This window comes from Marinobacter sp. NFXS9 (assembly GCF_040148665.1).
Taxonomy (GTDB): Bacteria; Pseudomonadota; Gammaproteobacteria; order Pseudomonadales; family Oleiphilaceae; genus Marinobacter_A; species Marinobacter_A mangrovi.
In genome coordinates this window covers 1-41,193 of the sequence record NZ_JAGDDW010000022.1, presented here as the reverse complement: position 1 = coordinate 41,193, position 41,193 = coordinate 1, and the positions used below count along the sequence as shown (strand labels likewise).

Annotated in this window: 37 protein-coding genes; 25 read left to right on the top strand and 12 right to left on the bottom strand. The window is 59.7% G+C overall.

The features are described 5' to 3' along the window. Nucleotides 1-175: 175 nt before the first annotated feature. Nucleotides 176-1,108, top strand: coding sequence for a hypothetical protein (locus J3364_RS21770; RefSeq protein WP_349560254.1), 933 nt, complete (start codon nt 176-178; stop codon nt 1,106-1,108). A gap of 244 nt (nt 1,109-1,352) precedes the next feature. Here the strand turns inward: J3364_RS21770 and J3364_RS21765 are convergent, their stop codons facing one another. Further along, nucleotides 1,353-2,501 (bottom strand): hypothetical protein, encoded by a 1,149-nt coding sequence (locus J3364_RS21765; protein ID WP_349560253.1) that lies wholly within the window; start codon nt 2,499-2,501, stop codon nt 1,353-1,355. A gap of 958 nt (nt 2,502-3,459) precedes the next feature. Between J3364_RS21765 and J3364_RS21760 the strand changes: the two genes are divergently transcribed. Further along, a complete protein-coding gene (locus tag J3364_RS21760) occupies nt 3,460-4,386 on the top strand; it encodes a retron St85 family effector protein (protein WP_349560252.1) in 927 nt (308 codons plus the stop codon). Beyond that, complete coding sequence (locus J3364_RS21755) at nt 4,386-5,336, top strand: reverse transcriptase domain-containing protein (RefSeq protein WP_349560251.1); 951 nt, start codon at nt 4,386-4,388, stop codon at nt 5,334-5,336. Before J3364_RS21760 ends, J3364_RS21755 begins: the two co-directional genes overlap by 1 nt. Nucleotides 5,337-5,370: 34 nt before the next feature. On the opposite strand, the gene J3364_RS21750 is transcribed toward J3364_RS21755, so the two are convergent. From J3364_RS21750 to J3364_RS21725, 6 genes are all read right to left on the bottom strand, one after another. Beyond that, nucleotides 5,371-6,210, bottom strand: coding sequence for a hypothetical protein (locus J3364_RS21750; RefSeq protein WP_349560250.1), 840 nt, complete (start codon nt 6,208-6,210; stop codon nt 5,371-5,373). Nucleotides 6,211-6,227: 17 nt separating this feature from the next. Continuing rightward, nucleotides 6,228-7,082, bottom strand: coding sequence for a hypothetical protein (locus J3364_RS21745; protein WP_349560249.1), 855 nt, complete (start codon nt 7,080-7,082; stop codon nt 6,228-6,230). 342 nt (nt 7,083-7,424) lie between these two features. Next, complete coding sequence (locus J3364_RS21740) at nt 7,425-8,222, bottom strand: lanthanide ABC transporter permease protein PedC (RefSeq protein ID WP_349560248.1); 798 nt, start codon at nt 8,220-8,222, stop codon at nt 7,425-7,427. A gap of 1 nt (nt 8,223) precedes the next feature. After that, nucleotides 8,224-8,946 carry a lanthanide ABC transporter ATP-binding protein PedB/LutE gene (locus J3364_RS21735; protein WP_349560247.1) on the bottom strand — a complete coding sequence of 241 codons (723 nt, stop codon included), beginning with the start codon at nt 8,944-8,946 and terminating at the stop codon, nt 8,224-8,226. Then, nucleotides 8,943-9,860 (bottom strand): YVTN family beta-propeller repeat protein, encoded by a 918-nt coding sequence (locus J3364_RS21730; RefSeq protein WP_502882540.1) that lies wholly within the window; start codon nt 9,858-9,860, stop codon nt 8,943-8,945. Before J3364_RS21730 ends, J3364_RS21735 begins: the two co-directional genes overlap by 4 nt. Before the next feature lie 95 nt (nt 9,861-9,955). After that, nucleotides 9,956-11,125 carry a lanthanide ABC transporter ABC transporter substrate-binding protein PedA1 gene (locus tag J3364_RS21725; protein WP_349560245.1) on the bottom strand — a complete coding sequence of 390 codons (1,170 nt, stop codon included), beginning with the start codon at nt 11,123-11,125 and terminating at the stop codon, nt 9,956-9,958. Nucleotides 11,126-11,411: 286 nt separating this feature from the next. On the opposite strand from J3364_RS21725, the gene pedF reads away from it, so the two are divergent. The 17 genes from pedF (at nt 11,412) to J3364_RS21640 (ending at nt 29,994) form a co-directional block, all read left to right on the top strand. Continuing rightward, nucleotides 11,412-11,840 (top strand): cytochrome c-550 PedF, encoded by a 429-nt coding sequence (gene pedF / locus J3364_RS21720; protein WP_131482902.1) that lies wholly within the window; start codon nt 11,412-11,414, stop codon nt 11,838-11,840. 50 nt (nt 11,841-11,890) lie between these two features. Beyond that, entirely contained in the window at nt 11,891-12,814 is a 924-nt protein-coding gene (locus J3364_RS21715; RefSeq protein WP_349560244.1) for a substrate-binding periplasmic protein, read from the top strand. Between the two features lie 2 nt (nt 12,815-12,816). After that, nucleotides 12,817-13,587: a quinoprotein dehydrogenase-associated SoxYZ-like carrier gene (locus tag J3364_RS21710; RefSeq protein ID WP_349560243.1), complete on the top strand. Its 771-nt coding sequence runs from the start codon at nt 12,817-12,819 to the stop codon at nt 13,585-13,587. Next, nucleotides 13,584-14,516: a quinoprotein relay system zinc metallohydrolase 1 gene (locus J3364_RS21705; RefSeq protein ID WP_349560242.1), complete on the top strand. Its 933-nt coding sequence runs from the start codon at nt 13,584-13,586 to the stop codon at nt 14,514-14,516. Before J3364_RS21710 ends, J3364_RS21705 begins: the two co-directional genes overlap by 4 nt. A gap of 867 nt (nt 14,517-15,383) precedes the next feature. Next, nucleotides 15,384-17,162: a PQQ-dependent methanol/ethanol family dehydrogenase gene (locus tag J3364_RS21700; RefSeq protein WP_349560241.1), complete on the top strand. Its 1,779-nt coding sequence runs from the start codon at nt 15,384-15,386 to the stop codon at nt 17,160-17,162. Between the two features lie 304 nt (nt 17,163-17,466). Beyond that, nucleotides 17,467-18,987 carry an acetaldehyde dehydrogenase ExaC gene (exaC, locus tag J3364_RS21695; protein WP_349560240.1) on the top strand — a complete coding sequence of 507 codons (1,521 nt, stop codon included), beginning with the start codon at nt 17,467-17,469 and terminating at the stop codon, nt 18,985-18,987. Nucleotides 18,988-19,450: 463 nt separating this feature from the next. After that, a complete protein-coding gene (gene pqqA / locus J3364_RS21690; RefSeq protein WP_007153157.1) occupies nt 19,451-19,522 on the top strand; it encodes a pyrroloquinoline quinone precursor peptide PqqA in 72 nt (23 codons plus the stop codon). Between the two features lie 67 nt (nt 19,523-19,589). Continuing rightward, nucleotides 19,590-20,522, top strand: a complete 933-nt coding sequence (pqqB, locus tag J3364_RS21685; RefSeq protein ID WP_349560239.1) for a pyrroloquinoline quinone biosynthesis protein PqqB — start codon at nt 19,590-19,592, stop codon at nt 20,520-20,522. Further along, entirely contained in the window at nt 20,519-21,277 is a 759-nt protein-coding gene (pqqC, locus tag J3364_RS21680; RefSeq protein WP_349560238.1) for a pyrroloquinoline-quinone synthase PqqC, read from the top strand. Before pqqB ends, pqqC begins: the two co-directional genes overlap by 4 nt. Beyond that, the gene (gene pqqD, locus J3364_RS21675; RefSeq protein ID WP_123636172.1) at nt 21,274-21,540 is read left to right on the top strand and encodes a pyrroloquinoline quinone biosynthesis peptide chaperone PqqD; all 267 of its coding nucleotides are present in this window, start codon (nt 21,274-21,276) and stop codon (nt 21,538-21,540) included. The genes pqqC and pqqD overlap by 4 nt, the downstream gene beginning before the upstream one ends. Further along, entirely contained in the window at nt 21,506-22,660 is a 1,155-nt protein-coding gene (gene pqqE, locus J3364_RS21670; RefSeq protein WP_349560236.1) for a pyrroloquinoline quinone biosynthesis protein PqqE, read from the top strand. The genes pqqD and pqqE overlap by 35 nt, the downstream gene beginning before the upstream one ends. A 1-nt stretch (nt 22,661) precedes the next feature. After that, nucleotides 22,662-24,512 (top strand): alpha/beta hydrolase family protein, encoded by a 1,851-nt coding sequence (locus J3364_RS21665; protein ID WP_349560235.1) that lies wholly within the window; start codon nt 22,662-22,664, stop codon nt 24,510-24,512. A gap of 88 nt (nt 24,513-24,600) precedes the next feature. After that, nucleotides 24,601-25,764: an alcohol dehydrogenase-like regulatory protein ErcA gene (gene ercA, locus J3364_RS21660; RefSeq protein WP_349560234.1), complete on the top strand. Its 1,164-nt coding sequence runs from the start codon at nt 24,601-24,603 to the stop codon at nt 25,762-25,764. Then, nucleotides 25,748-27,508 carry a PAS domain-containing hybrid sensor histidine kinase/response regulator gene (locus tag J3364_RS21655; protein WP_349560232.1) on the top strand — a complete coding sequence of 587 codons (1,761 nt, stop codon included), beginning with the start codon at nt 25,748-25,750 and terminating at the stop codon, nt 27,506-27,508. The genes ercA and J3364_RS21655 overlap by 17 nt, the downstream gene beginning before the upstream one ends. A 129-nt stretch (nt 27,509-27,637) precedes the next feature. Further along, complete coding sequence (locus J3364_RS21650; RefSeq protein WP_349560230.1) at nt 27,638-27,922, top strand: hypothetical protein; 285 nt, start codon at nt 27,638-27,640, stop codon at nt 27,920-27,922. Nucleotides 27,923-28,123: 201 nt separating this feature from the next. Beyond that, nucleotides 28,124-29,503 (top strand): class II fumarate hydratase, encoded by a 1,380-nt coding sequence (locus tag J3364_RS21645; protein ID WP_349560229.1) that lies wholly within the window; start codon nt 28,124-28,126, stop codon nt 29,501-29,503. 35 nt (nt 29,504-29,538) lie between these two features. Beyond that, nucleotides 29,539-29,994 (top strand): CDP-archaeol synthase, encoded by a 456-nt coding sequence (locus J3364_RS21640; RefSeq protein ID WP_123636165.1) that lies wholly within the window; start codon nt 29,539-29,541, stop codon nt 29,992-29,994. 190 nt (nt 29,995-30,184) lie between these two features. Here J3364_RS21640 and J3364_RS21635 read toward each other — a convergent pair whose 3' ends face one another. Then, nucleotides 30,185-31,159 (bottom strand): metallophosphoesterase, encoded by a 975-nt coding sequence (locus tag J3364_RS21635; RefSeq protein WP_349560227.1) that lies wholly within the window; start codon nt 31,157-31,159, stop codon nt 30,185-30,187. A 254-nt stretch (nt 31,160-31,413) separates the two neighbouring features. Between J3364_RS21635 and msrA the strand changes: the two genes are divergently transcribed. Beyond that, on the top strand, nt 31,414-32,061 hold the full coding sequence (gene msrA, locus J3364_RS21630; protein ID WP_349560226.1) for a peptide-methionine (S)-S-oxide reductase MsrA: 648 nt from the start codon (nt 31,414-31,416) through the stop codon (nt 32,059-32,061). Nucleotides 32,062-32,072: 11 nt separating this feature from the next. Further along, nucleotides 32,073-32,501 (top strand): peptide-methionine (R)-S-oxide reductase MsrB, encoded by a 429-nt coding sequence (gene msrB / locus J3364_RS21625; protein ID WP_349560224.1) that lies wholly within the window; start codon nt 32,073-32,075, stop codon nt 32,499-32,501. Between the two features lie 96 nt (nt 32,502-32,597). Here the strand turns inward: msrB and J3364_RS21620 are convergent, their stop codons facing one another. The 3 genes from J3364_RS21620 to sorT all read right to left on the bottom strand — a co-directional run bounded on the left by J3364_RS21620 (nt 32,598) and on the right by sorT (nt 34,952). Continuing rightward, nucleotides 32,598-33,224, bottom strand: coding sequence for a Rossmann-fold NAD(P)-binding domain-containing protein (locus tag J3364_RS21620; RefSeq protein WP_349560223.1), 627 nt, complete (start codon nt 33,222-33,224; stop codon nt 32,598-32,600). A gap of 172 nt (nt 33,225-33,396) precedes the next feature. Next, entirely contained in the window at nt 33,397-33,744 is a 348-nt protein-coding gene (gene sorU, locus J3364_RS21615) for a SorU family sulfite dehydrogenase c-type cytochrome subunit (RefSeq protein WP_349560222.1), read from the bottom strand. Next, on the bottom strand, nt 33,744-34,952 hold the full coding sequence (sorT, locus tag J3364_RS21610) for a SorT family sulfite dehydrogenase catalytic subunit (RefSeq protein ID WP_349560220.1): 1,209 nt from the start codon (nt 34,950-34,952) through the stop codon (nt 33,744-33,746). The genes sorU and sorT overlap by 1 nt, the downstream gene beginning before the upstream one ends. Before the next feature lie 217 nt (nt 34,953-35,169). Here sorT and J3364_RS21605 point away from each other — a divergent pair, with 217 nt between their 5' ends. Further along, entirely contained in the window at nt 35,170-35,925 is a 756-nt protein-coding gene (locus J3364_RS21605; protein ID WP_349560219.1) for a lysophospholipid acyltransferase family protein, read from the top strand. 14 nt (nt 35,926-35,939) lie between these two features. Here J3364_RS21605 and nhaD read toward each other — a convergent pair whose 3' ends face one another. Next, nucleotides 35,940-37,190 (bottom strand): sodium:proton antiporter NhaD, encoded by a 1,251-nt coding sequence (gene nhaD, locus J3364_RS21600; RefSeq protein WP_203142694.1) that lies wholly within the window; start codon nt 37,188-37,190, stop codon nt 35,940-35,942. A 270-nt stretch (nt 37,191-37,460) separates the two neighbouring features. Here nhaD and mqo point away from each other — a divergent pair, with 270 nt between their 5' ends. After that, nucleotides 37,461-38,972, top strand: a complete 1,512-nt coding sequence (gene mqo, locus J3364_RS21595; RefSeq protein WP_349560218.1) for a malate dehydrogenase (quinone) — start codon at nt 37,461-37,463, stop codon at nt 38,970-38,972. Nucleotides 38,973-39,249: 277 nt separating this feature from the next. Next, nucleotides 39,250-40,983 (top strand): carbohydrate-binding module family 20 domain-containing protein, encoded by a 1,734-nt coding sequence (locus J3364_RS21590; protein ID WP_349560217.1) that lies wholly within the window; start codon nt 39,250-39,252, stop codon nt 40,981-40,983. Nucleotides 40,984-41,193 lie beyond the last annotated feature (210 nt).

Here is a 41,193-nt window from a genome sequence, read left to right as displayed (position 1 = left end):
TATGAAAACGGACGGCATTTACGCCTGATATTGGCTATTTTATGGTCAACCCCGGCGTTGCCGGATGAATCGGCAGAGACCGGTAAATTGCTGGCTGTCTGAAAACGGCGTTTTGCAGGGGCGACTACGTATATTGTCTGAATTCCAGATTTAGTGTTGCAAGGGATTATCTAGAATGGATTCTTTTATTAACTTTGGCATTGTCATAATTTTTCTTGTTGCACTGTTCAAATCCACTCAAGCCGTCTATCGCAAGATAATATGGCACCGCCGCAAAACACCTGAGGTCCAGCTCGCACAATACTTCAAAGAAAATAACAGCCCGGTTGGAGAACTTAATGATGAGCAATTAGATTCGCTATTCTGGACTTTATGCAATGAGTCAATCAATGAAATTTCATGCACACTCACTCACAGCAAAGATAACTTTGACCCTCTGATATACCGAGTTTTCGATCTCAACCTTAAAAGAAAGAATTGGCTCTCAAGTAACACAGACGCGAGTGTTTCGCACACACTTAATGGTTTTGAGTTTTTCGTTCCAGGATTAGCACGGCACAGCCTAGGCAGCAAGAACCCCGAGAGTGTGGATGTCGTATTCTATGGAAGTATTGCCGTGTTCGTTGGTATTGAGCACGAATACAGTATATTTGATGAAAAGGAAGCCTCCACGCATAGCGCCACCAATTTAACTGTCAAGCAGACAGTTATAGAGACCAGTTACGAAGCACTCGCGGATTCCGGTGAATTTGACATCATTCCTGGAAATGGGGGGCGGATGATCCGTGCCATCTACGGCGATAGAATGGCAGTATTCAGGGATGATGCTATAGTAACTGCTTACTCATCCATTATCGCCGGGGCTGGTATCTTCTCAGCCATCTTTGCTTTGCTCGGCGCAGTTAGCCTTCTAAAGCTACCATACGATAGCTATCTACTTCGGTTAGAATTTCTGAACCACTTCTTCCTGAAGCTGAGCTTCCTGAATCATTTTTTAATTTTCTTTTCCTTATTCTGGGGCGGTGCGGTCACACTATTCTCTGTCCGAGAATTCCTTAAGCCACGCAAAGGAACTGTCTTGACCTGCCCCAATCACCCTCTCTGGTAGTTTGTCGCCTTTCGTTCAACCCCAAAGCCAACGCGAATTCGCCGCCTGGCTGCGGGGTGGCTACATGAGCTCCAGAATTATTGTTAGCGGATTGGCAGCTGTGGGCTAATCAAACAATATTCACTCTGACCCCTTTAATCGGGTTGGGAATGACCGGATGGCTGCATTGCGTTAACTGAGATGACGAACCGTTGCTAAACCATTGCCCCACGTAGGACAACGTATCCTATATCGAGAACGGCGGCTACCAGGCCCGTCTCCGTAAGGTGGCAGGATCAGGTCTTGCCTTTTGCTTTTGTATTGGCCAGAAGCGCACTGGGGCAAAACGCAAGACCTGACCCCGAGCAGCGACCCTGTACCCTGGGATGTCGCCGACCCCGGCCTGCTTCCAGTGATGCACGATGCTTTTTGAAGAGAGTCCCAACGCTCTTTTGAGGTTGCTGTCAGGATCAATGGACATTCCCTTTCTGGCAAAGTGTCCAAGATTGAAGTCGAGCTTTTTGAATATGGCCCGCCGTTCTTCAAAGAACGATGCCTGGTTCAGGTTCCCGAACCGACTATAGGTTTGCTGGTGCAGCGTTTCCAGTTCTCGGAGCGACGTTTCGATGGCATTTATTTGTTGTTTGATGACAAAAGAGCCAGCTCCTAGCCCTGCCGATCCAGAAGAAGCCATGAACTTGAGCAGGTCGTAGTGTTCGACAAGGACACCAGCCTCCTCTTCAGATAACTCATCTACCTCTCGGTTGACCTGATCCGCAACGTCCATCAACTGCGCTTCTTCCAGAGTGCATTCAGATCCATTGGGATCACCCAAGACGATCATCTGTCCCGGAAGAACGACGCCCTTAAGGTTGGGGTTCAGTTCATTGAATCGGTTGGGTACCGCACTGTTGCTGCCATAGAGCTCATGCTTGAGCTCATCCAATGACATCGGCTGGCGAACAACGTGAAAGCCTGGCTCGATTTTATCGGGCTCATTGATGGCCGCTGTTTGTGCAGCCGGTGCCGTTGCCAGCGGTGCGACTTTGGCGCTCTCTCCCAGAGGTAGCGACGGCTTCCGATCTGGTGTGGCGTTCGTGGTGTCTACTGCCACATCATCATTTACGGCCGTTGATGTTATTCCCGCGAAGGTGGCACCACCTTGTGCCGCTCCCATTTTGATGTCATCCGGCGTGAGCTCTTGCCTATTCAGGTACTCCAGAGCGCTCCGCAAGAAAAAATCTGTACGGAAATCCTCCGTAGAACGCCATTGGCCATCCCTGTACTCAAACATCGGGAATGCGGGAAAACCGCCGAGTTTATCGACAAGGACAATGCGGCCCTGCCGAACGTCTTTCAGTACATCGCTTTCCGTGTATTCAGGACGTCCAGAATGGCCATTGGAAAGGCGCACTGGCCCATGGTCGTGATTAACGAGAGAGTTGAAAGCCGGATTAGAGAGCTATTGCTCGACCTCCGATACAGCGAAGAACGGTTTGACGATATACGGTAGATCAGACGGCTCGGCGTCCTTGGCGGGGATCAATTTCATGCTGGCTTCCTTTCCCTGGTGAAACTTTTCCACTCATCCCGAGTGGTCAGAGACCGAGGTTACCGAATGAAAAAGCACGCTGCTATTGGATTGGGTGACGAATGGAGAAAATCGGACAGGGGAGAGGGCGGGTTTCTGACGAAAGGCTTAGCGGCCTGCCACCGAGCGCGCTGGGAATGGATCAGCTGATCAAAATTAATGCGCTCTGACCCCTTTAATTGCAAATGCCTCTACCAGTAAATGGTGTCAAGTTCAGTGAATGCACGCTGGCCCCATTGTTTGACCTGGCCCCGAGCTGCGGGAATAGCGGGCAATTAGCAACTGCGCACCTGACCCCTTTTGACCCCTTTTCTCCATTGGCCCCTTTTACTCGTTTTGCTCTCAATGTATCGCAAGGGCAAAACGCAAGACCTGACCCCGGACCCTTGCGGACCCTTGCGTTTTGACCCCTTTTCTCCATTGGCCCCTTTTACTCGTTTTGCTCTCAATGTATCGCAAGGGCAAAACGCAAGACCTGACCCCGGACCCTTGCGGACCCCTTGAGCCACACCTCCGCCACTAGTCTAGAACAGTGTAGTGGTTCAATGATCTGCTAAATTCGAAGGTAGACCCCGAGTTCGGGAATTTTTTTCTTGAGCGAGTTGCGCTCATTGTGCGATTCTGGCAAGGCCTAGCAAATTGAGCGAAAGCTCAACGGGGTACGACGGCGTACTCTGCTAAGAATTGTCTGTTGGCTTCAGGTTCCGTTGTTTTATTGTTCGGGAATGCCTGTAGTCACAGGCATTCCCGAACAATAAAACAACGGCGCTAAATGTAGGCAATGCAAGCAGTAAAGGAAAAGGATGTCCTTAGCTCTTTGGGGCAGGCAATTCGCAAGCTCAGGAGAGCTATACTAAGCGGGGCGGTTGAGCGCACTGGTGATTCCCCGCTTCTAGTTTTTATATGTGGTGCTAATAAACCTAGTGGACAAGGGATATCCGCGCGACGACAAGCGATAATTGAATTCTTAGAGAAAAATATAAAAAATGTGTCCGTTATTATCGCTGAGCATTTCTTTGATGCTTTGTTGGACGATATCAAACATCGCATAAATCTACTTGATGCAGAGCATTTTCTAACCGATATATCAGATGAAGTAATCATTGTTTTGGAAAGCCAAAGTGCTTTCTGTGAGCTGGGCGCTTTTTCGCATATGGATTTTCGGGAAAAGCTTCTCATAATTAACGATGAGCACTTCAAGGATTCTCCTTCTTTTATCAACATCGGCCCCATAGAAGCCGTTCGTAAAGCGCACTCGCGAGAAAATGTTTTTTACTATCCTATGAGGCCTGATGGCTTGACTCTGACGGATGGTATAGGAGCAATATTTCCGGACATATATAGGGCTGTAATAGGTGGGCAAGTCAAGAGGGCTAAGAGGTATTCAAAAGATAGACTCATACCTGATAAAGGTAATGATTCGTCTAAAGAAGCCCTTATGTTGGCCTCTGATATAATCTACCTCTGCTCTCCAATAACTTATAAAGATTTGTGCGGTTTGTATAGTTCAATTTTTGGCGACATGAGTTTTAATGGGCTGGGTAAAATTATAGCTCTCCTGAAGGGGATGAAAATAATAAAATACGAAAATAGACACGAAAAAATTGAAACTCTTACAGATAGGCTGTTCTTTAATTACGGTAGATATACTGATGATCTTATTATCTCTTTTAGGTTGAACAGCTTAAAGAAGAAAAGGCTTTCCTGATGGATATTTTAGAAAATATTTCGGAAGACCTAAATATACCAATAGATGTCTTGGAATCTCAGATAATTGAAGGTGCAAGACATGTAAAGATAATAAAGATACCTAAGAGAAGCGGTGGGGTTAGGTTGGTTTTTGTGCCCCCTAAGATATATAAAATTTTTCAGTATTATATAATTGGTAATTATCTCGATGTTATAAAGAGGAGTGCCGCGGCATCCGCTTTCTGGAAAGGGTGCTCTATACTAAAAAATGCTCAGAGACATCGAGAAAGAATCTATCTGGTTAGGATCGATATAAGCGATTTTTTTCATTCGATAACATTTAACGACTTTGTTCAATCCCTGAATGTTGAAGAGGAGAGAGGCCTGTTTGATATATTCATGAATGAAGATAGTGCTCGAATAATTAGAAAAACATGCTTCTCAAGAGATGGTCATTTATGTGTCGGGTATCCGATTAGTCCCTTTGCTGCTGACATAGCTATGAGGCATATTGACGAAGAGATTTTTAGCTATCTTAATACTAGATTTAAAGGTAAAAAATATTCTTATAGCCGGTATGCGGATGATTTAGTTATTGGTTTTGACGAAAAATGTGGCGCTGAAGTTGTGGCAGCTATAACCAAAATTGTTGAAGGAAGAGAATGGCCTAGGCTTTCTGTAAATCATTCGAAGACTAGGTTTTTTAATAGAAATGTTGGGAATGCAATTGTTACTGGGGTGCGTATATGTCAAGACGGCAGGCTGACATTGCCTAAACAGTTCAAGGACGACTTGCGCTTTAACTTATCGTTGTTGGAGAAAGGGCGTTTGGGAAAAGAGGCTTTCTCGTCCCTTGAAGGTGCTCTCAACCACTGCCGGGATATTGCCCCTGAGTTCTATACTAAACTTCAATCTCGCTATTTTAAATCTATTGAAGGTTTAATAAAAAGGGATAGAAACGATCCATAGGAGAATGGGGGCGCTTAAGGCCGTTTTAATCACTTTATCGGTCTTGTTCAAGTGTTATCGCGCAGTTGCAATTATTTTCTGGATGGGGCCCTGCATAGAGAACAACGACGTAATATCTGTCCCTATTTTTAAATGTTTGGTAATAAACTCGCGCTGCAGCTTGAGGCGTAGTTTTGTCCCCTTGTTTCAGGTGCGTTTGTGAGGTTTTTTCGTGTATAACCGTTCCGTCTTTTAGTGAAGCTCTAAGCGTTATCTCTATCCCTCCACTTTGAGCATGGTCGAGCCCTAAAGATTCAAAATACTTTTCGATGGGCCCTACGTTTCCGCTCCGGTTGCATATATCCAGTAATGCCTCGTTTGCGTCAATTATGAATTTAAATCTATGTTTGGCAACTTCATCGCAAGAGTCGATGGCACCTTTTGCGATAATAAAGCAGTCATTGCTCTGCTCAATTTCAAGCAGGCGTGTTGACGGTAAAAGTTCTTGACTAGGAAATAGAAAGTTTTCAAGTGAAGAGAATAGCGAGTCTAAAAACTTTTGATTGAAGCTGCGGGTTTCAAGATGTGGCCAACCTTCATTGCTCTCTTCGATAAAGTGTACTTCTCCATCCAAGTCCTCAATCGCGTGCAATTCCTCATAAACGTCATGCGGAATTTTAGTATATGGCAGTACAACTATAGATGGTTCTGCAGTCTTATCAAAATAGTCGCAAAGCCGATGTGCTGCCTGTGATGGGTGGGGAAGTAACATTGGCGTACCTTTCCTCCCTTTGTCGGAGAGGATTGATGATATCAGGTAGCCGTCTTTTTTGGCCCTGGCTTCGAGCCTGGCTTTAAGGGGTTTGGGTAGGCCAATAATGAGGAATGTTTTCATTGAAAGCATTCCTAATTTTATGTTCTTGTTTGTACGAAGATGGTTCCCAATAATGAGGGTATTGCGTAGCTGGCTATCTCTTCGTCAGATAGCATGTCAAGGAGTTTGTGAGCTTTTTCCCTTGCCGTTAGTTTAGAATTGGATGGCTTTAAGCCCTTGGGTGCTTCGATCGCTAGAGATTGTAATTTTTCAAGTGCTATGTTGTGTTCGAGAGCCCAGTCCTTGATTACCTTGTTGATCTTTTGTGTTCGATATTGGCGCCATTCAACTCCGTCGTTTGGCAGTGCTTTAGTAAACTCAACATTTGATTTGCTTGTGTAAGGCTTTTCTAATATTCCCGATATTTTAAGTTCGCGTTCTATCTCTGGCCGTTTGGTAGAAAGAAATTCCTTCATCCAAGCAATTTGAGTTTGGCCTCTAATGGGCTTTATCTCTACGTAAGCATTACTCTCGATCATCCGATCGAATTGTTCGGGATTGGTACTCACCTTGAAATGGGTGATTGTGTTTTCTGATGGGTTAAAAAAACGTTTCCGGTCGGGATCAGGGTTGGTAAAGGCCTGCCAAACATCATTTCGGAGTTTTAGGTTTTCGATGCCGAGAGCTTGAGGGTGAGCGGTTTGTCTGGGGGCGAATTCTACAAGAATGTCTCCGCTAGCCGTATCGGATTTATGGATGGCCAGTTCTGTGCCTAGAGTGCCTTCCAGAAGTTCGCTAAATTTTTTGAAGCCATAGTCTCTCTCTACCAGGGTAGGAAGACCTTCGCTCATTAGGGCTTGGTTTATTTTCTGCTTCAGGCGGGCGCCTAATTCGGGGGACTGTTCGGACAACTTCTGACGTATCAGGTCTTTAATCGTTTCAACATTATGCATACTTGGGGCTCCAGAAAATAGTAATGGAAATAACCCATTACTCATAGTAGTGGGTTATTTCCGTAAACTAGTATTTTCTGAGTCCCTAACTGAGTAACACGTCGTCGAACTAGGAGACTCATGACACCTAGCAAGCACATTGGCGTATTACCAGCCTTGAGAACCATTACAGATATCTGAGCTCTGCCTTTCGATCTCAAGTTCCACCTCTTTAAGAGGGTTTGGTAATTTTATGCTCTTCGATGAATATGGTCAAGCCGCGTTTCTGGGGGCTAATGGCTAACAGCGTCATTTTTGCAGAGAACTGGAGGTTCAAAAACAGAGGAGTAATCTCGTGTCCCATCATTTGTAGGCAACAATCCGAGTCCTCTGAGGCCGAAACCCCGCCGTCGCCACCAGCGCGAGTACCACCGTCACCCCCACCAACACCCCAAACGCCACTGAATTCCACTGCAGATACAGCGCAAACCGGATCGCTTCCACCGCGTGGGTAAACGGATTGATCTGACAGATCCAGTACAACACCGGGCTGGCGTCCTGCATCTTCCAGAGCGGATACAGCGCCGAGGACAGGAAGAACATCGGGAAGATGACGAAGTTCATCACCCCGGCGAAGTTTTCCAGTTGTTTCACCCAGGTGGCGATAATGAGGCCGAGGGCGCCGAGCATGAGGGCGGTGAGCAGTAGGGCGGGGAAGACGGCGAGGTAACCCATGGGCGGCGGCTCGACGTCGAAGAAGAAGGCGATGAACAGGAACACGTAAACCTGGCCGATGGACACCACGCCCATGGCCAGCAGTTTGGTGACCAGCAGGAAGGGCCGGGGCAGGGGGCTCATGAGCAGCACGCGCATGCTGCCCAGTTCCCGGTCGTAGACCATCGACAGGGCGCCCTGCATGGAGTTGAACAGGATGATCATGCCGCACAGGCCGGGGGCGATGTAGGTCTCGTAGGTGATGTAGGTGGCGTAGGGCGGGATGATGGACACCCCCAGCACGGCGCGGAAGCCGGCGGCGAACACGGCCAGCCAAAGCAGTGGGCGGACCAGGGCGCTGGCGAAGCGGGTGCGTTGCTGCCAGAAGCGCAGCCATTCGCGGATCTGAATGCCGAGGAAGCAATGCCAGTACTGGGCCAGTCGCATGTTAATGGGCTCCTGTGAGGGCCTGGAAGGTATCCGCGAGCGTGGGCTGACCCTGGGCTTCGCAGATGCTGTCGCCATGGCCGTCGGCGAGCAGTTGGCCTTCATGCAGGATCAGCACCCGGTCCTGGCGTTCCACTTCCTCGATCAGGTGGGTGGCCCAGAGCACGGTCAGGCCGTCTTCGGCGCACAGGCGACGCACGTGGGCGTTCAGGCCCTGGCGGCTGGGTACGTCGAGGCCGACGGTGGGTTCGTCCAGAAGCAACAGGCCGGGGCGGTGCAGCAGGGCGCGGGCGATTTCCACGCGGCGGCGGTGGCCGCCGTTGAGCTGGCGCACGGCGTCGTTGCCCCGTTCGGTGAGTTCGAAGCGGGCCAGTTCGGCGTCGCAGCGCTGGCGGGCGGCGGTACGTGAGAGGCCGTGGAGCGCGGCGTGGTACATCAGGTTCTGGCGCACGGTCAGGTCCATGTCCAGCGCGTTCTGCTGGAACACTACGCCGATGGCCTGCATGGCGGCGGCGGGCTGTTTGCGCAGGGAGCGGCCGCGCAGTTTGATGTCGCCGCTCTGCAATGCCAGCAGCCGGGTGATCAGGCCGAACAGGGTGGACTTGCCCGCCCCGTTGGGACCGAGCATGGCGTGGAAGGCGCCGGGCGTCAGGTCAAAGCTGACCTCCCGCAGCACGGGCCGGCGCCCGTACTGGAAGCTGACGCGATCGACCTCGATGCTCATGCTGGGTCCGGCACGACCACCACACCCCAGGGATAGCGGCCGACTTTGATGGATTTGATGACCTTGAGGTCGTCCACGTCGATCACGGAGACATCCCCGGTCACGCCGTTGGTGGTGAGCAGTTGGGACTCATCGGCGCTAAAGTCCATGTGCCACACGCGCCCGCCCACCAGGACGTAATCGAGCACTTCGAACGTTTTGGCGTCCACCACCGCCACGTGGTTGGCCGGGCCCAGGGCGATAAAGGCGTACTGGCCGTCCTTGGTGAGCTTCACGCCCACCGGCTGGATCTTGTCCGGATGCACGCCGCGGATCTTGAAACTCAAATCTTTGAGGATCTTGCGGCTGGCCACGTCCACCACGGTGACGGTGCCGCCGATCTCGGAGGAGGCCCAGGCCTGGCTTCCGTCGTGGGTGAATTCCACGTGCCGGGGGCGCTGGTCTACCATGGTGTTGTCGGCCAGCTGCATGGTTTCGGTGTCGATCCAGTGCAGCATGTTGGAGGTTTCGGTGGTGTTGATGGCCCACTTGCCGTCCGGGCTCACGGCCATGCCTTCGGGCTCCACGCCCACGTCGATCTGCGCCAGCACGTCCTTGGTCTTTACGTCCACGACGGTGACGATGGCGTCGTCCTCGTTGGAGATGTAGAGGTGGCGGTTATTGGGGTGCAGGGCGAACTGCTCCGGGTCTTCGCCGGAGGGCAGGGTGTCGATGATCTTGCGGGTTTTCAGGTCCATCACCTGCACGGTGTCGTCGTCACTGGCGCAGATGTAGAGCAGGCTCTTGTCTTTGGACATGAGGATGCCCCGCGGGCGCTTGCCCACCGGCAGGGTGTCGACCACCTCGAGTGAGTCCATGTCGATCACCGACAGGGTGTTGTCCTTTTCATTGGACACATAGGCCAGGTCGGCCATGGCGGCCGGGGCCAGCAGCGCGGCGGTCAGGCCCAGGGCCGGTCCCAGTTGGCGTAAGGTCGGTTTCATGCAGTCACCTTGTTGTTCATCCTGAGTTAGTCGGCGATCCGGCACTGGCTCTCGGGCTTATCAAAGCCGAGGGTGTCCAGTTCGGTTGTCGGGTGCAGGAAACCTTCCTGCGGCGATATCGATACCAGCCCCCGCGGGTGCACCAGCAGGATCGGCTGGCGCAGTTGTCCGTTCCAGGTGCGGAAGGTCAGCTTGCGGCCCTTGAAACCGCCCAGTTGGAAATCGTCGGAGAGCAGGTAGGTACGCAGGTCGGTGGCCTTCGCCTGTTTCGTGCGGATCACCCCTTCGCCGATGGCGCGCACGGCGGCCCAGGCGGCGTAGTCGTCGCTGATCATCGGGCGGCCGGTTTTCTCCTCGAAGCGGCTTTGCAGCTGGCCGGCGCCCCAGTTCTCGACGGAGCGGTGCCAGGCTTCCGGACTCATGCCCTGGGTGCCCACCACCGGGCGCGGCAGCCAGGTGTTGAAGGGCACGTACTCGCCAAAGTCCCCGCGCTCGTCGGCGACCACTACCACGTCGTAATCGTCCCCCTGGGTGAAGCGGGGCAACTCGGCGGAGGCGGAGCGGCGCAGGTCGGCGTCGAAGGTCCAGGGTTTTTCCTCGACGATTTTCACGCCAAAGCGTTTGGCGGCCCGGTGGAAGGCGGCGACCCAGGCTTTGTCGTTGTCCGTCGGGCCGGTGATCAGGAACGTCGCGTTCCACTGGCGCTTGGCCAGCCACTGGGCCAGGGCGTCGGTGAGCATGGCGCGGCTGGGCACGGTGTGCAGCAGGTTGCGCTGGCAGTCGGCGGTGCGCAGGCGGTCGTCCTCGGCGCCGGCGTTGAACACGAGCGCGTCTTTTCCGGCCGCGGCGGTCATCTGTTTGAGCAGGTCGGCGGGCACGTTCAGCACGAACAGGTCGATGCCGGCCTGTTGCATGCGGCGCAGTTCGTCCGTTGCCTGTTCCCGGGAATCCGCCACCACCGCGTCCAGCGTGTAGTGCTGCTGCATGAAACGGCCGGTGGAGTTATTGTCGTCAATGCCCAGCTCCGCGCCCTTGAGGCCGGCGTCTTTCGGTTTTGTGAGCGTGGTAGACAGCACCGGGCCCTGGTAAGGCTGCCACTGGATATAGCCGACGGTCACCTCCAGCGCCTGCACGGGCAGGGGGGTGAGTATCAGCAGGGTGGTGATCAGGGCAGCGCCCGGGCGCAGTAAACGCATGGCGACCTCGTTGGAATGGCTGTGTTGTTTTTCTTCCCAGACTAGAGAAGGCGCAAGCGGGCGGAAATATTCTGAAAGTAGGAATCAGCCAGTACGAAGGTTGTAGAAATCCGCCCGCAGGCCCGATTGGCCGCGGACCGGACCGCTTCGCCTACTACCAAGGAACTAGTCTGAAGGCCCCAAAGTGGCATTCGGTCGTTGCGCACGCCTCCATAGACTGATTCGAGTAGCCGGCGAACCAAGTACAAATCCAGGCCGGCACCGGAAGCAAGAGAGGCTATTGATCATGAATTTCCGTTCTTATCTGAAGACCGCCCTCGCAGCGGGCCTGCTGGCCGGCACCACTCTGGTCATGGCTCACGGCAACGTGACACCCCAGCCTGTCGACACCGGCGATCTGCCCCACCTGGGCGATGATCCCCTGTCCGAAAACCCGTTCCGGGAAGGCAACAAGTACGGCGACAAGCACGACGAGGCCGTGAAGATCGGCAAGGCGGGCTACGCCGGCAACTGCGCCGGTTGCCACGGCATCGAGGCCATGTCCGGTGGCCTGACACCGGACCTGCGCGAACTGAAGGAATGGGACGACGAGTACTTCATAGGCCGGGTCCGCAACGGCACCGATCGTGGTATGCCGTCGTTCAAGAGCAACCTGGACCAGGAAGCGATGTGGGCGATTAAAACGTACGTGGAATCTCTGCCAAAACCCGAGTAAGTCGGTAGGCATTGTGAGTGCTGACGTCGTTGGGTCGTGAAGGAGGGCGTATGGTCGCTGTTCGGTATCTTGCCGTTCTCGCGCTGCTGGTTCTGACCGGTCCGGCGTTTGCGGAGTCCGTGCTGGACCGTCCGCCGGATCGCACCTATGACAAGGTGATCGAGTCCGGTTACCTGCGGGTGGGGGTGTATGAAAACTTCCCGCCGTATTCCTTTATGCAGGATGGACAGCCCGCCGGGGTCGATGTGGACGTGGGTCGGGCCATTGCCAAGAAGCTGGGGGTGGATTTCCAGGTGCACTGGATCACCCCGGACGAGACCCTGCAGGACGACCTGCGCAACAACGTCTGGAAGGGGCATTACCTGGCCAAGCGCCGCATCGCCGATGTGATGATGCGCGTGCCCTACGACACGGACTACGCCTACATGACCGAATCCACCGGGGAGATGGTCAACGAGGAAGTGGTGATGTTCGGCCCCTACCAGAAAGAGCAGTGGCAGATCGCTTACGACCCCACGGACCTGGACGACGTGAAGACGGTGGCGGTGTTCCAGTACAACCCGATCGGCGTCGAGATCGACAGTCTGCCGGACTTCTACCTGAGCTCGGCCTTCCGTGGCCGCATGCGCAACCAGACCCACCACTACCACAGCATCGGCGACGCGTTCGATGCCATGGTGGCGAATGAGGTGTCAGCGATCATGGGCATGCGGGCCGAAGTCGACTACCTGCTGGCGACCGACCCGGACCATCGCTTCAAGCTGGCCGAGAACGGCTTTCCCGGCATCGCCAAGCAGCAGTGGGACGTGGGTATGGCGGTGAAAAGTTCCCATCGGCAGCTCAAGTACGCCATCGAGGCGGCAGCCGACAAGATGGTGCGCGATGGCGAGATGAAGGCCATCTACGAGCACTACGGGTTGCGCTACGGCCTCCCGGCCTATTACGAGGAAGTACTGGGGCAGGCGGAGGAATGACCATGCTGAGTCGCGCGATTCTCCTGACCGGGCTGCTTGCCAGCACCGGCCTGGCGGCATACCCGAAAGACCCGTACGGCTCGCCCATGTGGGATTACAACCTGGAGCGCTATCTGGGCGAGAAGGCTGAGGTGGTGCTGGACGATCGCGTGAACCTGGAAGTGCCGCCGTTTGCCGAGGACTCCTCCCAAGTGCCGCTGACGGTGGACCTGACCGGGTTCGACGCGCCCGTTCAAAAGGTCATCACGTGGGTGGATCTCAACCCGATTCCCCACCTGTTTACCTACGTGCCGCAAACCCGGGTGACGGTGGTGTCCCTGAACTTCCGCGTGCAGCAGGCCACGACCGTGCGCGCGGCGGTGCAGGATGAAGCGGGCGTGTGGCATGTGGGCAGCGCCCATGTGGATGCGGCCGGCGGCGGGTGTACCGCGCCGAGCCAGGCGTCGTCCGACCCCAATTGGGAAGAGCACTTCGGCCAGATCCGCGGTGGCGCGTTTTCACCGGCCAACCAGTCGCGGCTGAAGGTCTATGTGAGGCACCCGATGGACTCGGGCATGGTGGGCAACATCCCCGCCTTCCACATCGAGACGCTGGAGATCCGCGACACCGCCGGTGGGCAGACGGAGCCGCTGCTGAAGATGACGTTGTCGGAATCCGCCGCGGAGAACCCCATGTTCGTGTTCGAGCTGCCGGACGCGCCGCCCCAGTATGAGGTGTGGATGCGCGATAACAACGGCAACCAGTTCCAGCGGCAGGTCGGGGAGGCGTTATGACGCGGTGGTGTCTGATCCTGCTGGCGGTGCTCGTCCTGCCGGCGCAGGCCGAGTTGCGCTATCACCTCGAGCCCAAGCAAATCGCGTCCGACACCTGGATGTTGGAGGGCAAGACCGAGAACTTCTCGAAGGAGAACGGCGGCAACATCGTCAACACGGCGTTCATCGTCACCGACGCCGGCGTGGTGGTGATCGACACAGGCCCCTCCCTGCAATACGGCGATGCGCTGCACGACGCGATCCGCAAGATCACCGACCAGCCCGTCACCCACGTGCTGATCACCCACCATCATCCGGACCACGCCTTCGGTAACCAGGCCTTCCCGGAGCGTAGCCTGTCGGCGCTGCCCGAGACCACGGCACTGCTGGAACGGGACGGCGAAGCCTTCTCCGACAACATGTACCGGATGATCGGCGACTGGATGCGCGGCACCCAGGTGGTGTTGCCGACGCAGGAGCTGGCGCCCGGTCCGCTGATAGTAGGCAATCACACCTTCCAGCTCTGGGGCTTCACCGGACACACTGGCGCCGACCTGGTGATCCTCGACAAGACCACTGGCACGCTGTTCGCCGGCGACATGGTGTTCTACAACCGCGCCCTCACCACGCCGCAATCACCGGGGCTGGACGTCTGGCAGCAGGAGCTGGATCTGCTGGCGGAGATTCCCTTCGAGCGGCTGGTGCCGGGCCACGGCCCGATGGTCACCGACGACCGCGCCTTCCGGCAAATGCACGCTTACATGACCTGGCTGGACGCCCTGTTCAAGAGCAGCGCCAACCGGGGGCTGACGGCGAATGAAGTCATGCGCACACCGATTCCCGGGCGCTTCGATTCGATTGCGGAGGCGTCGTATGAGTTGATCCGGTCAACGACGCATCTGTATCCGCGGTATGAGCAGGCGGCGTTGAGTATGTTGCCGGAGGAGTAGACAGGCGGAAGAGAATTTGTGGAAGCGGTGCTGCTTTCGCAATGTGTCCGGCGGTTCGCCCTGATCCCGCCGGATACCTTTTAGACGGACTTTACGTCACGTTGTGCCCGGCTCGTGCCGGGCTTTTTTCGTTCTGGAGGCTGAGATTTCAATGTGGCCAATGTCTTTAGAATGTTGCAAAGGCTCCGTGGACGTAGGTTGGGCTGACGCAGGAAGCCCAACAAACCGGGTTTGCGACCAATCTCATTCAATACCGGCCAAGCCGGTTTTTGAGGCCCCATGCTCCAAGCGTGCCCGAGATAACGGGAACGTCCGGTGCCCGCTTATTGTTGGGCTTCCTGCGTCAGCCCAACCTACCCGACTGAAGTCGGATCGGTCGGGCATGTAGCCGATGCTTCAGCTTCGGAGGGCCCGGTAGGGCCCTGGGGGCGTGTGGGGAATGGGTGTAACCCATGTTGCCGGTTCAAAGTGTGACCTGTGTTGCCGGGTCGCGTGCTCCAGCCCCCTCTCCCCCGGCCCCCGCTCCGCGCCCGGGCCCTTCGCCAGAGGCTTCGGGCGCTACGGCGGGCGAAGCGGTGCTTCGCTTGTCCGCCTACGCCCCACCAGGGGCGAGGGGAGCTCATTCGGATAGCTCGGGGTGAAAACTCCCTCTCCCCTGGAGGGAGAGGGTGGGGGAGAGGGGGAGGCGGCCAAGCTCGAGCTCCCGGGCCGCCCCAACCAACCGGGTCTTACTACCAAGTGATGAGATAACTTGGTCTGCGGGTCAATTGTTGCACAGGTTGCCAAATCCAAGAATGTCAGGAGAGGCGGGAAACGTTCCCGGTTCGTTGCTGAATCTGACAACAAGAGTAATGGGAGAGCGCAACCATGTATGCAACACGATTCGGAAAACAGTTTGCCGCCAGTGCGCTGGCGCTGGCTGTTTCATGGAGTGTCCAGGCCGCCGGCGTCACCGACGACGACCTGCTCAATGACCAGGACACGGTCGACGATGTGGTGACTTACGGGATGGGTCTGCAGGGCCAGCGTTACAGCCCGATGAACGACCTGTCCACCGAGAACGTCAAGCAACTGCAGCCGGTATGGGCGTTCTCCTTTGGCGGCGAAAAGCAGCGCGGCCAGGAATCACAGCCGCTGGTCAAGGACGGCGTGATGTACGTCTCCGCGTCCTATTCCCGTGTGTACGCCATCGACGCCAAAACCGGCGAGGAAATCTGGCAGTACGACGCCCGTCTGCCGGACGGCATCATGCCCTGCTGTGACGTGGTCAACCGGGGCGTGGCCCTGTACGGCGACAAGGTGATCTTCGGCACGCTGGACGCCAAGCTGGTCGCCCTGAACAAAGACACCGGCAAGGTGGTGTGGATCAAGAAAGTGGCCGACTACCAGGCCGGCTACTCCATCACCGCGGCCCCGATCATCGTCAAGGGCAAGCTGATCACCGGCGTGTCCGGCGGTGAGTTCGGTATCGTCGGCAAGGTCGAAGCCTACGACCCGAACACCGGCGAAATCCTGTGGACCCGCCCGACCGTGGAAGGTCACATGGGCTACGTCTACAAGGACGGCAAGAAGATCGAGAACGGCATTTCCGGCGGCGCGCCCGGCAAGACCTGGCCCGGCGACATGTGGAAGAACGGCGGCGCCGCGACCTGGCTCGGTGGCACCTACGATCCGGAAACCGACAGCCTGTTCTTCGGTACCGGTAACCCGGCCCCGTGGAACTCGCACCTGCGTCCGGGTGACAACCTGTTCTCCTCCTCCCGTCTGGCGATCGACCCGGACGACGGCAGCATCAAGTGGCACTTCCAGACCACTCCGCACGACGGCTGGGACTACGACGGCGTCAACGAGCTGGTCTCCTTTGACCTGAAGGAAAACGGCAAGACCATCAAGGCCGCCGCCACCGCGGACCGGAACGGCTTCATGTACGTTCTGAACCGCGAGAACGGCGACTTCATCCGCGGCTTCCCGTTCGTGGACAAGATCACCTGGGCCAAGGGCCTGGATGAGAACGGTCGTCCGATCTACACCGACAACGGCCGCCCGGGCGATCCGGCGGACATGAAGGGCGAGAAGGGTAAGGTGGTTGTCGCCCAGCCGGCCTTCCTCGGCGGCAAGAACTGGATGCCGATCGCTTACAACCCGAACACTGAGCTGTTCTACGTGCCCTCCAACGAGTGGTCCATGGACATCTGGAACGAGCCGGTCTCCTACAAGAAGGGCGCGGCCTACCTGGGTGCCGGGTTCACCATCAAGCCGGCGCACGACGATTACATCGGCGTGCTGCGGGCGATGGATCCCAAGACCGGCAAGGAAGTCTGGCGCTACGAGAACACCGCGCCGCTGTGGGGGGGTGTCATGACCACCGCCGGCAACCTGGTGTTCACCGGCACGCCGGAAGGCTACTTCAAGGCCTTCGACGCCAAGACGGGTAAGGAGCTGTACAAGTTCAACACCGGCACCGGCATCGTCGGCACGCCGATCACCTGGAAGATGGGTGGCGAGCAGTACGTCTCCATTACCACCGGCTGGGGCGGCGCGGTCCCGCTGTGGGGCGGCGAAGTGGCCAAGGTGGTGAAGGACTTCAACCAGGGCGGTACGGTCTGGACTTTCAAACTACCGAACGACAACGTGGCCAGCCGCTGATCTATCGCGGTGGCCGGTGACGAATCCTGGGCGGCGGGTCCTTAACGACCCGTAATAAAGTCCGGGATAACCGCCAGGCCGCGTATGCCGGGCCTTCATCCCGGCACTTATGAAAAGGGCTCCGATGGAGCCTTTTTTATTTGAACTTATGCCGAATTTTTCCTACTACCAAATAACGAGATGGACGCATCGAAGGAACCATTTCGTGGCCAACAGGTGCTGGCTAGAGTGAAATCGTAGACGCAGGATTCGCCTCATGCGGTCCAAGTGCGGTCGCGACCATATAACAAGAGAGGTCACTATCATGATTTACGCTCAACCTGGTAAGGAAGGCTCCGTCGTCTCCTTTAAACCCCGCTATGAAAACTACATCGGTGGCGAATGGGTCGCCCCGGTGAAAGGGCAGTATTTCGAGAACATCACCCCGGTTACCGGTGATGTGATCTGTGAAATCCCGCGTTCCACCGCGGAAGACATCGACCTGGCGCTGGATGCCGCTCACAAGGCCGCGCCGGCCTGGGGGCAGACATCGGCCACCGAGCGCTCCAATATCCTTTTGAAGATCGCCGACCGCCTGGAGCAGAACGTTGAACTGCTGGCCGTGGCGGAAACCTGGGACAACGGCAAGGCGGTCCGCGAGACCCTGAATGCCGACATCCCGCTGGCGGTGGATCACTTCCGCTACTTCGCCGGCTGCATCCGCGCCCAGGAAGGCCATATGGGCGAAATCGACGGCAACACCATCGCCTACCACTTCCACGAGCCGCTGGGTGTTGTGGGCCAGATCATCCCCTGGAACTTCCCGATCCTGATGGCCGCCTGGAAACTGGCGCCGTGCCTGGCCGCCGGTAACTGCACCGTGCTCAAGCCGGCCGAGCAGACCCCGGCCTCCATCCTGGTCGTGATGGAATTGATCGGCGACCTGCTGCCGCCGGGCGTGATCAACATCGTCAACGGCTTCGGCAGCGAAGCGGGCCAGGCCCTGGCCACCAGCAAGCGCATCGCCAAGATCGCGTTCACTGGCTCCACCCCGGTCGGCTCGCACATCATGAAGTGCGCCGCCGAGAACATCATTCCGTCGACCGTCGAGCTGGGCGGCAAGTCGCCGAACATCTACTTCTCCGACATCATGCAGGCCGAGCCGGAGTTCATCGACAAGTGCGTCGAGGGTGTGGTGCTGGCGTTCTTCAACCAGGGCGAAGTGTGTACCTGTCCGTCCCGGGCGCTGGTCCAGGAAGACATCTACGACGAGTTCATGGCCAAGGTGGTCGAACGCACCAAGTCCATCAAGCGCGGCAACCCGCTGGATACCGACGTGCAGGTGGGTGCCCAGGCCAGTAAGGAACAGTTCGACAAGATCATGTCCTATCTGGAAATCGGCAAGCAGGAAGGCGCTGAAGTGCTGACCGGCGGCGGCAAGGAAGAGCTGGGTGTTGAATTCAACAACGGCTTCTACATCCAGCCGACCCTGTTCAAGGGCGACAACAAGATGCGCGTCTTCCAGGAAGAGATCTTCGGCCCGGTGGTGGGCGTCACCACCTTCAAGGACGAAGCGGAAGCGCTGGCGATCGCCAACGACACCGAGTTCGGCCTGGGCGCCGGCGTCTGGACCCGCGATACCAACCGTCAATACCGGATGGGCCGGGGTATCCAGGCCGGTCGGGTGTGGATGAACTGCTACCACGCCTACCCGGCGGGTGCGGCCTTCGGCGGCTACAAGAAGTCCGGTGTCGGCCGCGAGACCCACAAGATGGCGCTCGAACACTATCAGCAGACCAAGAACATGCTGATCAGCTACGACACCAACCCGCTGGGCTTCTTCTGAGGCCGGGCGAGACCCGAACTGGCTGAGAAGTCAGTAGACGAGGCGAGGTGACACAGGGAGGTGTCAACTGAACACGGTCCGGCCCCTCCGACCGGACCCCAACAGATTGCGTCTGTGTCCTCCTGCCATTGTTTGCGGCCCCGTTCGGGGCCGCTTTTTTTTGGGCTTCCCAAAGGTTTCTCGGAACCATGTAGCCGACGCTTCAGCTTCGGAGGCGCCGCAAGTCGCCCTTTTTCATCGTTGACCTGCGAGGGGTATCGGCAGGCTGGCGCCTGCTCCGAAGCTGAAGCGTCGGCTACAATAAAGTGCGCTGGCCAGGCCCGGGAGGCTTGTCCTGCCTTGCCCCCAAAGAGCCATCCCAAACCCTGAAAATTCCTTCCAAAGTACCATATGGCCCCCTCTGGACTCGCCCTAGACTGAAAGCGTGGTTTCCATTTACTGACGACAACAAGAGGTAAAGGTTATGTGGACCAAGCCCGCTTACGAGGATCTGCGCATCGGTTTTGAAGTCACCATGTACTTCGCGAACCGGTAAGACCGTGGTTGATTGAGTAACAAAACGGCCGGCCCGGTGCCGGCCGTTTGCGTTCCGGAGGTCCCCCATGCAGATTCATGTCCTCGGCTCCGCTGCCGGCGGGGGCTTCCCGCAGTGGAACTGTAATTGCCCGAACTGCGACGGTGTCCGCAGCGGCACCCTCAACGCCCATGCCCGCACCCAGTCGTCCATTGCGATCAGCGAGGACGGCGAACGCTGGATCCTGTGCAACGCCTCACCCGATGTTCGTGCCCAGTTGGCGGCGTTTCCGCCCATGCAGCCGGCCCGGGCGGTGCGGGATACCGGCATCGCCGCCGTCCTGCTGATGGACAGTCAGATCGATCACACCACCGGTCTGTTGACCCTGCGTGAAGGCTGTCCCCTGGATGTCTGGTGTACCCGGGAAGTGCATGAGGATCTCTCCACCGGCTTCCCATTGTTCACCATGCTCAAGCACTGGAACGGCGGGCTCAACTGGCACGACATGCCCTGTGGCGCGGACGCGGCGTTCACGATTCCGGCCGCTCCCTCCCTGCGAATCACCGCGCTGCCATTGCTGAGCAATGCGCCGCCATATTCGCCGCGTCGGGGTAAGACGATCCCGGGCGACAACGTCGGCCTGTTCATCGAGGATCAGGCCAGCGGCACCACGGTGCTCTACGCGCCCGGGCTGGGTCAGCCGGACGAAGCGCTGAAGACCTGGATGCGGCGGGCTGATGTGCTGCTGGTGGACGGCACGGTCTGGACCGATGACGAGATGCAGAAGCGGGAGGTTGGCACCAAGACTGGTCAGGAGATGGGCCACCTGGCCCAGAGCGGCCCGGGCGGCATGATCGAGTTGCTCGATTCCATGCCTGCAAGGCGCAAGATCCTGATCCATATCAACAACACCAACCCCATCCTGGACGAAGATTCACCGGAGCGGGCCGTACTGGATCAGCACGGCATCGAAGTCGCCTGGGACGGCATGCACCTGGATCTGGAGGGACCTTCCCTATGAGCGGACATCATGCGGTGCTCGATCGCGCGGCCTTTGAACAGGCCCTGCGCGCCAAGGGCCAGTACTATCATATCCATCATCCTTACCATCGCGCCATGTACGCGGGGGAGTGTACCCGGGAGCAGATCCAGGGCTGGGTGGCGAACCGTTACTACTACCAGGTGAACATCCCCCTTAAGGACGCGGCGATCATGGCCAACTGCCCGGATGCGGACGTGCGCCGCCAGTGGTTGCAGCGGGTGCTGGATCACGACGGCGATGGCACCGAACCGGGCGGCATTGAGGCCTGGCTGAGCCTGGCGGAAGCCGTGGGCCTGAGCCGCGAGGAAGTGATCGACCAGCGCCACGTGCTGCCGGGCGTCCGCTTCGCGGTGGACGCCTACTACAACTTCGCCCGTCGGGCGAGCTGGCAGGAAGCGGCCTGTTCGTCGCTGACCGAGCTGTTTGCGCCGGAGATCCATCAGTCCCGGCTGGACAGCTGGCCGCAGCATTATCCGTGGATCGACGATTCCGGCTACCGCTATTTCCGCAAGCGTCTGGGCGAGGCCCGGCGGGACGTGGAGCACGGCCTGACCATCACCCTCGACCACTTCAACACGCCGGCCCTGCAGGCGCGGGCGCTGGAGATCCTCCAATTCAAGCTGGATATCCTATGGACTATTCTGGATGCGCTGACCATGGCCTATGTGCACCACACGCCACCGTTTCATACCGTGACCGACGCTCAGGTATGGCATCGGGGGCTCAACGTATGAACGCCCGGATACCGCGCCTGCGCCCAGGATTCCGTTTCCAGTGGGAGCCGGCCCAGCAGGCCCACGTACTGCTTTATCCGGAAGGAATGGTCAAGCTCAATACCAGCGCCGGTGCTATCCTTGAGACAGTGGACGGTCAGCGCTCGGTGGATGACATCATCGCCGCCCTGGAAGCCCGTTTCCCGGATGCCGGTCCGTTGGCCACCGACATCTGCGACTTTTTGGAGGATGCCCGTGAGCGCCACTGGATCATCCTTGAATAACCCTCGCCCCGGTCCGCCCCTGTGGCTGCTCGCCGAGCTGACCTACCGTTGTCCGCTGCAATGTCCCTATTGCTCGAACCCGTTGGATTTTGCCGAGACCCGGGACGAACTGGACACTGAAAGCTGGTTCCGGGTGCTGCGTGAGGCCCGGGAAATGGGCGCGGCGCAGCTCGGCTTTTCCGGCGGCGAGCCTCTGGTTCGGCCCGACCTGCCCGAGCTGATCGCCGAGGCCCGCCGGCTGGGGTATTACACCAATCTGATTACCTCCGGCATCGGCCTGACCGAAGAGAAGGTGGCGCAATTCCGCGAGGCGGGGCTGGATCACATCCAGGTGAGCTTCCAGGCGTCCGACCCGGAGCTGAATGACGCCGTGGCCGGTTCGAAGAAGGCGTTTCGTAACAAGCTGGCCATGGCCCGCGCGGTCCACGAAGCCGGCTATCCCATGGTGCTCAACTTCGTCATCCACCGGCACAACATTCACCAGATGGACGACATCATCCGCTTGTGCGAAGAGCTGGGGGCGGACTTTGTGGAGCTGGCCACCTGTCAGTACTACGGCTGGGCGTTCGAGAACCGGGAAGGGCTGATGCCCTCCGCCGGCCAGTTGGCCACCGCGGAGGCCACCGTCAACGCGCATCGTGAGCGTCTGGCCGCGGCCGGCTCCGCGATGAAGCTGATTTTCGTGACCCCGGACTACTATGAGGAGCGCCCCAAGGCCTGCATGAACGGGTGGGGCAGCCTGTTCCTGACGGTGGCGCCGGATGGCACCGCGCTGCCGTGCCACAGCGCCCGGATCCTGCCCATCGAGTTTCCCAATGTGCGGGAGCAGTCGGTGTCCTCGATCTGGTACGACAGCCCCGGCTTCAACCATTATCGCGGCGACGCCTGGATGCCCGAGCCCTGCCGTTCCTGCGACGAAAAAGATAAGGACTTTGGCGGCTGTCGCTGCCAGGCCTATCTCCTCACCGGCGACGCCGACAACGCCGACCCGGTGTGCGGTAAATCCCCCCATCATGACCGCGTCCTGGCGGCGCGTCGGGCGGCCGATCACGCAACGGTGCCGCTCGCTGAACTGACCTATCGCAACGCCAGGAATTCGCGCGTCTTCGCCCGAGCCTGACATGCCGGCTGAACCGCTTTCGGCCCGGGCTGCGGTGGCGGCCTATGCCCAGCGGGACAACCTGCGCGTGGTGGACAACGTCGTCTATTGGCTGGAGTCGGATCCGGCGTCCGGCCAGACCCGCCTGATGAGCTGGTGTGAGGGCGATGTGCGGCAACTGACGCCGACGGAGCTGAACGTGCGCAGCCAGGTCAACGGTTATGGGGGCGGCGCATTCTGCGTACTGGGCCAGACGGTGTATCTGGTCAACGGCGGCGACCAGCAGATCCTGGCGCTCGACACCCAGAGCGGTGTCGTTCAACCGCTGACCGATGTGGCCGCCGCACGCCATGGCGGCCTGGTGGCGGATCCGGTCCGGGGCCGGGTGCTGGCGGTTCGCGAGCATCTGGATGACGGCTATGGCGTCGGGCAGACCCTGGTGTCGATCGATGTCCACAGCGGTGACACGCTGACATTGGCGGGCTCGGAACGGGGACCGGACAACCTGGGGTGCCCGGCGCTGTCGGCGGACGGCATGGCATTGGCCTGGGTCGAGTGGCGCCTGCCGGCCATGCCCTGGGAGCAGACACGGTTGCGGCGGGCGGTGCTGGATGCGGAGGGGGCGGTCCTGGCCACGGAAGACTGCTCCATCGCTGTTCCTGCGGCGATCCAGCAGCCCGGTTTTGTCGACGATGCGCTCTACGCTTTGTCGGATCACGGCGGCTGGTGGCAGCCCTACCGGGTAGATGATTTCGGCCGCTGGATCTCGCTGTCCCTCGATAACCTGGATTGCGCCAATGCGCCCTGGCAACTGGATGAGCGCCATTACGCCTGGCTGGGCAATAACCGCTGGGTGCGCGTCTGCTTCGAGCAGGGGCTGCCAGGCCTGATCGTGGTGGACGAACAGGGGCGGATGGTGCGTCGGCTGGCGGAACATTACACTGATTTCCGGGCGGTGCAGGGGGCCGGCGGCTATGTCTATGTGATTGCCCGCAGCGTGGATACGCTGGACAGTGTCCTGCGCATTGATCCGGAGTCCGGCGCCCTCGAAACCCTGGCCGGCGGCGAACAGACACCGGCGTGCCGGGCCATGGTGCCGCCGGAGCCGTTCTCGTTCCGGGCGCGGGACGACCAGTCGGTGTTTGGCTTCCTCTACCGGCCGGCCGCTGGTCCCCAGCGTCCGCCGGTGGTCATGCGGGTCCACGGCGGGCCGACGTCCGCCGCCTATCCCGTGTTCGATCCCCAGGTGGCCTTCTGGACGTCCCACGGTTTTGCCGTGGCCGACGTGAATTACCGGGGCAGTTCCGGCTATGGCCGGGCCTTTCGCATGTCGCTGCAGGGGCAGTGGGGGAAGGCGGATTACGAGGACATCTGCGATGCCGTCACCCACCTGGACCGGCAGCGGGCGGTGGACGGCCATCGGGCCTTTGTGATGGGACGTAGTGCTGGCGGCTTTACGGTGCTTAATGCGTTGGTGCAGACGGACCTGTTTCGGGCCGGGGCGAGCCTGTTCGGCGTGAGCGACCCGGAGTCACTGCGCCATGTGACCCATCGCTTTGAATCCGGCTATCTGGACTGGCTGCTGGGGGATCCGTGGGAATCGTTGACGATCTGGCAGCAGCGCACACCGCTGTTCTGGGCCGACCGCATCCGCAGTCCGGTGATTTTCTTCCAGGGCGAACAGGACACCGTGGTGGTGCCGGAGCAGACCGAGGCCATGGCCCATGTCCTGCACCGATGCGGGGTGCCGGTGGAGGTGGTTCGTTTTGCCGATGAAGGCCATGGCTTTCGCCATGCCGAGAACCAGGCGGTGGTGCTGGAGCGGACCCTGGCGTTTTTCCGGGAGCGACTAGCGGCAGCCAATGAGCCATAGCGGCAGAGCGGCTGGAGTTCCGTTAAACTGGAATGGTCGGCGGATGTGATCGCCGGAGACACACAATAATAATGAGATCGACTCGACCATGGCTCACGATGTCACCAACCTGCGCAAGTTCGTCTCACCGGAAATTGTCTTTGGCGCCGGCTCACGCAAGGCCGTTGCCAATTTCGCCAGCAACTTCGGCGCCCGCAAGGTGTTCCTGGTCTCTGACCCCGGCGTAGCCAAAGCCGGCTGGGTCGCGGAAATACAGACGTTGCTCACCGAAGCCGGGCTCGACTACGACACCTTCACCGGCGTGTCGCCCAATCCCCGGGTGGAAGAAGTGATGACCGGTGCCGAGCAGTACAAGTCAGCGGGCTGCGACGTGATCATCGCCATCGGCGGCGGCAGCCCGATGGACTGCGCCAAGGGCATCGGCATCGTCAGCGCCCACGGTCGCAGCATCCTGGAATTCGAGGGGGTGGATACGATCACCATCCCGTCGCCGCCGCTGATCCTGATTCCCACCACCGCCGGCACCTCGGCGGACGTGTCCCAGTTCGCCATCATTTCCGACCCCAACCGGCGTTTCAAGTTCTCCATCATCTCCAAATCGGTGGTGCCGGATGTCTCGCTGATCGATCCGGAAGTGACCCAGACCATGGACCCGTTCCTCACCGCCTGTACCGGCGTGGACGCCATGGTGCATGCTATCGAGGCGTTCGTGTCCACCGGCAGCGGGCCGCTCACCGATGCCCACGCCCTGGAGGCGATCCGCCTGATCAACACGCATCTGGAACCGCTGATCGCCAACCCGTCGGACGCCCGGTTACGCGAGCAGATCATGCTGGGTTCGATGCAGGCCGGGCTGGCGTTTTCCAACGCCATTCTCGGCGCCGTCCACGCCATGTCCCACAGTCTCGGCGGTTTTCTCGACCTGCCCCACGGGCTGTGCAACGCCATGCTGCTGGACCACGTGGTGGCCTATAACTTCTCCGCCTGTGAAGACCGCTTCAAGCGCATCGCCGAGACCATGGGCATCGACACCCGCGGTATGACGCCGCCCGTGGTGCGGGAACGGTTACTGGGCCGGATCACCGAGCTCAAGCGCCATGTCGGGCTGGAAAAGCGGCTGGCGGAACTGGGCGTACGCAACAGTGATATCCCCTCCCTGTCCGGCTTTGCCATGCAGGATCCTTGCATCGTCACCAACCCCCGGAAATCGTCCCAGCGGGATGTCGAAGTGGTGTATGAAGAAGCGCTCTGACACGGTCCACCACGACCCGGATTCCGGCGGCCACTACAGTGTCGACGACCTGTTGGGGCTGGGCAGTCATTCCGCCCGCAAGAGCCACTATCCGGCGCTGCTGGAGCGGATTGCGGAACTGGAGGCCGAGCGCAACCGCTACAAGTGGCTGTTCGACAACGCCCTGCACGGGATTTTCCAAGGGGATCTGCGCGGTGGGCTGCTGTCCTGCAATCCGGCCATGGCCCAGATGTGCGGTTTTGAATCGTCGGATGAGCTGGTGCGCTCGGTGGTTCGCTTGCGCGAGCAGCTGTTCTGCAGTGTCCACGATTTTGATCACGTGCGTCTGAGCCTGCTGTCGGACGGCCAGGTGCGGGCCCGGGAACTGGGTTTGCGCCGCCGCGATGGCCAAGTGGTGGATGTGGCCCTGACCCTGCTGCGCCGTCCCGACCTGGGCCCGGAAGTGGTGGAAGCCTTCGTCGCCGATATCACCGAGCGCCAGCAGGCCCGGCGCCGCCTGGAAGAGCTGAACCTGGAGCTGGAAGCCCGGGTGAAGGATCGGACCCGGGAACTGCGGGAAGCCAACGCCGGCTTGCGTCGTGAGATCGGGGAGCGGGAGAAGATCGAAGCGGAACTGGTGGTGGCCATCCAGTCGGCGGAAGAGGCCAATCGCAGCAAAGACAAGTACCTGGCTGCAGCCAGCCATGACCTGTTGCAACCCCTGAACGCCGCGCGATTGCTGGTGTCCACGCTGCAGGACCGGCCACTGCCGGTCGAGGAAAGCCGGCTGATCGACCGGGTCCATCGTGCCCTTGAAGGCGCCGAGGATTTGCTGGCCGACCTGCTGGATATCTCCAAGCTCGACCAGCAGGCGATCAAGCCGGATCTGACCTACATCGACACCGAGGACCTGATCCAGAGCCTGGCGACCGAGTTCGAACCGGTGGCGGACAATGCCGGCTTGCAGCTGCGGGTCCGGTCGCGCCCGGGGATCATCCACAGCGACGCGCGGATGATGACGCGCATCCTGCGCAATCTGCTGACCAATGCCTTCCGCTACACCGAGAGCGGCAGCGTTTTCCTCAACGTCCGGCCCCGGGGCGGTGATTTGCACCTGGAAGTCTGGGACAGCGGTGTGGGCATTCCGGCCGATCGATTGGAGGACATCTTCCGCGAGTTCCACCAGCTGACGGCGCCGCATACCGGCGGTCGCAAGGGGGTGGGCCTGGGGCTGGCGATCGTCGATCGCATGGTGCGGATGCTTGGGCATCGCATCGAGGTCACGTCCCGCCCGGGCGTGGGGTCGCGCTTTACGGTGGTCGTGCCGCAGGCGGCCCAGGCGCACCGGGCTCCGGCCGCCCAGTCGGTGGCCGTGGCCATGGAGCCGCATTCCCTGACCGGCCGACGGGTGCTGGTGATCGATAACGAACCGGATATCCTGGTCAGTATGCGGGCGCTGCTGGAGCAGTGGGGCTGTGACGTCCAGACCGCTGAAAACGCCGACATGGCGCTGGCTCTGCAGCAGGTGGATCTCCCGGCACCGGAAGCGGTCCTGGCCGACTACCATCTCAACGATGGCCGCACCGGCTGCGAAGCCATCTACGCCGTGCGGCGCCAACTGCAGCAGGATGTGCCGGCGGCCATCATTACCGCCGACCGCAGCGACGCCTGCCGCCAGTTCCTGAAAACCCAGTATTTCCCGGTGCTTAACAAACCGGTCAAACCCAACCGGTTACGGGCGCTGCTCACCAGCTTGTTGTCATGAGGCGTCATTGCGGGCTGGCCCGTGATGACGGCAAACTGTCATCACTGAGGCTCGGATTCCTGTCTACACTTCTGGAATAAGACCGCGAACGGCGGCTTCCGACTGAATGCCAACAGCGAGGAGGTGTCCATGCAAAGCTCCGACAGTGCTCTGACCAACCATGAAGTGACCGTATGCCTGGCCGGCGGGGCGATCCTGGGGCCATTTAACGCCACCTGGTCCAAGGATTCCGGCGGCGATGTACGGGAACTGGTCAAGGAATACGACGCCTTCCTCCAGGGCGAAGCCCAGAAGCGCTTCAAATTCCACCTGCACGATACCTACACCAACACGGTGCATACCCTGATCCTGAACTTTTCCCAGGTGACCGGTGTCTGTGACCATGTTCGGCTGAAGCACAGTCCGGAGGGCTGATACGGCGCGAAGGCGACCGCATGCTACGGAACGGGCTGGCCGGTTTTTTCGGCTCAGGCCTCTTTTCTCGGGTCGCAGGGGCTTGAAACCGCAGGTTTTTGCAACAAGGACAGGAGGTAGAGGCTGATCCACGGCGCCGTGGACAGAGAAGAGCGGGGCGATCGTTGCCATCCGGCTCCATTCCAGCGAAAGGAGGCTGCCATGAGTGAATTCCGTATCGAAAAGGACAGCCTGGGCGAGGTGAAGGTCCCCAGTGAGGCCCTGTGGGGCGCCCAGACCCAGCGGGCTGTGGATAACTTTCCGGTCAGCGGGCGCACCATGCCGCCGGCCTTTATCGAAGCGGTGGTTCGCATCAAGCGCGCCGCGGCGGAAGCCAACAGCCGGCTCGGCCTGCTGGAAGACCGGCGCCGGGACGCCATCCTCAAGGCCTGCGACACCCTGCTGGCCGGTGAGCACCGGGACCAGTTCCCGATCGATGTCTACCAGACCGGGTCCGGCACCAGCACCAACATGAACGTCAACGAGGTGATCGCCCACCTGTGCAAGGCGGATGGTGGCGAGATTCACCCCAACGATCACGTCAACATGAGCCAGAGTTCCAACGACGTGATTCCCACCGCCATTCACGTAAGCGCCGTGAGCCTGGCGGAGTCCACATTGCTACCCGCCCTGTCGCATTTGCAGGGCGTCATCTACGAACGCGAATCCGAGTTCAAGCAGACCGTGAAGACCGGCCGCACGCACCTGATGGACGCCATGCCGGTGACGCTGGGCCAGGAACTGCAGACCTGGCGGGAACAGCTGCACGCCGTGGAGAAGCGGATCGAATGGGCGCGGGATGAGCTGCTGGCGCTGCCCCAGGGCGGCACTGCCGTGGGCACGGGCGTCAACGCTCACAGCCAGTTTGCCGACCGGTTTGTCGGCGCGCTGAACGAGCAGACCGGGTTCCATTTCACGTCTCTCGAGCACAAGTTCGTTGCCCAGAGCGCGGTGGATGCGCCGGTGAATTTCTCCGCCCAGCTGCGCGGGGCCGCGGTAGTCCTGATGAAGATGGCCAACGATCTGCGCTGGATGAACAGCGGGCCGATTCATGGGCTGGCGGAGATCAGTCTGCCGGCGTTGCAGCCGGGCAGCAGCATCATGCCGGGCAAAGTGAATCCGGTGATTCCCGAATCCACGGCCATGGTCGCCGCGCAGGTGATGGGGCTGGACAGCACCATTGCCACGGCCGGCCAGTCCGGCAACTTCCAGCTCAATGTGATGCTGCCGCTGGTTGGGGCCAACCTGGTGGACATGATTCACCTGATCAGCAACAGCGCCCGGGTGCTGGCGGATAAGGCCATTAGCGGCTTTACGGCCAATACCGAGCATCTGGCCGAGGCTGTCGGCAAGAACCCGGTGCTGGTGACCGCCCTGAATCCGGAAATCGGCTACAGCCGGGCCGCCGAAATCGCCAAGGAAGCCTACGCCAGCGGTCGTTCCATCCTGGATGTGGCGGAAGAGAAGACCGACCTGTCCCGGGAGCAGCTGGAAGGCATCCTTGATCCGTTGAAACTGACCCGCGGAGGCCTGGAAAGCTGACTGACGCCGCTGTACTGGTCCTCCAGCTGCTGTTATTGCTGACGGCGGCCAACGGCTCCCCGGTGTTGGGGCAGTTGCTGCTGGGCGCTCATGGCGACCAGCCGATCGATGGTGGTCGGCTCTGGCGAGACGGCGAGCGCTTGCTGGGGGACAGCAAGACCTGGCGGGGGCTGATCATCGGCGTCGTCGCCACCACCATTGTCAGCCTGTTGCTGGATCTGGGCGGCAAGTTCGGCGCACTGTTCGGCTTTTTGGCCCTGACCGGTGACATGATCAGCAGCTTCATCAAGCGCCGCCGTCATTTACGGTCCAGCGCCCAGGCCATCGGGCTCGACCAGTTGCCGGAAGCGATCCTGCCGGTGGTGTTCGGGGCCTTCTGGCTGGATTACGGCTGGGAGGTGACGGTGGTGACCGTGTTGCTGTTCATGCTGGCGGATATGGTGTTTTCGCCGTTGTTGTACCGGTTGGGGATTCGGCGGCGGCCGTATTGATCGGCTTGGGAGGTGGTGCCGATGGCGCGATCCTCCCCAATGCGTCGGTTGTCCGGACGTAGGTTGGGCTGACGCAGGAAGCCCAACATTGGCCCGGCACCGAGCGTTTAGGATCTCTGCGACAGTGTTGGGCTTCCTTCGTCAGCCCAACCTACGGTGTCCTTAATGGGCGGAGAGGCTGCCAAAGCCGCTAGGTTGGCCCCCGCGTCAACGTATGCATATTCACCTCCGGCGGGCAGTTCAGCCGGGCGTGAACCATGGAGGTGCCGGCCCCACACGAGGTGTAGCCCTGCATATCCGCATGGCGCCAGGCACCCTTGCCGAGCGATCGCGGGCAATCCGCATCCAGCAACACCGGAATACCGCCGGGCAGGCAGATCTGGCCGCCGTGGGTGTGGCCGCAGAGGAATAGGTCGTAACCGGCGTGAGCCGCTTCGCGCCAGATTTCCGGAGTGTGGCTAAGCAGCATCGAGGGTTCACCCGGAGGGATGTCCTCGGCGGCGCGTTGCAGGTTGTGCACCTTGTAGAAGTGAGCGTCGTCGACACCCGCCAGGTAGAACCTGGCGCCACCCCGTTCGATCGCCATGGATTCGTTCAGCAGCATCTGATAACCCATGTCCTCCAGGGCCGGCAGCATGCGGATGCTGTCGTGATTGCCCAGCACGCCGATCGGAGTGCCCTTGAGTACCTGGCGCAGGCGGCGCATGCCGTCCAGGCTGGCTTCGATCGGCCCCCAGGTCAGCTTGCGGTAATCGCCGGTGAGCACGCACAGGTCGTAATCCAGGCCCGCCACGTGTTCGATGATGGCCTCCAGCATGGCGTCGTCCATGTCCACGTGCAGGTCGGTCAGTTGCAGGATGCGGTAGCCTTCGAACGCGGCAGGCAGGTGCGGAATCACGAAGCGGTTATCGATGGTGCGCATGCGCCGGGCGTTGTTCTCGGCGCGCTCAAGCATGCCGCTGATGCGCAGGCAGGCGCGGATCAGGCCGTGTAGGGAATACCATTTTTCCACGTGGCAAAAATGGCCGTTGCGGTCGATCAGGCGCGATTCGAATTCCCTTTCGATCCCCAGTCGCTGGCGGGCGTGAACCGGGCCCAGTCGCAGGGAAAGGCGGTATTCCAGGAGATCGTCCGGGTGTTGGGTGTCCGGAGCCGCACGGGTCATTGTCCGCTCCTTGCGTCGCTTTTTTCGTGTCGTGCGATGGATATGCCGTGCCCCTGAACGGTTGGAACCGCACAGGAGAGGTTTCAGTATGGCGCGCCCGGCACCGGGGGTAAATGCGGAACCGTTAAGGGATCGACATGTCGCAGGCATACCGGCCAACAATGGGGGACTTCCGCGATTGGTAAATCCCCGCGTTAGCCCACAAAATAGAAGGTCAACGCATTGTAATGCGCCAATGAGCGTCAGGAGGAATCATGAGCCAGTCCTGTGATCTGCCGGGTATGAACGTCCCGCGCAGCCGGTTTCCCGAACCGGATACCGATCTGGAGCTGCCGGCCGATGCCGGTGAGCAGCGGGCGGTCTTCGGCGGTGGTTGCTTCTGGTGCACCGAGGCGGTCTATCTCGCCGTGGATGGCGTCAAGGCCGTTATGTCGGGCTATGCCGGAGGCGCTGCGGAAACCGCCAACTACGAGGCGGTCTGCACCGGGAATACCGGGCACGCCGAGGTGATCGAGATCCGTTACGATCCGGCGAAAACCAGCTTTGGCGAGCTGCTGCGGATTTTCTTCTCGGTAGCCCACGACCCGACCCAGCTCAACCGTCAGGGCAACGACCGGGGCACCCAGTACCGATCCGCGGTGTTCTATGCGACCGACGCCGAGAAACAGGTGGCCGAGGCCTATATCCGCAAGCTGGATGCCGCCGGAGTCTATGATGCACCAGTAGTGACCACCCTGGAGCCGCTGGAGGCCTTTTACCCGGCCGAGGAGTATCACCAGAACTTTGCCGCGCGTAATCCGTTCCAGCCGTATATCATGGCGGTCGCCGCGCCCAAGATGGAAAAACTGCGCGACCGCTTTGGTGACCGGCTGAAACCCGAATACAACGACGATTCCGTTTAAGGAGCCTGGCCATGCCCACATCCGACGCAGGTTATGATCTGACCCCGCTGAACCCGGACGACATCGATAAACTGGCCGCAGGCCTCTCCGACGAAGAGCGCAAGGTGCTGCTGGACCACGGTACCGAGCATCCCTTCTGCGGCACGTTGCTGGATAACAAGCAGGACGGCGTTTATCACTGTCGCCTGTGCGATCTGCCGCTGTTCAACTCCGAACACAAGTTCGATTCCGGAACCGGCTGGCCGAGCTTTTTTGCCCCGTTCGATCCGGACCACATCCGCTACCTGGAAGACCACAGTGCCGGCATGATGCGTACGGAAATCCGCTGCCCGCGTTGCGACAGCCACCTGGGCCACGTCTTCCCGGACGGCCCGCCGCCGAGTGGTCAGCGTTATTGCCTCAATTCTGTGGCGATGACGTTTGTGCCGAAGGGCGAATAACGTCGATCTGCGGCCGGGGTGTCCCACCGGGCACCTTCGGTTGTAGGTTGGGCTGACGCAGGAAGCCCAACCTACGGCTTAAGTTTGTGCCGCTTCCTACCGAATCTCTTCCGACTCGATCACCCGCACCCCATCACTGCCCAGCACCGAATCCAGCATGGTCCGCGCGATCGAGCGCGCTGACACGGCGCGGTAGTGCGCCGGAATGATCGGGCGCAGCAGTCGGCTGGCGATCAGGCCGGCTTTTTCCCCGAAGCGGGCTTCTTCCCGGTCCGTGTCGATCAGCGAAGGACGAACCAGCGCCAGACGTCGGAAACCGATCCGGCGCAGGTCGTCTTCGGTTTCGCCCTTGGTGCGCAGGTAGAAGTTGCGGCTGGCGCTGTTGGCCCCCAGGGATGAATTCAGCACCATCACCGGCGTGCCGTAATCGTGGGCCTTCTGGGCGGCTTCCAGAATCAGGTCGTGGTCCACGGCGCGGAAGGCCGCCTGGCTGCCCGCCTTCTTGATCGTGGTGCCCAGGCAGCAGAGCAGGGCGTCGGCTTTCCACCAACCGGCGGCGGGCAATGGCATGGTGAAATCGACCACCGGGTTGTGCAGTTTTTCGTGAGGCGTCAGGGGGCGGCGTGTGGGTGCCGTCACGGTCGGGATGGATGGGTCGTTGAGGGCCAGTTCCAGTACTTCCCGACCCACTGCGCCAGTGGCGCCGAGCAGCAGCAATTCCATGGTTTTGCTCCAGAAAGCGGTGTGGCCCGAGTATGGCATACCTGAAATGCGTTTTGGTTGTCATCCGGTTGTCATGTGGACGTCGTACATTGAAGTCAGCAACGACTGCATTGTGGTGATAGCCAATGTGGCAAGGAGCTCATCTGCATCAGGGACGATGCTTTTTTTCTCTTCAGTCACCACCGGTTACCCCGGCCACGTATTGGGCGACCGCGTTGATCTCTTCTTCCGACAGACTCTCCGCAAACGCCGGCATAATGCCCACACCTCCGCGCACGGCGGTGGCCACCTGTTCCGGCGTGGGTTTCAGGGTGTCCAGGTTGGGACCAATCTGACCGGTCGTGCCCGCATCCTGCAACGTATGACACAGGCCGCACGAGGGCTGGGCCAGCTCGGTGAACACGCGCCGACCCAGCGTTGAGGGATCCCCGTCGGCCAGGACTGTGCCCGGGAGGAAGGCGGTCGCCAGCAGAACCCAGCGAGCAGGACCACCCGCGCCGGCGGTCATGGTTGCGGCCATCAGCTGACGGTCAGCGTGATGCCGTGATCGTCCCAGCCGTTATGGCCGTACCCCCGCTCGTTGTCACGCCGCTCCCGGGGTTGGGTAATGCCTTCGGCACTGGTCGCCCGGCTGACGATGCGGTATTCGCCGGGCTTCAGGTTGGCCGCGATCATGAAGGGGCGCCAGGCATAGCGACCCAGATCGGGGCCGACGAACTCGGCGGCCTGCCAGTTCTTGCCGTTGTCCAGCGACACCTCCACGCTTTTCACCGCGCTGGCCCCGCCGAAGGCCACGCCGTGGATGATCTGCGGCCCGGACTTGGCCTGTTCCAGCGGTCCGGTGATCCACGATTTCACGTTCATTTCCCACATCGACGGCTGTTCGGGACTGCCTTTCTCACCTACATCGCGGATGCGGTAGCTGGAAACCTGGATCTTGGCGGTGGACTGCACATCGGTGAAGGCCACCTGCTTCACGTACTTCACGTTGTTGACGCCATAGTAGCCGGGAATCACCATGCGCAGCGGTCCGCCATGGGTCAGCGGCAGCGGCTCGCCATTCAGTTCCCAGGCCAGCAGGGCCACATCCAGCGCTTTCAGCGGGACGGACCTTTCGACTTTTACGGTGTCGGCATCCAGGCCGGCGGGCAGTTCTTCACCGCCGGTACTGGTGATGTACTGGGCGCCGGACACCGGACCGCCCAGGTCCTGGATCACCTGCCGCAGGGGAACGCCGGTCCAGAGCACGCAGCCGGCGGCACCCACGCTCCACTGGGAGCCGCTGGCGCCATGGGGAAAGAAGGCACGGCCGTTGCCGGAGCACTGCAGGACGGTGGCGACGGTTTCCACGCCCAGCCGCTTGAGTTCGCCGACGGTCAGTGAGCGCGGGTTGTTGACGCCACTGAAACTGACCTCCCAGGCATCCGGGTCGGCGACGACGCTTTCCGACGGTGTGGGCAGGTTGTTGCGGACAAACAGAATGTTGTTGGGCGTGATGACGCTCATGTCGATGGCGTCGCGCCGGGTCTCCATCGTTTTCTCGCTGTGGATAATCAGCGCGTCAGTCTTCTTCCATTTGATAAAATCGGGAATCGGGGCCGTGTCGCCGCTGGCCCGCAGGGGTATCCCGGACAGACCGATGGAAGCCAGGGTGCCGACACTACCCGCCAGCATCTGGCGTCGGGTCAGTCGGGGGAGATCGCTGTTGAACCGGTTCAGGGTGACCATGGCCGTTCTCCTTGTCGTTGTCAGATCTCACCATGTCGAGTGGCCGGCTCAACAGCTCCCTGGGCACGGGCCATACTGTGTCTTTAGCTCCTGTTCGAAAAGTGATCAAGATGACCTTTAGACTATTCGGCTATTGGCGGAGGGACTAATATGTTGCCCCTTGCGACAGCGGTGGACGCCGCTGGTAGATGTTCGTGAACGTGAGGTATCCCGGCCGATGATCCGTCTGACCGTTAATCCCATTGCCGAATCCGCCACGCTGATGCGACGCATCGGGGTCGTTGTCGGTTCGGTCGGTGTGACCGCCCTTTATTCGACCCTGGTCCTGCTGCGGTCGCTCACCGGGCGCCTGACACGGGAGAAGGTGGACCGCTATTGCCGCGACTGGTCAGCGTTGTTGTTGAGACTGGTGCGGGTCAACCTGCGGGTGCGGGGCGACATTCCGGATTTCGAGGACGGACGCCGCTACATCGTCCTCTGCAGCCACGCCAGTCACTACGATATTCCGCTGAGCTTCGTGGCCCTGCCGGGTTCGATCCGCATGCTGGCGAAGAAGGAAATGTTCGGCATTCCCCTGTTGGGGCCGGCGATGCGGGCGGCCGAATTCCCGTCCGTCGATCGCTCCAACCATGATCGCGCCCTGGCGGATCTGGAGCGGGCCAAGGCTATGATGGAAAGCGGGATTGTCCTGTGGGCTGCGCCGGAAGGCACGCGTTCCCCGGACGGCGAACTGAGCCGTTTCAAGAAAGGCTGTTTTCACCTTGCGCTGGATACCCAGGCGATCATCGTGCCGGTGGGTATTCGTGGCAATGAGCGGGTGTTACCGGCACGCACCTGGCACATCAACCTGGGCCAGCAGGTGGATTTCTGTGTGGGCGAGCCGCTGGACAGCCGCCAATACAGCCGCGAGCAGTTGCCCGAGCTGATGGCGGAAGTCCGGCGGCGGATCGAGCGGGAGCGAGGCCGGGTCTGACGCCCGGCCAGGCGTCAGTGCAGGAACAGGCCGAGCAGGTAAACCCCGCCGTAGCCAATGGTGTAGGCGACCAGCAGGAACAGGCTGTAGCGCAGGTAGCTGGCAAAGGTCAGCCCCGGGATCTTGCTCATGGCGACAATACCCGCTGCGGAACCGATCACCAGCAGGGAGCCGCCCACACCCACCGAATAGGTCAATCCCAGCCACTCACCCGGCGTCATGTCGATCCCCGCCTTGAGCAATGCGGCGGTCAGCGGCACGTTGTCGATCAGTGACGAGAAAATCCCCATGAAGTAGTTGGCGGCGATCGGCGGCAGCACATGGTAGACCTCGACGAAGCTGCCCAGTGCCGCGATTTCCTTGAGCATGCCAACGATCAGCAGGATCCCCAGGAAGAAGAACAGGGTATCGAACTCGATGGTGCGCACGTACTCGATGATCGGGTCCAGGTCGGAATCCGTACTCAGGAAACGGGACGTGAGGAACATGACCGACAGCCCGAACAGGAACATCAGCACCGGCGGCACCTGGAACAGCACGTTGCAGGCGATGGTGGCAATGATCGTGGACAGGAACAGCACGGCGATGATGACGTCCACACGGCGCACGTCGTTGCGCTCGTGAACCAGCACCACCTCTTCGTGCATGCCCCGGGACAGCAGCAGGGCCAGCAGGAAGACGCCGAAGGCGGCCGGCACGGCCAGGGCCAGCAGCGTCAGGATTTCGACCTTGTGGGCCAGGAAGATCATCAGCGTCGTGACGTCGCCGGTGATCAGCGACACGCCGCCCGAGTTGACCGCGAAGACCACCAGGGTGACGAATCGGACCTGCTTTTTCCGGTCCAGATGCAGGGACAGGATCAGGGCGCAGGACACCAGGGTGGCGGTAATGTTGTCCGCCAGGGACGAGAAGATGAAGCAGAACAGCCCGGTCAGCAGGAGAAGATGATTCTCCTTGATGCGCTTGGGCATGATCAGATAGATCAGGTTTTCGATCATGCCTTTCTTGTTCAAATAGGCCACAAAGGTCATGGCGGCCACGAGGAAGAGCCACAGGCTGGCGATTTCGGATATGCTCTCCGCCAATCCTTCTGCGACCGATTCGGTATGGCCTTCCGACGGGCTGAAGAGGAAGAGCATGAGCCAGGACAGGGTGCCGAAAAACAGGGTGACCTTGGCTTTGTTAACGTGGGTGACCTCCTCAAAGATCACGCCGAGAAGCGCCAAAATGGCGAAGCTGATCAGGACAAATTCCAACCAATGCATAAAGGACAAACCATCCGCAGGCTGTTTAACAGGAATAATGGTGTGTAAGGGGAGTGCCGATTCTGTTCTTGTTAGGGGCAGATAGCTCGGCGAAGCCGGCGATTTTACTCGGATGGCATTTGATAAGCTACCGGAATGATTGCTTTGATCATGCGAATTTCGTACCCATTGCTATAAGCAATTTCATCTTGCGTCAAAAATACGGATAATTGGCGCCTCAAAATAATTATGTAACATTTTCGATCACCTCAGATTGAAGGTAGCAAGCTAATGACTGCAAGACAGGCAGATGTCGTGCTGGTCGGTGGTGGTGTCATGAGCGCCACTCTCGGCATGATGCTCAGGCAGCTTGATCCGTCCCTGGACATCGTCATGGTGGAACGTCTTGATCACGTGGCCCATGAAAGCACCGACGGATGGAACAATGCGGGTACCGGCCACGCCGGTTACTGTGAACTCAACTACACGCCGGAAACCGATGACGGCGACGTGCAGATTGAACGGGCGCTGAATATCAACGCGTCGTTCGAACTGTCACTCCAGTTCTGGTCGTACCTCGTCGAAAAGAACATCCTTCCGGAGCCCTCCAAGTTCATCAACCCCACTCCGCACGAGAGTTTTGTCTGGGGTGAGAAGGACGTGGCCTTCCTGCGCAAGCGGCATGAGAAGCTCAGTAACCATCACCTTTTCCGGGAGATGGAGTTCACCGAGTCCGCCGACACCCTGCGTGAGTGGATGCCGTTGATCATGAGCAACCGGGATCCCAACCAGCCGGTCGCGGCGACCCGGGTCAAGCACGGCTCCGACGTGGATTTCGGGTCCCTGACCCGGAGCATGGTCGATTTCCTCAAGGATCAGCCCAACTTCGAACTGTTGCTGAATCATCCGGTGAAGACGCTGGCACAGCGCGACAACGGCCGCTGGAAGGTTCGCCTGAAGGACGAAAACACCGGCGAGACCAAGAAGATCGAAGCCGGTTTCGTGTTCCTGGGGGCCGGTGGCGGTGCGCTGCCGCTGCTGCAGAAATCCGAGATCGAAGAGAGCAAGGGTTACGGCGGTTTCCCGGTCAGTGGCCAGTGGCTGGTCTGCCAGAAGCCGGATGTGGTCAAGCGTCACCACGCCAAGGTCTACGGCAAGGCGCCGATGGGTGCGCCCCCGATGTCGGTGCCGCACCTGGACACCCGCATCATCAATGGCGAGCCGGCCCTGCTGTTCGGGCCGTTTGCCGGGTTCACCACCAAGTTCCTCAAGCAGGGCTCGGTGTTTGACCTGTTCTCGTCGGTTCGCGGTGGCAACATCGTTCCCATGATGCAGGTGGGTAAGGGCAACATGGACCTGACCCGTTACCTGATCAAGGAAGTGTTCCAGTCTCACAACGCCCGGATCGAATCCCTGCGTAACTTCTTCCCGGATGCGCAGGAACAGAACTGGAAATTGCAGACCGCCGGCCAGCGGGTCCAGATCATCAAGAAATCCGACGACGGTCGCGGCAAGCTGGAATTCGGCACCGAGATCGTGGCGGCCAAAGACGGCTCCCTGGCAGCCCTGCTGGGCGCTTCCCCGGGTGCGTCTACGGCGGTGAACGCCATGGTGGACGTCCTGGAACGCTGCTTCGGCGATCGTCTCAAGACGCCGGAATGGCAGGCACGGATCCGCGAGCTGATCCCGTCTTACGGCCAGTCCCTGGTGGACGATGCCGAACTGCTGAACACCGTTCGCAGCCGCACGCTGGCCACGCTCGGACTGAACAAGCTGAAAGAAAGCGAAAAAGAAGAGGCTTAAGGCCGCACCGATCCCCGGTACCGGAATCACCGGCGCCGGGGTCTCGCCTTTCCTGAAACCTGTCGCTTTTCTAATCATTACCCCGCCAATCGATCTCTGTCCTCCCCATTCCTACGCCCTGAATCCACCACCGGTGGATGTTGTTGGTGGATTATTGACCGGCGCACAGTGACTCCTGACATTCGCCGCGGTTTGTCCATCGGGCTGGCCGAGGGATGTCGTCTTCCAAAACAAATACAAGAAGCGTCTCCGGAATGGGAGGCGAAAGGAGCGAACAATGAAACACGTCAAGCAACGGCTGCCATGGCTGGCCGCCGCTTTTCTCCTGTTGGGGGCGGCTTCACAGGCCCATGCCGGGGTCTTTGTTCAGCTGTTCGAATGGTCCTGGGACGATGTGGCCCAGGAGTGTGAGAACTTCCTCGGGCCCAAGGGGTATTCGGCCGTCCAGGTATCGCCACCCCAGGAGCATATCCAGGGCAGTCAGTGGTGGACCCGCTACCAGCCGGTAAGCTACCAGCTCAACAGCCGCAGCGGCGACGCGGCCGCCTTTGCCAATATGGTGTCACGTTGTAACGCCGTGGGTGTGGATATCTACGCCGATGCCGTATTCAACCACATGGCGAACGGCAGCGGGACCGGCACCGCAGGCTCGTCTTACGACAGCAGCAGCGAAACCTATCCCATCTACAGCAGCAACGACTTCCACGACACCTGTACTATCAACAGCGGCGATTACAGCAGCGACGCCTGGCGGGTGCGCAACTGTCAGCTGGTGGGGCTGCCGGACCTGGATACCGGCGCCAGCTATGTCCAGCAGACGGTGGCGGACTACATCAATAACATGATCAACCTCGGGGTGAAGGGCATCCGCGTTGACGCCGCGAAGCACATGGCCCCGGGGGACATCAGCGGCATCCTGGGGCGGCTCAACGGTAATATCTACACCTTCCAGGAAGTCATCGACCTGGGGGGCGAGGCGATCAGCTCGTCGGAATACACCGGCCAGGGCGACGTCACCGAGTTCAAATACAGCGCCAACATCGGCGACGTGTTCAAGAACCAGCAGCTGTCCTACCTGAGTAACTTTGGCGAGGACTGGGGCTTTATCGGCAGCCAGAACGCCGTGGTGTTCACCGACAACCACGACAACCAGCGGGGCCATGGCGCCGGCGGCAGCAACGTGCTGACCTACAAGGACGGTGCGCTCTACAACCTGGCCAACGTGTTCATGCTGGCCTGGCCGTACGGCTATCCCAAAGTAATGTCCAGCTACGCCTTCTCCGACAGCGACCAGGGGCCGCCGTCCAGCAGCGTCTACCAGAACGGCGAGGCCCAGTGCGGCAGCGACTGGATCTGTGAACACCGCTGGTCGTCGATCGCCAACATGGTGGCCTTCCGTAACGAGACCGACGGCACCGGCGTCAACCACTGGTGGGACAACGGCAACAACCAGATCGCCTTCGGCCGGGGCAGCGTCGGTTTCGTCGTGATCAACCGTGAGAACAGTGACCTGAGCCGCACGTTCACCACCAATATGCCGGACGGCAGCTACCACAACGTGGCCGGCGACAACGCCTGTGTAACCGTATCCGGTGGTCAGGTCACCTTGAATGTGCCCGGCATGGAAGCGGCGGCACTGCATACCGGCGCCGCGTGCGATGGCTCTGACTCCGGTTCGGACACTGGTTCCGGCAGCGGTGGCAGTGCGGACGTGACGGTGACCTTCCAGTGCCAGAACGGAACGACGACGCTGGGCCAGAGTGTCTACGTGACCGGCAACATCGCCGAACTGGGCAACTGGGATCCGGTTTCCGCCGTCATCCTGTCCGCGGATAACTACCCGACCTGGGCGGGCGATGTGGGTATTCCAGCGCAGACTGATGTCGAGTGGAAATGCCTCAAACGGGACGAAAGCGATCCGTCGCAGGATCAGGTTTGGCAGAGTGGCAGTAACAACACACTGGCCGGGCAAAGCGCCGGGTCGTCCGTGACCGCGACGGCGAGTTTTTGAGGCCGTCGTCAAAGCTTTTTTAGGGTCCTGATGGGCCCACCGAAGTTGAAGCGTCGGCTACATGGCCCAGCCAACTTGAGGGCGTAGCTGATGGGATGGTCCCCTCCCACTCTTCGGCATCGATGTGCCATGGTTGATCGTGCGAACAATTCAACGAGAGCCATAAGGAGGGGGCCAATGACAGTGTCAGTAATTGGGCTCGATATTGCA

Bases quoted from the DNA above. Each gene is read 5' to 3' on its own strand.
- J3364_RS21715 (WP_349560244.1), top strand. From the start codon at position 11,891: ATGGTCGCTGTTCGGTATCTTGCCGTTCTCGCGCTGCTGGTTCTGACC.
- pqqE (WP_349560236.1), top strand. From the start codon at position 21,506: ATGCCCGTGAGCGCCACTGGATCATCCTTGAATAACCCTCGCCCCGGT.
- J3364_RS21655 (WP_349560232.1), top strand. From the start codon at position 25,748: ATGAAGAAGCGCTCTGACACGGTCCACCACGACCCGGATTCCGGCGGC.
- pqqC (WP_349560238.1), top strand. From the start codon at position 20,519: ATGAGCGGACATCATGCGGTGCTCGATCGCGCGGCCTTTGAACAGGCC.
- J3364_RS21605 (WP_349560219.1), top strand. From the start codon at position 35,170: ATGATCCGTCTGACCGTTAATCCCATTGCCGAATCCGCCACGCTGATG.
- J3364_RS21760 (WP_349560252.1), top strand. From the start codon at position 3,460: ATGCAAGCAGTAAAGGAAAAGGATGTCCTTAGCTCTTTGGGGCAGGCA.
- pqqB (WP_349560239.1), top strand. From the start codon at position 19,590: ATGCAGATTCATGTCCTCGGCTCCGCTGCCGGCGGGGGCTTCCCGCAG.
- J3364_RS21700 (WP_349560241.1), top strand. From the start codon at position 15,384: ATGTATGCAACACGATTCGGAAAACAGTTTGCCGCCAGTGCGCTGGCG.
- pedF (WP_131482902.1), top strand. From the start codon at position 11,412: ATGAATTTCCGTTCTTATCTGAAGACCGCCCTCGCAGCGGGCCTGCTG.
- J3364_RS21755 (WP_349560251.1), top strand. From the start codon at position 4,386: ATGGATATTTTAGAAAATATTTCGGAAGACCTAAATATACCAATAGAT.
- J3364_RS21770 (WP_349560254.1), top strand. From the start codon at position 176: ATGGATTCTTTTATTAACTTTGGCATTGTCATAATTTTTCTTGTTGCA.
- nhaD (WP_203142694.1), bottom strand. From the start codon at position 37,190: ATGCATTGGTTGGAATTTGTCCTGATCAGCTTCGCCATTTTGGCGCTT.
- J3364_RS21620 (WP_349560223.1), bottom strand. From the start codon at position 33,224: ATGGAATTGCTGCTGCTCGGCGCCACTGGCGCAGTGGGTCGGGAAGTA.
- J3364_RS21710 (WP_349560243.1), top strand. From the start codon at position 12,817: ATGCTGAGTCGCGCGATTCTCCTGACCGGGCTGCTTGCCAGCACCGGC.
- J3364_RS21750 (WP_349560250.1), bottom strand. From the start codon at position 6,210: ATGAAAACATTCCTCATTATTGGCCTACCCAAACCCCTTAAAGCCAGG.
- J3364_RS21705 (WP_349560242.1), top strand. From the start codon at position 13,584: ATGACGCGGTGGTGTCTGATCCTGCTGGCGGTGCTCGTCCTGCCGGCG.
- J3364_RS21735 (WP_349560247.1), bottom strand. From the start codon at position 8,946: ATGAGCATCGAGGTCGATCGCGTCAGCTTCCAGTACGGGCGCCGGCCC.
- J3364_RS21590 (WP_349560217.1), top strand. From the start codon at position 39,250: ATGAAACACGTCAAGCAACGGCTGCCATGGCTGGCCGCCGCTTTTCTC.
- mqo (WP_349560218.1), top strand. From the start codon at position 37,461: ATGACTGCAAGACAGGCAGATGTCGTGCTGGTCGGTGGTGGTGTCATG.
- sorT (WP_349560220.1), bottom strand. From the start codon at position 34,952: ATGGTCACCCTGAACCGGTTCAACAGCGATCTCCCCCGACTGACCCGA.
- ercA (WP_349560234.1), top strand. From the start codon at position 24,601: ATGGCTCACGATGTCACCAACCTGCGCAAGTTCGTCTCACCGGAAATT.
- J3364_RS21730 (WP_502882540.1), bottom strand. From the start codon at position 9,860: ATGGCCGACCTGGCCTATGTGTCCAATGAAAAGGACAACACCCTGTCG.
- J3364_RS21745 (WP_349560249.1), bottom strand. From the start codon at position 7,082: ATGCATAATGTTGAAACGATTAAAGACCTGATACGTCAGAAGTTGTCC.
- J3364_RS21645 (WP_349560229.1), top strand. From the start codon at position 28,124: ATGAGTGAATTCCGTATCGAAAAGGACAGCCTGGGCGAGGTGAAGGTC.
- msrA (WP_349560226.1), top strand. From the start codon at position 31,414: ATGAGCCAGTCCTGTGATCTGCCGGGTATGAACGTCCCGCGCAGCCGG.
- J3364_RS21740 (WP_349560248.1), bottom strand. From the start codon at position 8,222: ATGCGACTGGCCCAGTACTGGCATTGCTTCCTCGGCATTCAGATCCGC.
- J3364_RS21635 (WP_349560227.1), bottom strand. From the start codon at position 31,159: ATGACCCGTGCGGCTCCGGACACCCAACACCCGGACGATCTCCTGGAA.
- J3364_RS21725 (WP_349560245.1), bottom strand. From the start codon at position 11,125: ATGCGTTTACTGCGCCCGGGCGCTGCCCTGATCACCACCCTGCTGATA.
- msrB (WP_349560224.1), top strand. From the start codon at position 32,073: ATGCCCACATCCGACGCAGGTTATGATCTGACCCCGCTGAACCCGGAC.
- exaC (WP_349560240.1), top strand. From the start codon at position 17,467: ATGATTTACGCTCAACCTGGTAAGGAAGGCTCCGTCGTCTCCTTTAAA.
- J3364_RS21650 (WP_349560230.1), top strand. From the start codon at position 27,638: ATGCAAAGCTCCGACAGTGCTCTGACCAACCATGAAGTGACCGTATGC.
- sorU (WP_349560222.1), bottom strand. From the start codon at position 33,744: ATGGCCGCAACCATGACCGCCGGCGCGGGTGGTCCTGCTCGCTGGGTT.
- J3364_RS21665 (WP_349560235.1), top strand. From the start codon at position 22,662: ATGCCGGCTGAACCGCTTTCGGCCCGGGCTGCGGTGGCGGCCTATGCC.
- pqqD (WP_123636172.1), top strand. From the start codon at position 21,274: ATGAACGCCCGGATACCGCGCCTGCGCCCAGGATTCCGTTTCCAGTGG.